Annotated in this window: 46 protein-coding genes (2 of these 46 running past the window's edge); 26 read left to right on the top strand and 20 right to left on the bottom strand. The window is 37.0% G+C overall.

Annotated elements, in window-relative coordinates; all coding sequences use genetic code 11:
- Positions 1 to 1206, bottom strand: the 5' portion of a protein-coding gene (locus AAC601_RS15830; protein WP_340153791.1) for a hypothetical protein. It extends 333 nt beyond the left edge of the window; the window shows 1206 of its 1539 coding nt (coding positions 1–1206); its start codon is at positions 1204 to 1206; the stop codon falls past the left edge of the window.
- Between the two features lie 160 nt (positions 1207 to 1366).
- Here AAC601_RS15830 and AAC601_RS15825 point away from each other — a divergent pair, with 160 nt between their 5' ends.
- The 10 genes from AAC601_RS15825 to ilvA all read left to right on the top strand — a co-directional run bounded on the left by AAC601_RS15825 (position 1367) and on the right by ilvA (position 13763).
- On the top strand, positions 1367 to 2527 hold the full coding sequence (locus tag AAC601_RS15825; protein ID WP_303270542.1) for a 2-isopropylmalate synthase: 1161 nt from the start codon (positions 1367 to 1369) through the stop codon (positions 2525 to 2527).
- A gap of 15 nt (positions 2528 to 2542) precedes the next feature.
- Complete coding sequence (leuC, locus tag AAC601_RS15820; RefSeq protein WP_340153790.1) at positions 2543 to 3946, top strand: 3-isopropylmalate dehydratase large subunit; 1404 nt, start codon at positions 2543 to 2545, stop codon at positions 3944 to 3946.
- Positions 3947 to 3952: 6 nt separating this feature from the next.
- Entirely contained in the window at positions 3953 to 4540 is a 588-nt protein-coding gene (gene leuD / locus AAC601_RS15815; protein WP_340153789.1) for a 3-isopropylmalate dehydratase small subunit, read from the top strand.
- A gap of 13 nt (positions 4541 to 4553) precedes the next feature.
- Positions 4554 to 5636: a 3-isopropylmalate dehydrogenase gene (leuB, locus tag AAC601_RS15810; protein ID WP_340153788.1), complete on the top strand. Its 1083-nt coding sequence runs from the start codon at positions 4554 to 4556 to the stop codon at positions 5634 to 5636.
- Positions 5637 to 5802: 166 nt separating this feature from the next.
- Positions 5803 to 6693, top strand: coding sequence for a branched-chain amino acid transaminase (locus AAC601_RS15805; protein ID WP_340153787.1), 891 nt, complete (start codon positions 5803 to 5805; stop codon positions 6691 to 6693).
- Positions 6693 to 8372 carry a dihydroxy-acid dehydratase gene (gene ilvD / locus AAC601_RS15800; protein WP_303270537.1) on the top strand — a complete coding sequence of 560 codons (1680 nt, stop codon included), beginning with the start codon at positions 6693 to 6695 and terminating at the stop codon, positions 8370 to 8372. The genes AAC601_RS15805 and ilvD overlap by 1 nt, the downstream gene beginning before the upstream one ends.
- A 1-nt stretch (position 8373) precedes the next feature.
- Positions 8374 to 10101: a biosynthetic-type acetolactate synthase large subunit gene (gene ilvB, locus AAC601_RS15795; protein ID WP_340153786.1), complete on the top strand. Its 1728-nt coding sequence runs from the start codon at positions 8374 to 8376 to the stop codon at positions 10099 to 10101.
- Positions 10102 to 10203: 102 nt separating this feature from the next.
- Positions 10204 to 10737 carry an acetolactate synthase small subunit gene (gene ilvN / locus AAC601_RS15790; protein ID WP_340153785.1) on the top strand — a complete coding sequence of 178 codons (534 nt, stop codon included), beginning with the start codon at positions 10204 to 10206 and terminating at the stop codon, positions 10735 to 10737.
- Between the two features lie 255 nt (positions 10738 to 10992).
- Positions 10993 to 12039, top strand: coding sequence for a ketol-acid reductoisomerase (ilvC, locus tag AAC601_RS15785; RefSeq protein ID WP_340153784.1), 1047 nt, complete (start codon positions 10993 to 10995; stop codon positions 12037 to 12039).
- A gap of 458 nt (positions 12040 to 12497) precedes the next feature.
- Positions 12498 to 13763: a threonine ammonia-lyase IlvA gene (ilvA, locus tag AAC601_RS15780; protein WP_340153783.1), complete on the top strand. Its 1266-nt coding sequence runs from the start codon at positions 12498 to 12500 to the stop codon at positions 13761 to 13763.
- 12 nt (positions 13764 to 13775) lie between these two features.
- On the opposite strand, the gene AAC601_RS15775 is transcribed toward ilvA, so the two are convergent.
- The 9 genes from AAC601_RS15775 to AAC601_RS15735 all read right to left on the bottom strand — a co-directional run bounded on the left by AAC601_RS15775 (position 13776) and on the right by AAC601_RS15735 (position 26134).
- Positions 13776 to 15983 (bottom strand): MMPL family transporter, encoded by a 2208-nt coding sequence (locus tag AAC601_RS15775; protein ID WP_340153782.1) that lies wholly within the window; start codon positions 15981 to 15983, stop codon positions 13776 to 13778.
- A gap of 4 nt (positions 15984 to 15987) precedes the next feature.
- Positions 15988 to 17523 (bottom strand): AMP-binding protein, encoded by a 1536-nt coding sequence (locus tag AAC601_RS15770; RefSeq protein WP_340153781.1) that lies wholly within the window; start codon positions 17521 to 17523, stop codon positions 15988 to 15990.
- Entirely contained in the window at positions 17523 to 18533 is a 1011-nt protein-coding gene (locus AAC601_RS15765) for a hypothetical protein (protein WP_340153780.1), read from the bottom strand. The genes AAC601_RS15770 and AAC601_RS15765 overlap by 1 nt, the downstream gene beginning before the upstream one ends.
- Positions 18530 to 19189, bottom strand: coding sequence for a hypothetical protein (locus AAC601_RS15760; protein ID WP_340153779.1), 660 nt, complete (start codon positions 19187 to 19189; stop codon positions 18530 to 18532). The genes AAC601_RS15765 and AAC601_RS15760 overlap by 4 nt, the downstream gene beginning before the upstream one ends.
- Positions 19186 to 20274: a DUF3419 family protein gene (locus tag AAC601_RS15755; protein ID WP_340153778.1), complete on the bottom strand. Its 1089-nt coding sequence runs from the start codon at positions 20272 to 20274 to the stop codon at positions 19186 to 19188. Before AAC601_RS15755 ends, AAC601_RS15760 begins: the two co-directional genes overlap by 4 nt.
- Positions 20271 to 22877, bottom strand: coding sequence for a PEP/pyruvate-binding domain-containing protein (locus AAC601_RS15750; protein WP_303270527.1), 2607 nt, complete (start codon positions 22875 to 22877; stop codon positions 20271 to 20273). The genes AAC601_RS15755 and AAC601_RS15750 overlap by 4 nt, the downstream gene beginning before the upstream one ends.
- Positions 22874 to 23845, bottom strand: a complete 972-nt coding sequence (locus AAC601_RS15745) for a UbiA family prenyltransferase (RefSeq protein WP_340153777.1) — start codon at positions 23843 to 23845, stop codon at positions 22874 to 22876. Before AAC601_RS15745 ends, AAC601_RS15750 begins: the two co-directional genes overlap by 4 nt.
- Complete coding sequence (locus tag AAC601_RS15740) at positions 23842 to 25119, bottom strand: hydroxymethylglutaryl-CoA reductase (protein ID WP_340153776.1); 1278 nt, start codon at positions 25117 to 25119, stop codon at positions 23842 to 23844. Before AAC601_RS15740 ends, AAC601_RS15745 begins: the two co-directional genes overlap by 4 nt.
- Before the next feature lie 295 nt (positions 25120 to 25414).
- Positions 25415 to 26134, bottom strand: a complete 720-nt coding sequence (locus AAC601_RS15735; protein ID WP_303270524.1) for a hypothetical protein — start codon at positions 26132 to 26134, stop codon at positions 25415 to 25417.
- 379 nt (positions 26135 to 26513) lie between these two features.
- Here AAC601_RS15735 and AAC601_RS15730 point away from each other — a divergent pair, with 379 nt between their 5' ends.
- From AAC601_RS15730 to AAC601_RS15720, 3 genes are read left to right on the top strand one after another with little or no spacing between them, the layout of a single operon-like run.
- Positions 26514 to 26999 (top strand): hypothetical protein, encoded by a 486-nt coding sequence (locus AAC601_RS15730; RefSeq protein WP_303270523.1) that lies wholly within the window; start codon positions 26514 to 26516, stop codon positions 26997 to 26999.
- Between the two features lie 11 nt (positions 27000 to 27010).
- Complete coding sequence (locus AAC601_RS15725; protein ID WP_303270522.1) at positions 27011 to 27475, top strand: DUF2147 domain-containing protein; 465 nt, start codon at positions 27011 to 27013, stop codon at positions 27473 to 27475.
- 21 nt (positions 27476 to 27496) lie between these two features.
- The gene (locus AAC601_RS15720) at positions 27497 to 28627 is read left to right on the top strand and encodes a hypothetical protein (RefSeq protein ID WP_340153775.1); all 1131 of its coding nucleotides are present in this window, start codon (positions 27497 to 27499) and stop codon (positions 28625 to 28627) included.
- Positions 28628 to 28710: 83 nt separating this feature from the next.
- On the opposite strand, the gene AAC601_RS15715 is transcribed toward AAC601_RS15720, so the two are convergent.
- The 6 genes from AAC601_RS15715 to AAC601_RS15690 form a co-directional block, all read right to left on the bottom strand.
- Complete coding sequence (locus AAC601_RS15715; protein ID WP_303270520.1) at positions 28711 to 29556, bottom strand: universal stress protein; 846 nt, start codon at positions 29554 to 29556, stop codon at positions 28711 to 28713.
- An 82-nt stretch (positions 29557 to 29638) separates the two neighbouring features.
- Positions 29639 to 30535 (bottom strand): 1,4-dihydroxy-2-naphthoate polyprenyltransferase, encoded by an 897-nt coding sequence (locus AAC601_RS15710; RefSeq protein ID WP_340153774.1) that lies wholly within the window; start codon positions 30533 to 30535, stop codon positions 29639 to 29641.
- 2 nt (positions 30536 to 30537) lie between these two features.
- Positions 30538 to 30984, bottom strand: coding sequence for a glutathione peroxidase (locus tag AAC601_RS15705; protein WP_303272086.1), 447 nt, complete (start codon positions 30982 to 30984; stop codon positions 30538 to 30540).
- A gap of 280 nt (positions 30985 to 31264) precedes the next feature.
- Positions 31265 to 33055 (bottom strand): arginine--tRNA ligase, encoded by a 1791-nt coding sequence (argS, locus tag AAC601_RS15700; RefSeq protein WP_340153773.1) that lies wholly within the window; start codon positions 33053 to 33055, stop codon positions 31265 to 31267.
- A 33-nt stretch (positions 33056 to 33088) separates the two neighbouring features.
- Positions 33089 to 34033, bottom strand: coding sequence for an arginine deiminase-related protein (locus tag AAC601_RS15695; RefSeq protein ID WP_303270516.1), 945 nt, complete (start codon positions 34031 to 34033; stop codon positions 33089 to 33091).
- A gap of 31 nt (positions 34034 to 34064) precedes the next feature.
- Positions 34065 to 34982 (bottom strand): arginine deiminase family protein, encoded by a 918-nt coding sequence (locus AAC601_RS15690; protein WP_303270515.1) that lies wholly within the window; start codon positions 34980 to 34982, stop codon positions 34065 to 34067.
- A 120-nt stretch (positions 34983 to 35102) separates the two neighbouring features.
- On the opposite strand from AAC601_RS15690, the gene AAC601_RS15685 reads away from it, so the two are divergent.
- Positions 35103 to 36491 carry an arginine decarboxylase gene (locus AAC601_RS15685; RefSeq protein WP_303270514.1) on the top strand — a complete coding sequence of 463 codons (1389 nt, stop codon included), beginning with the start codon at positions 35103 to 35105 and terminating at the stop codon, positions 36489 to 36491.
- 16 nt (positions 36492 to 36507) lie between these two features.
- Here the strand turns inward: AAC601_RS15685 and AAC601_RS15680 are convergent, their stop codons facing one another.
- The 4 genes from AAC601_RS15680 to AAC601_RS15665 form a co-directional block, all read right to left on the bottom strand.
- Positions 36508 to 37713 carry a GAF domain-containing sensor histidine kinase gene (locus AAC601_RS15680; protein ID WP_340153772.1) on the bottom strand — a complete coding sequence of 402 codons (1206 nt, stop codon included), beginning with the start codon at positions 37711 to 37713 and terminating at the stop codon, positions 36508 to 36510.
- An 83-nt stretch (positions 37714 to 37796) separates the two neighbouring features.
- On the bottom strand, positions 37797 to 38675 hold the full coding sequence (gene fabD, locus AAC601_RS15675) for an ACP S-malonyltransferase (protein ID WP_340153771.1): 879 nt from the start codon (positions 38673 to 38675) through the stop codon (positions 37797 to 37799).
- Between the two features lie 181 nt (positions 38676 to 38856).
- On the bottom strand, positions 38857 to 39261 hold the full coding sequence (locus tag AAC601_RS15670) for a thiol-disulfide oxidoreductase DCC family protein (RefSeq protein WP_303270511.1): 405 nt from the start codon (positions 39259 to 39261) through the stop codon (positions 38857 to 38859).
- Position 39262: 1 nt separating this feature from the next.
- Complete coding sequence (locus tag AAC601_RS15665; protein ID WP_340153770.1) at positions 39263 to 42055, bottom strand: gliding motility-associated C-terminal domain-containing protein; 2793 nt, start codon at positions 42053 to 42055, stop codon at positions 39263 to 39265.
- Between the two features lie 219 nt (positions 42056 to 42274).
- Here AAC601_RS15665 and AAC601_RS15660 point away from each other — a divergent pair, with 219 nt between their 5' ends.
- The 12 genes from AAC601_RS15660 to alr form a co-directional block, all read left to right on the top strand.
- A complete protein-coding gene (locus AAC601_RS15660) occupies positions 42275 to 42946 on the top strand; it encodes a succinate dehydrogenase cytochrome b subunit (RefSeq protein WP_303270509.1) in 672 nt (223 codons plus the stop codon).
- A gap of 16 nt (positions 42947 to 42962) precedes the next feature.
- Positions 42963 to 44897 (top strand): fumarate reductase/succinate dehydrogenase flavoprotein subunit, encoded by a 1935-nt coding sequence (locus AAC601_RS15655; RefSeq protein WP_303270508.1) that lies wholly within the window; start codon positions 42963 to 42965, stop codon positions 44895 to 44897.
- A 28-nt stretch (positions 44898 to 44925) separates the two neighbouring features.
- Positions 44926 to 45675 carry a succinate dehydrogenase/fumarate reductase iron-sulfur subunit gene (locus AAC601_RS15650; protein ID WP_303270507.1) on the top strand — a complete coding sequence of 250 codons (750 nt, stop codon included), beginning with the start codon at positions 44926 to 44928 and terminating at the stop codon, positions 45673 to 45675.
- A gap of 250 nt (positions 45676 to 45925) precedes the next feature.
- A complete protein-coding gene (locus AAC601_RS15645; protein WP_340153769.1) occupies positions 45926 to 49540 on the top strand; it encodes a hypothetical protein in 3615 nt (1204 codons plus the stop codon).
- A gap of 8 nt (positions 49541 to 49548) precedes the next feature.
- Positions 49549 to 50352 (top strand): hypothetical protein, encoded by an 804-nt coding sequence (locus AAC601_RS15640; RefSeq protein WP_303270505.1) that lies wholly within the window; start codon positions 49549 to 49551, stop codon positions 50350 to 50352.
- Between the two features lie 238 nt (positions 50353 to 50590).
- On the top strand, positions 50591 to 51565 hold the full coding sequence (locus AAC601_RS15635; RefSeq protein ID WP_303270504.1) for a hypothetical protein: 975 nt from the start codon (positions 50591 to 50593) through the stop codon (positions 51563 to 51565).
- Positions 51566 to 51624: 59 nt separating this feature from the next.
- A complete protein-coding gene (locus AAC601_RS15630; protein ID WP_340153768.1) occupies positions 51625 to 52542 on the top strand; it encodes a hypothetical protein in 918 nt (305 codons plus the stop codon).
- A 249-nt stretch (positions 52543 to 52791) separates the two neighbouring features.
- Entirely contained in the window at positions 52792 to 54390 is a 1599-nt protein-coding gene (locus AAC601_RS15625) for a sodium:solute symporter family protein (RefSeq protein WP_303270502.1), read from the top strand.
- A 7-nt stretch (positions 54391 to 54397) separates the two neighbouring features.
- Positions 54398 to 54835 (top strand): GNAT family N-acetyltransferase, encoded by a 438-nt coding sequence (locus tag AAC601_RS15620; protein WP_303270501.1) that lies wholly within the window; start codon positions 54398 to 54400, stop codon positions 54833 to 54835.
- A gap of 2 nt (positions 54836 to 54837) precedes the next feature.
- Positions 54838 to 55908, top strand: a complete 1071-nt coding sequence (locus AAC601_RS15615) for an alanine racemase (protein ID WP_303270500.1) — start codon at positions 54838 to 54840, stop codon at positions 55906 to 55908.
- A 118-nt stretch (positions 55909 to 56026) separates the two neighbouring features.
- Positions 56027 to 57175, top strand: coding sequence for an amidohydrolase (locus tag AAC601_RS15610; RefSeq protein WP_303270499.1), 1149 nt, complete (start codon positions 56027 to 56029; stop codon positions 57173 to 57175).
- Between the two features lie 92 nt (positions 57176 to 57267).
- Positions 57268 to 57671 carry the 5' portion of an alanine racemase gene (gene alr, locus AAC601_RS15605; RefSeq protein WP_303270498.1) on the top strand. The gene runs 784 nt beyond the window's last position, so 404 of the gene's 1188 nt are visible here — the first part of the coding sequence; its start codon is at positions 57268 to 57270; its stop codon lies off the right edge, out of view.

Here is a 57671-nt window from a genome sequence, read left to right as displayed (position 1 = left end):
GATTCTAGAAAATGAATGTATATCTTCTCTCAAATCGGTTTTTTCATCTTGCTGAACTCGGTTTAACCACTCCAGGGCCTTGTGAAATTGACTGTCACCAAAGTATAAACAGGCAATTTTATAGAAAAGAATTACCCTAGAGTGTTCATCTGAACGCTGAATAAATGCCTCTAATTCAGGGCTCAATTTTTTCAATAGCTTAACGCCTAAGTTGAATTTTCCCAGCATGAATATTCTATTGAATTCATGCACGTAAACATATTTGATCAGCCTGTTTCGAATATTTTCATTGACCGATTTCTGCATCTCTTCATTTAACTTGTGCAAGCGCTGACGTGATTGGAGGAAGTTCTGATACTGAAATAATTTATACTCTGCTATCATCACCTGATTGATAGCACTCAGATAATCATTCATTTGATTACTTTTTAGATCGGGATGTTGGTCATATAGGTGTAGCCATTTTAAAGCAAACTGATAACCCAACTCCATGTCTTCTATGAAGTAGTAGTAATTGACATATAATCTATATAGACTCAGCTTTTCATGAATTGATAAAGTTGCTTCGTTATGATCGGGTAAACCTTTATAAAACAATCCTTGAATTTCCAGAAAATGTTGGTCATTACGGATATAGCCTGTTTTTACATAAATGGCATTCAATTTAACTGCTAAATTAGTGAATTGATTGATCAAATTGATTTTACTATTGGCATCTTCCACCTCGGAAATCACCCTTTGTACCGATTGGCTGTATTGGCTTCCTACACTTTGGTTGAGCAAGTTCTTCTCCCATTTTAAAAGCTCTAATTTCAATTCCAAATTACCTGTTTTGGCAACCTTCTTATAGGCCTTTTTTAAGATGTCAAAGGCCTGTTTTAATAAACCTCTATTATACAATAATTGCACGTAATCAATCATTTCACGGATGTGGATTTCATTGTTTTTCCCACTCTCAAACTGCCTCAGCGACTGTAATATTTTCTGAGTTAAGTGCGCCTTCATATTCGAAATCTGGGAAGCTTTTATGAAAGTGATTTCTTCTACATCAGAAGCATTCTCTATTTGATCTAGGAAGTCAAAAAGCTGCATGTATTTAGACTTTGCCTCATTCTGCTGCTGGGAAAGCAATCGGAAATATCGCTTTTCACTCCGGCTGAGAGATTTAATTAGGTCAAATAAATAGTAAGATGAGTGCTTAGCCATCGTAATTATAGGTTGTCAAATAATAATGAAAAGCGTTTTTCACATATAAATGTGATCAATAGAAATCGTAATTACAAAAATAATTGGCATTACAGGAGTTTTTGCATCCTCCTACCTTAGTTCCATCAAAAACATAAAATCACTAAACAGATAATCATTTATGGCACGTAGGATAGCAATTTTTGATACGACCTTGAGAGACGGTGAGCAGGTGCCCGGTTGTGGCTTAACTAAGCATCAAAAGCTTAAGATTGCCAAAGAATTAGAGGCACTAGGAGTGGATGTTATAGAATCTGGCTTCCCCATATCTTCACCCGGAGATTTTGAGTCAGTTCGTCTCTTAGCCAAAGAAATCAAAAACTCTTCGATTTGCGCATTATCACGTGCTGTAAAAAATGATATTGAAACTGCTGCTCGCGCTTTGGAAGGAGCAACACGACCACGAATCCATACAGGTTTGGGAACTTCCGACCAACATGTATTTACAAAACTAAATTTTACAAGAGAGCAAGTGCTAGAGAAGGCGCACGAATGCGTAACTCACGCCCGTTCTTTTGTTGATGAAGTCGAATTCTATGCCGAAGATGCTGGAAGAACTTCTAATGAGTTTTTAGCTCAGGTAATAGAAGTTGCTGTAGCAGCTGGAGCAAAAGTGGTTAATATTCCTGACACTACGGGTTTTTGCCTTCCAGAAGAATATGGAGCAAAAATCAAGTACTTGATAGATAATGTCCACGGTATTGAAAATGCTACTATTTCTGCTCATTGTCATAATGACTTGGGCTTGGCAACAGCTAATAGCATTGCAGCCATCAAAAATGGTGCTGGTCAAATCGAATGTACTATTAATGGAATTGGTGAAAGAGCAGGGAATACTTCTTTGGAGGAAGTCGTCATGGTCATGAAAAAGCATCCTGAACTGGCTTTGGATACTGGGATTAATACACAATTGCTGTTTCCAATAAGTCAGATGGTCGCAGAAACTATGTGTATGCCTGTACAAGCTAATAAAGCAGTAGTGGGATCAAATGCCTTTTCTCATTCTTCGGGTATTCATCAGGATGGAGTAATTAAAAACCGTGACAATTATGAAATCATAGACCCTTATGAAGTTGGAGTCAATAAATCAAGCATCATTCTGACGGCAAGAAGCGGAAGAGCAGCATTGAATTTCAGATTAATTGAGTTGGGTGTGCATTTAGGAAAGGAAGAATTAGAAGAGACTTATCAGCAATTTTGTGAATTAGCAGATCGCATCAATGTAGTAGAGGATAAAGATTTAAAACATTTAGTAAAAGACCACCAAGTGGTAGTAAAATAAATTTCAGCTAAAGCAATGTCAGCAAAAACATTATTTGATAAAATTTGGGATAAACATGTGGTGCATTCAGTTCAGGATGGGCCACAAGTACTGTATATTGATAGGCATTTTATCCATGAAGTGACCAGTCCGCAGGCTTTTGCAGGTTTGAAAGAAAGGGGCATTCCTGTTTTTAGACCTGAGCAAACCATTGCAACTGCAGATCATAATGTACCAACAGAAAATCAACATTTACCTATCAAAGATGTACTATCCCGTCATCAAGTGGAAACATTAATCAAAAATTGTGATGAATTCGGGGTGGAATTATACGGTTTAGGTCATCCCTATCAAGGGATAGTGCATGTGATAGGCCCTGAGTTGGGAATAACACAACCAGGCATGACTATCGTTTGTGGCGATAGCCATACTTCCACTCATGGAGCATTTGGTAATATAGCATTTGGAATTGGTACCAGCGAAGTAGAACAAGTGATGGCGACCCAGTGCGTACTGCAGAAAAAGCCTAAAACATTAAAAATTCAAGTAGACGGTCAGCTGAATCCCGGGGTAGTTTCAAAAGATATCGTTTTACATATCATTTCAAAGCTAACAGCAGCAGGAGGAACAGGTCATTTTATTGAATTTTGTGGTTCTACCATTGAAAAACTATCAATGGAAGCCCGCATGACGATTTGCAATATGAGTATCGAAATGGGTGCCAGAGGAGGCCTAATTGCTCCCGATGAAACTACTTTTGAGTACCTAAAATCAAAACCCTTTACGGCTAAAGGTGAAAAATGGAAGAGAAAAGTAGCCGAATGGAAAGAATTGAAATCTGACAAAGACGCTCAATTTGATCTAGAATATTATTTCAAGGCAGAAGACATAGAGCCAATGATCACCTATGGCACTAATCCAGGAATGGGAATTGGCATCACCAATGATATTCCACTTCCAAATGGAAAAACCACTTCCGGTCTTGAAAAATCACTGAAATACATGGATTTGGAAGGCGGAAAGCAGTTACTAGGTCATCATGTGGATTACGTTTTCATCGGAAGCTGCACCAATAGTAGAATTGAAGATTTGCGTTTAGTAGCTGAATTAGTAAAAGGAAAGAAAAAAGCAGATCATGTCCAGGCCATGATAGTGCCGGGCTCAAGACAAGTTGAGAAACAAGCCAGAGCCGAAGGTTTAGATAAAATATTAGAGGAGGCAGGTTTTGAATTACGACAACCGGGTTGCTCTGCTTGCTTAGGTATGAACGAAGATAAAGTACCGAAAGGAAAATATTGTGTCAGCACATCGAATAGAAATTTTGAAGGGAGACAGGGGCAAGGCGCCAGAACCCTATTGGCTAGTCCACTGACTGCAGCCGCAGCTGCACTTTCAGGCAAAATTTCGGATGTGAGAGAATTATTGAAAATAGAAGCATAACAGATTATGGAAAAGTTCAACACATTAAATAGTCGTGCGGTATTGCTTCCTTTTGAGGATGTAGATACCGACCAGATTATTCCCGCTCGTTTCCTGAAATCCGTCAGCCGCGAAGGGTTCGGTGAGAACCTCTTCCGCGACTGGCGGTATTTAGAAGATGGTTCGCCCAATCCTGAATTTGTATTGAATCAGGAAGGTAATAAAGGGGAAATTCTGGTGGCAGGAAGGAACTTCGGTTGTGGATCCAGCAGGGAACATGCAGCTTGGGCACTAGTGGATTATGGATTTAAAGCAGTGGTATCTAGCTTTTTTGCTGATATTTTTAAAAATAATGCACTGAATAATGGTCTTTTGCCAGTTCAAGTGACAGACGATTTCTTAGCGCAAGTCTTTCAAATTCTAAAAAATAGACCAGAAGCCAAATTGCAAATTGATTTAAATGAGCAAGAAATTAGCTTAGTGGGTTCATCATTAACAGAGAGCTTTGAAATCAATTCCTACAAAAAATATTGCCTACAAAATGGCTTTGATGATATAGATTTTCTATTGAATAAAAAGAATGAAATTGAAGCTTACGAGCAATCAATAGCTTAAAATTAGTAAAAGCATGAACAAGAAAATTGCAATTTTAGCCGGAGACGGAATTGGTCCTGAAGTGACAGCTGAGGCAGTAAAAAGCCTGGATGCGATAGCAGAAGCTTTTGGTCATCAATTTGAATATAGCGAAGCCCTAATTGGAGCTGCAGCAATTGATGCTACAGGAAGTCCTTTTCCGGAAGCAACGGAAGAGAGTTGTAAGTCAGCGGATGCTATTTTATTTGGTGCTATTGGTGATCCGAAATATGATGATGACCCTCACGCAAAAGTGCGTCCGGAGCAAGGTCTTTTGAAAATGCGCAAAAACTTAGGTCTTTTTGCTAATGTCCGTCCAGTTAGTAGTTATGATGCCTTATTACCCATATCTCCTTTGAAAGAACATATCATTGAAGGAACTGACTTCGTGGTTTTTAGAGAATTAACGGGTGGGATTTACTTTGGTGAGCCAAGAGGACGTTCCGAAGATGGAAATACTGCTTTCGATTCTTGTGTTTATTCCAAAACTGAAATTGAAAGAATTGCGCATTTGGCTTTTAAGGCTGCAGAAAATAGAAGAAAAAAAGTCACATTGGTTGATAAAGCTAATGTTTTGGCTACTTCTCGTCTTTGGAGGGAAACAGTTAAAGAACTAGCAACACAATATCCATCAGTTGATTTAGACTTTATGTTTGTGGACAACGCAGCCATGAAAATTATTCAGAATCCTAAAGATTTTGATGTAGTGTTAACAGAAAATATGTTCGGAGATATTATTACCGATGAAGCATCTGTTATTTCAGGTTCTTTGGGCTTATTACCATCTGCTTCTTTAGGAACGAAAAGCAGCTTGTTCGAACCTATTCATGGTTCTTATCCGCAAGCAGCAGGAAAAGGAATTGCAAATCCATTGGGTGCCATATTGTCTGCAGCTATGTTGCTGGAATATGCTTTTGAGATGTTTGAAGAAAGTAATGCTATTAAAGAATCGGTTGCTAAATCGCTGGAAGAAGGATATGCTACTGAAGACATCCAAAAGGAAAATCCAAAGAGCACCCAAGAAGTAGGTGATTTTGTGGTAAAACAAATTAAAAAGCTGGTAACAGTTAATGCGTAATGAGAGAATTCGAAATCATAAATATTGTCATTATTAACATCAGCGTCATTTTTTTCAAAATGGCAAGATGAGCTTTTATCTAAATTGAAAAGATAGAAAGCCATCTTGCTCAAACAGGATGGCTTTTTCTTTAAAAAAATAAATGGAAATCTAAATCGAAACGGCTATGTATTACAATAATAAAACTCTGGTATTCCATAATGGCGATTGGCAATATGCCGAAGATGCCAAAACAAGTTTGTACGGTCAAACCTTGCACTACGGAAATGGGGTGTTTGAAGGTATTCGCGCTTATAAAAATGATGTGGGATTCAACATTTTCAAAGCCCATGAACACTATGAGCGATTGCATAAATCAGCAGATTTAATGCATATCAAAATGCCTTATTCTGTGGAGGAACTGGTAAGCATTAGCTATGAATTATTGGATAGGAATAATTTAACGGATGCATATATCCGTCCTTTGGTTTACTTGGGAGCTAATATGGCACTGCAGCCAACCGATGAAGTACATGTGTTCATCTGTGCATGGAAGTGGGAAAAGTATTTGGGGCATGATCCGATAAAAGCTAAAATATCATCTTATCAGCGTATTCATCCAGCATCACAGCATGTGGAAGCGAAAGTGGTAGGACATTATACCAATTCAATCTTAGCCACCACAGAAGCCAAAAAATTAGGATATGATGAGGCCATATTGTTGGATTTTTCAGGACATGTATCAGAAGGCTCAGGTGCCAATATCTTCATTGAGAAAAATGGTGAATTATTCACGCCTTCCAGAGGGACTATTTTGCCAGGAATTACCCGTCAAACTGTATTGGAATTGTGTAAAGAGCATGGCATAAAAGTAACCGAAAAGCCAATTTCTAAATCCCAACTTCTGGAAGCAGATACGGCATTTTTTAGTGGGACAGCCGCGGAAATAGCCCCTATAGCGCAAGTTAATGATACAGTTTTTCCATTGGCTTGGGAAGATTCTATAGGTCAGAGCATCTATCACATCTACCGACAAAAAGTATTGTTTAACGATTTACAAAATCAAACCATCATATAATGGCGAAAGAATTAAATCCATACAGTAAAGCAGTAACACAAGACCCGACTCAGCCTGCAGCTCAGGCTATGTTGCACGCCATTGGTTTATCTGATGAAGATTTGGAGAAGCCGCAAATTGGCATTGCTAGCACTGGTTTTGAAGGCAATCCATGCAATATGCATTTGAATGATTTGGCGGTGGAGGTCAAAAAGAGCATAAAATCTTACGACTGGGTCGGACTGATTTTCAATACAATTGGGGTTAGCGATGGTATTTCTATGGGCACTAACGGCATGCGTTATTCTTTGCCCTCCAGAGACATCATAGCTGATTCCATGGAAACGGTAGTGAATGCACAAGCTTATGATGCTATGATTGCCATCACGGGTTGTGATAAAAATATGCCCGGAGCATTAATTGCTATGGGTAGATTGAATCGGCCTTCACTGATTATTTATGGAGGAACTATTGCGCCTGGTTGTCATAATGGCGAAAAACTGGATGTAGTTTCTGCTTTTGAAGCATTGGGTAAGAAACAAGCCAATACTATTTCTGAAGAAGACTTTAAAGGAGTAGTAGCTAATGCCTGTCCGGGCCCTGGAGCTTGTGGAGGCATGTACACGGCCAATACCATGGCTTCAGCTATTGAAGCTTTAGGACTATGCTTGCCATATGGAGCATCAAATCCTGCTCAAAGTGAAGAGAAGAAGATGGAATGTGCAGACGCTGGTTTAGCGATTAAAAAATTAATTGAAAATGATTTAAAGCCAAGAGATATAGTCACCAAAAAGTCATTTGAAAATGCCATACGGTTGATTACAGTTTTGGGCGGATCGACCAATGCGGTATTACATTTGTTGGCTGTTGCCAATGCTTTTGAAATCGATTTAACATTGGAAGATTTCGCTCAAATCAGTTTAGAAACCCCTTATCTGGCGGATTTGAAGCCTTCTGGTAAATACCTGATGGAAGATCTTCATAAAAGTGGTGGGATTCCTGCAGTGATGAAAATGATGTTGGAGGAAGGGCTTCTTCACGGAGATTGCATGACTATAACAGGTAAAACTTTAGCTGAAAATTATAAAGATGTTCAAGGTTTAGGAGAGCAGCAAGACATCATTCATTCAGTGAAAAATCCTATCAAAAGCTCAGGCCACCTCAGGATTTTGAAAGGTAATTTAGCACCTGAAGGAGCTGTAGCTAAGATTACAGGAAAGGAAGGTGAGATTTTTGAAGGAAACGCAAGAGTTTACGATGGAGAATTTTTAGCTAATGCAGGAATAGCTAATGGAGAAATACAAGAAGGCGATGTAGTGGTAATCCGCTATGAGGGCCCGAAAGGTGGACCTGGTATGCCAGAAATGCTAAAACCAACAGCCGCCATTATGGGAGCAGGCTTAGGAAATAAAGTAGCACTCATTACAGACGGTAGATTCTCGGGAGGAACTCATGGTTTTGTGGTAGGACATATCAGCCCTGAGGCCTTTGACGATGGACCACTAGCTTTTGTAGAAGATGGAGACCGCATTAGAATTGATGCGATAGAAAACTCCATCAGTGTTTTGATAGATGAAAATGAATGGGCTGGACGTTTAAGAGGCAATCCAGAAAAGCCGGCCAGAAAACTTAGCGGGAGCTTGAAGAAATATTCCAAGCTGGTATCATCAGCATCTTTGGGATGTATAACCGATTTATAATATGGAAATAGTAGCCACGAAATCACAAAAAACCAAAATAAGCATGAGCGGTGCAGCGGCATTGGTGAATTGCCTTATCCGTGAAGGAGTAGAAACACTTTTCGGCTATCCCGGTGGTGCCATTATGCCTGTTTATGATGCTTTATTTGACCAAAAAGAAAAGATAAAACATATCATGACTCGTCATGAACAAGGGGCTACCCATGCTGCTCAAGGTTTTGCAAGAGTTTCGGGTAAAGTAGGGGTTTGTTTGGCTACTTCCGGGCCGGGAGCCACCAATTTAATCACAGGCTTGGCCGATGCGCAGTTGGATTCTACGCCTTTGGTTTGCATAACAGGACAAGTCCCTGGCAAAATGATAGGTTCTGATGCTTTTCAGGAAACCGATATTGTTAGTATATCTATGGCGGTTACCAAATGGAATATTCAGGTGACTAAAGCTAAGGATATACCTGCTGCTGTAGCAAAAGCATTTTACATTGCCCGAAGTGGAAAACCTGGGCCTGTTTTGGTAGATATCACTAAAGATGCTCAGTTTGAAAAAGCGGAGTTTGAGGACTATGAAACTTGCGATCAAATAAGGAGCTATGTGCCCAATCCTAAATTAAACGAAGAGGCATTAGATCAAGCAGCTGCACTGATCAATTCTGCTAGGAAGCCATTGATTCTTTTCGGACATGGAGTCCTTTTATCTAATGCAAAAAAGGAGTTTGAAGATTTTGTAGAAAAAACAGGCATTCCTGCAGCCTGGACTATCATGGGATTGTCAGCACTTCCAACAGCTCACCCTTTAAATGTAGGTATGCTGGGAATGCACGGAAATTACGCTCCCAATATTCTGACCAATGAATGTGATGTTTTGATTGCAGTGGGAATGCGCTTTGATGACAGAGTAACAGGTGATGTAAGCAGATATGCAAAGCAAGCAAAGGTCATTCACTTAGAAATTGATCCTGCTGAAATTAATAAAAATGTGGAGGTTCATGTGCCAATATTGGGAAACTGTAAAGAATCATTACAAGCATTATCAGAGCGGGTTAATGAAAATCAACACAATAAATGGTTAACTAAATTTAATGAACTGAATGCTGAGGAGGAGGAAAAAGTAATTAAAGATGAATTAAATCCTCAGGCCGATGAACCGATGAGCATGGGGGAGGTGATTAAACATATCTCCAATATTTCAAGGGGCAATGCCATCATCGTAACAGATGTGGGGCAACATCAGATGGTAGCTCAGCGCTATTATCAATATGCCAATTGGAAAAGCAACGTTACCTCTGGTGGATTGGGTACCATGGGTTTTGCACTTCCGGCAGCCATTGGGGCAAAATTTGCGGCTCCACACCGTCAGGTAATTGCTGTGATTGGAGATGGTGGTTTTCAAATGACCATACAGGAGTTGGGCGTGATTTTCGAAACCAAAGTGGATGTTAAAATTCTATTATTGAATAATGAATATCTGGGAATGGTAAGGCAATGGCAAGATATGTTTTTTGAAAAGCGCTACTCCTCTGTGGATATGGTCAATCCCGATTTCCAAATGATAGCAAAAGGCTATGGAATTGAATCGGAAAAAGTAACAGAAAGAGAGAAATTGGAAGACAGTATTCATAGTTTTTTATCTCATGAGGGAAGCTACCTATTGGAAGTAATGGTAGGGAAGGAAAATAATATTTTCCCTATGATTCCAACTGGGGCGTCAGTTTCAGAGATTAGACTGGAATGAAATAAAGAACCTAGAAACAAGAACCTAGAACCTAGAAATAAAAATCTGAAATTCAGACTTCGTTGTCTAGATTCTAGAACCTAGTATCTAAAAATCTACATTATGAAAGAACAGTTCACCATATCAATTTATACAGAGAACCTGATAGGTATTCTGCACAGGGTAACCACTATTTTCACTCGTAGACATATCAATATTGAGAGTATTACAGCTTCAGAGAGCGAAGTAAAGGATATTCATCGCTATACTATTGTGGTTAGTTCTGAGGAGGATAAAATCAAAAAAATCGTGAAGCAGATTGAAAAGCAAGTGGATGTATTTAAAGCTTTTTATCATAAAAATGATGGGATAGTCTATCAGGAGATGGCTTTATACAAAATGCCGACCAAATTACTATCCCAGACAAAAGAGGTGGAATACATAGTAAGAAAGCATCATGCTAGATTATTAGCAGTGGAGCCTGATTTTACCATTATTGAAAAGACAGGCTTCAAAGAGGAAACGCAAGAGCTTTTTGAGCAATTAAAGCCTCATGGCATTCTGGAATTTGTTCGGTCTGGAAGGATTTCCATTTCTAAACCGATGAAAGAATTTCAGGAGTATTTCACTGAAGTGGAAGAAGCCTCTAGGCTTTAATTACGAATTACGAATAAGGTCAGTACCGAAGGTCGGACGGGAAGCCCCCTAGCCCCCAAAGGGGGGATGAGTGAGTGCTAAGTTGGAAGGTAGTCAAAGAAGAAATTGCTTTGAGTGGCAATATTGAAAAATAGCTTTTGTCGACTGAATAAGTAGAAGGCTTATGATTGTCAACTTAGCGAAGAAAAGTAAGTAACAGAATAAAATATTAAACCCGTCTAGGTTCTAAAATCTAGACTCTAAAATCTAATAAAAATGGCAAAACTAAAATTTGGAACAGTAGAAGAAGAAGTCGTAACACGACAGGAATTCCCATTAGCGAAAGCGCAGGAAGTATTGAAAGATGAAACGATTGCCGTCCTTGGGTATGGAGTTCAAGGCCCAGGTCAAGCATTGAATTTGAAGGATAATGGATTCAATGTAATTGTAGGGCAACGAAAAGGTTCAAAGAGCTGGGACAAGGCAGTTGCTGACGGCTGGGAACCAGGTAAAACGCTTTTTGAGCTGGAAGAAGCTGCTGAAAAGGGGACTATTCTGCAGTATTTATTATCCGATGCAGGCCAAATTGCACAATGGGAGATGGTGAAAAAGCATCTGAGCCCAGGCAAAGCACTCTACTTCTCTCACGGTTTTGGTGTGACTTATAAAGATCAAACAGGGATAATACCACCGAAAGATGTAGATGTTATCTTAGTGGCCCCTAAAGGATCAGGTACCAGCTTAAGAAGATTATTTGTAGAGGGAAGAGGTTTGAATTCCAGCTTTGCGATTCATCAGGACTCTACCGGGAAAGCCTGGGAAAGATGTGTGGCCTTAGGAATAGGCGTAGGCTCAGGTTATTTATTTCAAACCAATTTCCAAAAGGAAGTTTACAGTGATTTAACTGGAGAGAGAGGAAGTTTGATGGGAGCAATTCAAGGATTATTTGCTGCGCAATATGATTTATTGCGCAAAAAAGGGCATTCACCGTCAGAAGCTTTCAATGAAACAGTAGAAGAAGCTACACAATCTTTATATCCATTGGTGGCTGAAAACGGAATGGATTGGATGTACGCTAATTGCTCCACAACAGCGCAACGTGGTGCATTAGACTGGTGGAAGAAATTCAGAGATGCTGTAAAGCCTGTTTTTGAAGAATTATATGATTCGGTTGAGACAGGGAATGAAGCAAAATTGACCATCACCGCCAATGAAAAAGCTGATTACAGAGTGGAATTAGAAAAGGAATTGGATGAATTGAAAAATTCTGAAATGTGGCAAGCCGGTGCTGCTGTCAGAAAGCTAAGACCGGAAAATGCATAAAATATTTAATAATTTATTTTAGGTCGTTGGCTATCAGTGGCATCAATTATTTTAGTGAACATTGCCTTAAAGAATAAAAATGAACATGGATGTCCCTATCGGGATGACTATAATGCTATAAAGTTAAGGGAATTACTTTGTCGATTTTTTTCGCTTTAAGCGAAAAACCTATTGTTTTCTTTTGCCTCTGTTGTGGTTAAAAATAAATCTCGTTAGTATCTACTAATGTCAGCAAATTCCTACCACAAAGGAGGCAATAGAACACAAAGGAAAATAACCAAGGTTATTTTTTAGGCTGACAGTAAATGATATACTTCAAGCATAACTTAGTAGCATTCGTGATCCTTATGACCTTATTGATTTTTTATTCATGATAAAGTAGAATCTACCCGGCCTGAGGGTTGAAGTATCAATAAAAAAAGTAAATATTATTTCATTTAGCAATTTATATCTGAAAGATGTCTGAAACCCTAAAAGCGTACTACCCAAAAATAGAAGCCATACAAAGTGCAGCGCAGAAACTAAAAGGTGTGGCACTTCAAACCCCTTTGACACCGAATTTAGGTTTATCAAAAGAGTTTGATGCTAATATTCAGTTCAAAAGGGAAGATTTACAACCCGTAAGGTCTTATAAGATTAGAGGTTCCTACAATAAGATTAGCAGTCTAAGTCGTGCAGAATTAGATAAAGGCATTGTTTGCGCTAGTGCTGGGAATCATGCACAAGGAGTGGCTTTTTCTTGCAAAAAATTGGAAGTGAAAGGCAGGATTTTCATGCCCGCACCCACTCCAAAACAGAAGATTGCTCAGGTAGAAATGTTTGGAGAAGATTTCGTGGAGATAGAATTAGTGGGCGATACTTTTGATGACGCTTTTCATGCCGCACAGGAATATCAGGAAAAATCTGGGGCTGTATTTATTCATCCTTTTGATGACCCTAAAGTGATTGAAGGACAAGGAACAGTCGGGCTTGAAATCTTACAACAAGCAGAAAGCCCAATTGATTATCTCTTTTTGCCAGTGGGTGGTGGAGGTTTGTCGGCTGGGGTGAGTAGTGTTTTTAAGGCACTTTCACCACAAACCAAAATTATAGGAGTAGAACCGGCAGGAGCACCAGCCATGAAAAATTCTATAGAAAAAGGAGTGAATACGGCTTTAAAGCAGATTGAAAAATTTGTGGATGGGGCAGCAGTCAAAAAAGTGGGAGATTTGAATTTTGAAATCTGCAGGCAAAATTTGACTGAAGTGATCACGGTGGAGGAAGGTAAAGTTTGCGATGTGATTTTGCAATTGTATAATAAAGATGCCATAGTTGCCGAACCCGCTGGGGCATTATCCATTGCCGCATTGGATCATTATGCAGATGAAATCAAAGGCAAAAATGTGGTTTGTGTTTTGAGCGGCAGTAATAATGACATTACCAGAACTGAAGAAATTAAAGAAAGAGCCCTGCTCTACAAAGGCTTAAAGCATTATTTTGTGGTGAAATTCCCACAAAGAGCTGGGGCTTTAAAGCAGTTCGTAGTGGAGGTGTTAGGACCCGATGATGATATCAGTCATTTTGAATACACCAAAAAGAATTCCAGAGAAACGGGTTCGGCAGTAGTGGGAATTGAATTAAAAAACTCTGCTGATTTTCCTCAACTATTGAAAAATATGAAGCAGCTTGGTTTTTATGGTGATTATCTGAATGACAAGCAGTATTTATTGGATTTGGTGGTTTAGCTCACTAGTATTTTACTTTTTAGCAAACTTAAACAACAAAACAGGAAAGAGAAAAAGTTGGCTAATAACTGCCACTAATACCGCGATAGAAATCAGTAAGCTAAAATAGAATACAGTGTTTAGGGAGGCAAATATCATAGAGCCGAATCCAAGAAATAGGAGCAAACTACTGATTATAATGGCTTTGCCTACCCATTTTAAGGTGCTGTCAATAGCTTCTTCAATTGATTGGTTTTTTCCTCCTTTATTTTTCAAAAAGTTGTGTACGAAATGTATGGTGTCATCTATGCAAATACATAGGATAATTGCCGCTAAACTGGCGGTAGCCGTATCCAAGTTAATATTAAACCAACCCATTACGCCAAATACCACCAATACAGGAAGTAAATTTATGGAAGTGGCTAGTACGGCTAATCGGATCCTTTTGACAATCCACCAAAGGAGTACGAAGACCATTATAAAAGCAAGTACCAAACTGTAAACTTGTGTTTTGATCACAAAAGTGATAATAGAGGCGTACATGGGTTGATAGCCTGCTACTGAAACTTGGGTATTATTATCAAAATGCTGATTTGCTAAATCATTTATCTGATTAATTTTTGCAGTCATTTCATTTGCTGATAGCATTTTAGTAAAGAATGTGACCCTGTAAGTATTTGATTCTTCGTGATTAAAACTTTGAAAGAGATCTGTATAGTGCTTTTTCAATTGCAATTCGGTTCTGTTTACCAAGCCTTTACTTTCAATAGCCTGTCGCCATTTTTCTTTGTATTCCCTTTTAAATGCGGTTTCAAATAATGTGTGAAAACCTAAAGTCCTTTCAATGCCATTTATGGAGTGATTGACTTCATCTGTCCAGTCAATCGTGCTTTGAATTAGCTTATTTTGATTTCCACCTGTGGCAGTGATGAGATATTCAATTGGAAGATAGGCTCCATAAATATCTTCTATAATTTTATTGTCTTGATATACCTCATGATTTTGAGGAAAATATCCCAGAGTATCTGAGTTAGTTTTAATTTGAATTAAGCCCAAAAGTGATACTAGTACAATTAGAGAAGCAATAATTAAGATGGATTTTTGATTTTTGGATGTAAAGAACTGACTTCTTGGGATGAGCTTTTCAAATGGAAAATATCTTCTATGAATTTTGATGTAGGGTAAAAAAATAGGAGCAAGCAAGAAACTAAATAGCAATGAAAAGAATATTCCAATGGCGGCATACAATCCAAAATCTTCTAAAATGGACATTGGACTTACGTAAAGTGCTAAAAAGCCTGCCATTGTGGTCAAACTGGTGAAAAGACATGGTTTTATGGCTGATCTCATAGCAGATAGCCCGCTTTTGTCTGAAGCCATGTATTTTTGATGCTGGTTGACAATATGCACGATATCCATCACACCCAAGAGGCTAATAATAATGGGAATTAAGCTGCTCATCAAATTGAGTTGTAAATCCACCAATCCGTATAGACCGAGCGTAAAACAATTGGCAAGAATGATCACTAATAATACATAAAACAGAATCGAAAGCTGTCTGTAAATGATGATGGTTAATAAGAATATGATTGCGTATGCGATTCCTAAAAATAGTGCAAATTCTTTTTCGGAAAGTTGATTCAAGGCATTATAGATCACTCCAATTCCTGCGAAATGTAGCTTGTCATTATCAAAATATTGGAAGCTTAAGCCTTTAACTTCTGCAATGAAATCAGCTCTTTCGGCTTCGTAATTTTCATATTTTTTTGGCTGTATTAAAATGGCCGCTGCCGTCTGGTCTTGATTAAATAGAATATCACCCAGAGCCGGATTCATTTCTAGAATCTCCTTTCTTTTGTCAATCGTAAATTTTGGCTCTTGAAATCTGCTGAACTGGTTAATCCCAAAAGTATTGCTATTCGGTATTTTTAGATTTGTGGGACTAAATACCTTTTCTACTCTGTCTAGTTTTTCAATGGAATCAGTAAGCTTTTCAAGATTATTTAGAAACTCCTGATCTAATACACTTTTTTCGTTTTTAAGTAGGATGAATAGTAGTTCATCATTACCAAACTTGTCTTGAAACTCATAATACTCAGCTAACTGCAGGTCATCTTCCAGAAACCAGATGCTCAATCGATTATCCACTTGCACTGCCTTTTCAATACCTGACCATAAAAAAGGAATGATTGCAAAAGCAATTAAGAGGGAAATCCAACGATATTTAATGAGCCAATGCATTTTATCAGTTGAGTTTACTAGCCAACATATTTTTCAGTTTTTTGTATTCAATTTTTGAAAAATGGCGAGGGTCTCTAGGAATTTTCTTTACAAAATACACCTCATCAATACCTTCAATCGCCATTATTTCAGGAGTTACTTTTTCTATGTCTCCCTTAGATTGAGCTTCTATGACTGCATAATTCTTATCCTTTATGCTAAGAATGGTCCCAGCATTGACTCCATCTATCGATGTTAGAATCTGTTCATAAAGAAAGGGTGAAATATAGCCGGATTCATTTTCAATCATAGCATTACAAGGCCCTGTCAGATATAATTCATTGCCGATTTTAAATCCACTATCTCCAGTTCGATGCCAACATACATCTTCGACCCAGATTTTCTGCCTTTCCATAGCCTCCGGATTATTCACATATTCTTTTAAAACATGGGAACCTGAGACTATGATTTCTCCAATTTTCTGGTCCTTCAGACTATTTGTTCTAAGCTCATCTGAATTTTGTATTTTGATATTTTCTTCTTTTATAGGAATTATCAGGACCTTTGCTGCGGTATCTATTGAACCGACATAAAGCCCCTTGTCCTTTGCTATATTTCGCGTGGCTAAATCTAGAGCATTTACACTGCTTATAGGTTCTGCTTCGGTTGAGCCGTATAAAATTTTTGAAGTAGAATTTGGGAATGCCTGGACATAAGTTTTTGCTTCTTCAGGAAATACTGCCGCTCCTCCAGTGAATATCCGTTTAATATTTTGGATAGGTACATTGTGTTCAATCGCATACTGAGCTAGCTTAAAAATGAAATAGGGAGAGGAAGCAATACTTGCCACTTGATGCTTTTCTATCTGTGCAATTACCTTTTCAGCTTTCAAGCTTTCGGGTTTTGAAGCTTTAAAATCAGCAATTACAGAAGTGATCCCTTTGCCCAGGTTTATCATTAAAACGATGGGTAAAACAGGCATATCGACCTTGGAAATTTCAGGATCAATTTTCTTTTCCAATACTGAAAATTGCGCTTTTAGAAAGCCATGCGTTCTTTTAGCGGCTTTAGGTGTGCCACTACTGCCGGTAGTGAATGTGATGAGCGCGGTGTCATTCACATTCGTTGAGATATTTTTTGCAGGAATTCCGTAGTCTTTGTAAGCTACCCCTAACTTGATAGGAATTTTCCGTATTTCAGAAGAAAAGAAGGTCAATATCCTGGCTTTTCTTATTCCGATAAAGGCCGTGCATTCTGCAATTTTGCAACATAAGTTCAGCCTTTTAAAACTTACCCATCCGTCTAAAAATACGGCTGTGGCGCCAATTTTAAATAGTGCCAAAACGATTCGGTAAAGATTAATTCCCATCGGGACAAAGACCAGTACGCGATCACCTTTTGAAATTCCTTTTTGCTGAAAATAGCTGGCAGTTTTATCAATTTCTTGAGCCAATTCTGCAAACGTGATCTGATGATTTTTCTCAATAATGGCTATTCGGTCAGGGTGCCTTTTGGAAGCATCTGCAAAAAGTGAAACGATGTTGAATTGGCCAGCTTCCATCAGAGTTCTTTTGCATACAGAAAGTAGCGATTTATAGGTTTTCCCGCAAATTTGGTGGAGATACTGGAAGAATTCGCATCTTCGTCCATTAAAGCATGGATTATGGATTTGTAGCCGTCTTTTTTAGCTTTTCGATATAACAAACTGCCCATTAATTGACCCAGTCCTCTCCACTTCGGGTTAGGATGGCGAGCTATGGTTTTAATAATTAATCGTTTTTCTGCAGGATTCAGGTGATCATCCAAGCAAAAGAAAAAAGCTAGGAAATTCCCGTCTTCATCCTCAGCGATGCAGGTGTATTCTTGATTAAGAATTTTTTCAGTGCTCATATATTTTTGTACAAATTCTTCTTTTTCTAGAGGCGTAAATAAAAAATTTTGAGCAAAGGCTTGGTGAACTAACTCGTGCAATTTTTTAAGATCGCCAGCAAAATCAGTCATATTGATGGGGCGAACATTCACTTTTAATGATTTTTGTAATTCAATCAGCTCATTTTCAGGTTCTAAAGAATCTGTCGGGATTTCTTCCACCAGCTTACTATTGTAATTCCTGATAGGATGAAAACCTGCCTCTAAAAAGTGTTTTTGATAATAATTCAGGTGATGAGGTTCCAAAAAGAATGGGGAATTGATGTTTTCCGCAAAACGGTATGTGCCCCATGTACTCCCGTTCATTGGACCCAAAAGGAATTTTGCTCCTAACTTTTTGGCGTCTTCAGAAACTTGATCAAATAAAATTTGTGCTGCTTTCGGGTGATCTTCGGCTTCATAATTTCCGATGCAACACGTTGGTTGGTTTTGAAAATTTAAATTAGGGTTTTGGTATAAAGCGGCTCTTGCAAGAAGATTGTTTTCCTCTTCCACTCCATAAATGGCAATCAAATTCTTAAAATCAAAGTCTTCCGGAACCTTCCATTTGGGACTTTCCTCGGGATAAATACCTTTTGGGAAATTATAGAATCTGTTGAATTCAGCCGATTCGGGAGATATTTTTTTGATTTTAAGACTCATAAAATGAATTTTAATATAATGATGACTATTAGTGGGATGCTGAGGTTGTCAAATCCTTTTCCGCTAATGGTTTCAGTCAAACTAGATAAGACAGCCACTACAGCGCTGTATAGAATTATATTGAATGTATTGAGATTCGTCAGCATCCACATCAAAATGCATGATAAGATCAGGCAAGATCCCATAAAACCAAGAGTTCCTGAAAGCGATTTGCTGCCTCTTTTGTATTTGCCAAAAGGCTTTCTTTTTCCCGCTAAGGCCGCTATAGGATCACAAATAGCTAAAGTTAGAATAGGCAGGTAGAAAAAAAGTATTTCTTGATTGAAGCTGTCATAAGCATAGAAGCAGCCGTAAACTGATATCGGATATAATAGGCTTCCATAAGAGGTGCGATCAATAGCATTAATCGATTGCAGAAAATTGAACCGCATGCTTAAACTCAGGAGTAATAAGAAGCTGCTGCTAAGTAGTAAAACAGACCAATGGCTAGTCAGTAGAATTGGAAATAGTAGGGTGATGATTCCGGTACCGATATGTGCGATTTTTCGGGTGAGTTCGCCTTTCCATTTGAAGCAATGGTACAATAATTCAGTCATTCCAAATAGGAAAAGAAATGATACTGCAAGTAAAGAAATCGCAATCAAATCTACTTTCATTTCCGTTGCTCTATGAGTATTTGGTGATAGAAAAAGCCTTTGTCTTTTTGCGTTAAATTATCTGACAATGAAGCTTGAATTGCTAAATCCCTTGGAAATTCTTTAGATAACTGTCGGGTTACCATCAAATTCCAATAAGCCATAGTGCCTACTTTTTTTAATCCATTGATTAATTCTTTACCAGTATTTTGAAATGTTTCTACATCCATATATTCAAATATGTTGGACAAATTCATATAGTCAAATTTATCATATTGACCTATTGCATCTTGTGCATATCCCTCAAAAAGCTTTAAGGCACCCAAATTTCTTTTGATGTTCTCATAATTTTCTTCTCTCAGGTAATACGGTAAATGGACACCGAATTCTCCTGTTAAGTTGTAGTTTAGAATGAAATTCTGTTGAGCGCTTTGGGATTGCAATTGCACTTCCGCCTTACGGAAAATATATTCTGCTACGGGAATTTCAACTTGCTTTAAGAATTCAGGATCTCTTCCGAATTTTCCCATTATGGCTTTACTAAAGAATAGCTTGAATAGCATTCGCCACCGCCAGCTATTCCATTTATTTTTATAAAAATCTATTTGTGCCAATTCAGACTTTTCTTGAAATAGCTTTTGGATTGTTTTTTTGGAGTGAATCAGTGGAAGTATTTTTTGGCTGAACAATTGGAAATACTGTTCAAATTTCCCCTGATGAATAATTCCACGCTGGATTTCATTCGACAATTGGTCAAAATAGGATCTAGCCTCCGCACTTAGCTGGGATTGTAATTGAGCATAGGTTTCTAATCGTTTTTTATCAGAATGGAAACCTAAAAACTGCAAGCATTCTTCGCGTTCCAAATTTTTGATGGCCACCTTTTTTAATTCGCATAAGTGTAATTGTGATTTGCTGAGATCAACTGCTAGCAGTAGCTCGGGATCAGTGGAAAGTAAAGCAAAGCTATTGTCTCCTGCAGAGGCAATGGACAAAATTTTACTGCCCGCTTTGGGATTTAGTCCTTCCAAGAGAATATCGGCATCTTCCCAGCAATTAGCATAGCGGATTTTACTGAAGTCAACTTTTTCAACAGCCTTGCTCATTTTGATTCAAGGATTTTAATAATACCTGAGCTTCCGTCCATCAGCACTTCATCTCCAGATTTTAATTGCTTCAGTAATCCTGAAACACTAACGATACATGGAATCCCCATTTCTCTGGAGACAATAGCAGAATGACTCAACAAACTTCCTCTTTCCACTATGATCCCCGAAGCCGATGGGAATAATGTAACCCATCCCGGGTCGGTGCTGGACGTGACCAAAATATCTCCATTTAAACTATCAACTTCCTGCGGATGATTTACTTTTCTGACTTTTGCCCTGACTTTTCCAGGGCAACATCCAATTCCTTTTAGTTCACCGTCAATTGTACTCTCTTCCTCTTGCCCGGCAATCTCACTGCTATATACTATTCCATTTGTAGCAAATCTTTCAGGTGGCGGATCCTCTTTTTCGAATTTTGCATATTCGGCTTTTCGGATCGCGATGTTTTCCTTTAAATCAGTAAATACTCCTCTTCCTTCAATAAATCCCTCTATTTCCGCTTTGGTCAAATAGAAGATATCTCGTGGATGAGTGATTAAATCTTCCTCATAAAAACGATTTCCAATAGTTGAGAATAACTTACGCACAATGCCAAACGCTCTGGTTCTTTCATAGCGCAAGTTTTCCCTGCCGCTTACCATTTGTCGGGTTTTAGTCAAAATATATTTTAACCACCATTTTTTGATTGGCTTGAATTTTAGCTTCGATTGAATTTCTTTTTCAGCATTGGTTCGCAACTCTTGCTCAAGATTTCCGGAAGTAGATTTGACTGAAATATTTTGATTGACATAGGACTGCAAGATCTTGATTAGTTGCTCTGGAGCCTGCTCATAGGATAAGGTTTCGAGCTTCAATTCGCCCACACATCTTTCTCCAAAATCATGGATATATTCATCAATTTGATTTCGAAGGCTAATGATATTTGCGTCATTCTCTTCTGCTTGCAATTTTTGCCATACCTTTTCTGGAGCATCACTGAAAAATACTTTTAAACCCTCATTTTGATTAATGAAAGTTGCAATAGCAATGCTCCTGTGGATCGGCTGAGTGGAGATGATATCCGCACTTCCGCACAGCAAATCATTATGAATGTTGGGATTTTCGCTTTTCAAATATTTGACTGTGCTTTTTTGCAACATGCCAAACCAAATCATGGCAAAAAAATCATTCAGCAAAGGAGCTTTCCATTCGTTGAGTAATTTTTTCTCAAAATCCAGATATAAACTCAATAATTCAGATGCAGATTTATTTTTATAGTCAATGGATTTATACTTGCTGATAGTTTCTTCCAATAATTGCATGAATTCTGCCCGTTTTTTGGGCAGCGAAAACATGCGCTGAAGCATTTTAAATACTGTTTTGACAATCGACCAATAGGCTTGACCTTTTGAGATAATATAGTCTTTAGGAATGTCAAAGCGCTCTTTAACTCCCATCATGGTTTCCATGTAGCGTGCATTCAAACTGTAGCCGGGCAACATGGCCAACATCAAATACCAGGTTTTTAGATTATAATATACTCTGCCTCTTATTAAACCTAATGTGTTTTTAAACACTTGCTGGTTTTTAGCAATTACTTTGGGATCAACGCCCATATAAGCACTGAAAAGCTGATAGGCCTGTTGATAGGATTGACTTATAAATGAAAAAGTCAAAGGTGTGGTCACTCCGGGATAAGATTCAATAATGTTGCTATTGTCCCAGAGGATATAGTTTTCTGCAATAGTTTTTTGCTTTCCTGTTGTAATCGGTCTGCTTTGCAATATATATAAGCTTCCATTTCGATAGGCGAACTCTATATCCTGTGGGCCGCTAAAACTCTCTTTTAGTTGGGCAAGCGTTGCTGAAATTTCTAATATGTGATTTTGTTCTAATGTAGTCTGACTTTGTTTATTTTCATCTAGTGCTACTTTTTTTAACCCCTGACCTGCTTCATGATCGACTATTAACTGATGTGTTTTTTGAGCTAATTCTGTTTTGATGCCTTCTGAACTAATGTGAAACATATCAGCATTCAATTGCCCAGAAACCAAGCCTTCACCAGCACCAAATACAGCATTGATGACTTGTTCATTTTCATCACCATTGGCAGGGTTGGCGCCAAAAGCAACTCCTGAAACATCTGCTTCCACCATTTCTTGCAAAATAATGGCTATGGATAGATCCTTATTTTTGATGCCTTTTGAATTCATATATTGCTGAATCCGTTCGGAATAGGCAGATTGCCAGACTTTTCGAATGGCAGATTGGATTTCTGTCACAGGAACATACATAATGCTTTCAAATAAGCCAGCAAAGGAGTATTCCTTTCCATCTTCTATGGTAGCGGAAGAACGTACTGCTAACAGTGTGTTTTCATCAAAATGAGAATTAATTTCACTAATGATTTCATTTGAAAATTGATACTGCTGAATGTTATTGATGATGGATTCTGTACTTGTTAAGTTTTCCTTGATCGATGCCTGCAGTTCATCTGCAGGCAGAATAATAAATTTTGGGACTTGAAAACCTTGGTTTTTGAGCTTTAATAAATTAGTGCCTTTTCCTCCTGTTTTATCTAAATCAATTTGATCAATATCGTTTTCAGTGATGATGTTCATAACTCACCGATTAAACGTGAAATCATCGGGCCAGCTCCCAAAATAAGGTACATGGCAATGGTCCAAATGGCAGAAGCATGTTCAATGAATTTTGCTGTTTTAGCATCTTTTTTTCCTAAAAAAAGGAAAGCCGGGAAAAGACAAATCATAAATACAAACAATAAAATCATATAGATTTCCATGCTATAATTTGCAAAATAGGAAGCAGCAAAACTGAGCAGAAGCGTAGCAAACAACACCACTATCCATAAATAAATGGCTTTCGGAATTCCCAGCATGGAAGTGTAGGTGAGTACACCCTCCGATTCTTGCTCTGGAGTTCTTATTTTTCTGCCTACTTCCAATACAATTCCGTTCATATAAGATACTGCAAAGAAGAAAAGTAATCCGACTGGAGCTTGAACACCGGCTACAAACCAATCAAAGCCGCTTGCATAAACATCTATAAATGGAATAATGAACATATGAGAGGTGACATACCAGAATTGATGCTTTTTCAACCATTCAGGAATGAAAAATTCTTTTGTCATCAATAACAAATAAATAATGACTCCAGCATATAAAAGCAACATCTTCGGAAAGAAAACAGTATTGATGATGATTTGAGCTATAAAAACAAGCCAGCCGATAATCGCTAATTCTTTCAATGAAATCAGTCCCCTTGGAACTGGCAATTCCTGTCGAAATTTTGCGTCATCTTTTGCATCTTTAAATTCATCTAAAATTCGGACTAAAAGGAAGAGGGTAATGGTAGTGAAAATTCCTAGTAAATATTTTTCCGTGCTGACAAAGCCTTCAGCACCACGGCTGATTCTTGAGTAGGAGATGGCTGAAAAACTAAATACAGCCACTAAAATACCATGTCCTAAAATTGGGAAACGTTCTTTTTGATCGATATACAATCTCTTTAAAAATGAGGCTTTGTTTTCCGCTTCTTTACTGTGTTCATTGATGATATAACCACTCATTTTGTTCTTCCTAGTTTTTGGTGCGCAGCTGTAAAATGACCAACCGATAGTGCGGCCGCAATAGATAATTCTCCAGCTAAAACAACAGCACCACAGATTTCAGCAAATTTTCTAGCCTTACCTTCTCCATAGCAGTCCATTAATTCTAAGCACTCTTTTTGAGTAGGCAGACCGGTTCCGCCTCCAATGGTACCTACAATTAAATTAGGTAAAGTGACACTAGCATACAAATTGCCACTTTCATTTACCTCCATTCGCGTCACGCCAACTGCGGCTTCTGCAATGCATGCAACATCCTGACCTGTTGCTAAAAACAGGGCTGTTAGACCATTGGCATAATGACCTTGCGCCCCAATGGCACCACTTTGAATGGTTCCCAAGGTGGAGGTTTTCCAATATTCTTCCATCTCTTTCGGGCTGCTCTTCAGTACATCTCTAACTATAGACTCTGGCAAGGTAATTTCCGTTGTAACTTTTTTGCCCCTTACACTCGAGAATGATAGAGAAGTAGCTTTTTTATCTCCGGAGTAGTTGCCTTCTACGTACCATTTAAGAGGTTTAATAGGACTATTTGCTAAAATGAATTGGCAAATATGATCCGTACAAATGGTTACCATATTCTGTCCTGATGCATCACCCGTTTCAAATTCAAAAGTCAAAATGAGGTGGTTGCCTTCTATATTGGAGCTTATATCCTGCAATTGAGCAAATCGACTACTTTTTTGGACTAACTTATGGAAATGAGCAGTTTGCTCATAAAACCAAACCAAAAAGCTGCCCAAATCTCCTAGATTATCAAATTTAAAAACAGGAGATCTTTTGACCGATTCAATTAGGCAAATAGATGTAGCGCCTCCAGCCAGCGTACATGCTTTTGCCCCTCTTTGGTAAGAAGCTACTAAGGCACCTTCGGTTGTAGCAAGCGGGACATAAAAATCGCCTTGAGCTACTGATCCCACTACTCTCAGTGGGCCTATCATTCCGGTTGGAAGCTGAATGCAGCCTATAAAATTTTCAATATTTCCCCTGAAATCTTCTGCGGTAATCTTCTCGCTTTCTTGAAATAAATTTTCAGGATTTCGCTGTAAATAATCTTTGATGAAGGCTTTTCTTTTTGAAGAGCCTTCATCGCTTAATGGGAATTCAATAGGGAAATACTGATGGTCTTCTACAGTTCCTGATTTATTCTTCACCTTTTTTATCAGCTCTGGAATGTCATGGAGCATATTTAAGGTTTGGAGTGCCTTTTGGGTTCTTTTGCTAGATGAAGACATAAGTCGATATGTTGGTTCGTTTACGTAAAAATCTAAGACTACTGGTTCAAGAATAATTGTATATAAAATATTCTATTTGATGTTTATTTTTTTATGACTAATCAAATAGGCCTGATTTCAACTAAGTAAATGTAATTTATTCCACTAATAAATCATATTTCAATTTGAAAATTTTACTGATGTATATAATCTAGGTGTAGACCTATAATTTAATAGTACCTCTATTTAACTGATTGATCTTTTAGCAAACATTTCTATGCTTAATTCAATTGAGATGTTTTCCATACTTTCAGTTCTAATTTTTTACCGCCTGATACTCTTCAAATTCCTCTTTGATTCTTTCGGCAATTTCATATGCTGAAGAGCTATCCAAGAAATACTTGCTTAATTTCATATAATTTATAAAACTGGTTAATTCGACTACTTCCAATCCTGTAAGTGAAGCAACTAATTCCCTGTTGTATTTTTTATTTCTAATAATTGAGTCGTCAAGATCAGCTTTAATCCTATAGTATTTAACTTTTTCCTTAGTACGTTTTCCGCTAAACTTATATTTTATACCGCTAATATCTCGATCGTAAAGCGGAGGGATCTCAGACCGAGCTTTTCCTGGCGTTACGCCAAAGGGAATGAATTGATCATTGTGCTGCATAGGCATTGCAATTAATTTTTTACGAAAGTCGTTTGCAGTTTTAGGTAGGTTGCTAACAATCACCTCTTCAAGTTGAATTAGATTTGGTTTTAATAGTATGGAGACTTTATCGTTTCCGTAATAGATGAATTGTTTTGAAACATAATTAATGTTGCTTACCATTAAAGTATCAGCGGTTTCACCTTCAATTCTAAAATTTCCTAATTCAGAGGAAATGGCCATCAAGTTTTTGCTAATGTTGACAATATGGGCACCTTCAATTCCTAAGCCGTCTTCTTCAGATTGGATGATCCCGGTAATATGTTGTGAGTATGATTCATGAATTGTACAAGAAAGTAGTATAAAGCTTAGCAGATTTTTCATTATGCGACTTGTGGGTTGACCAGCGAGTTGTATAAGTAACTTCTAAGCTGTTGTCTATATTATGTAAGTATATAATTTAAGATGGACGGGCGAAAGTGATTGTATAACAAACAGCAATATTATTGATTGCCTTAACTCCTCTAGAGCAGTGAATGAAATAGAAATTAATTGCTCTTGAAAGCTATTATTATTTACCTGCGCCTCATCTCTGGCTACCTTAGCAAGGCTCGGCTCATCCAATTAGCATCTAACATAATATTTTGTTATATCTATTATAACAAAATTTCATAAAGCTAAAATCGAAATTGTAAGTTATAATTATATAATTTTCCATTTGAATATTATATGTAATCTGAAAGATGTATAAATGGAAGTATATATGAAAAAAGCATTAATTCTTAGTTCGATTTTAGTTTTGTTGTTTTCTTGTAGCGATACCGAGACAAAGAAAATATCATCTATAGCAGTAGAAATGTCGGAAGAATATCCAATGGAAGGCTCTAACACGCTTACAGGTATTTGGCAGGTCGACTTAGATGGGATTGATATTAACAATATAAGGAATGCCAAAGTGAAAGCTATTAGGGTAGAGATGGAAAAACCGAAAAAGTCGGATCTGTTGGAAGGAATCATAATGCAGTTAGCAGCCTCGGGCACTGACATGCAAAGAGTAGCTGTACTTAATCCTGTCGAGACAAACCTGAGTTCATTTGAAATGTCAATCGCAGACGAGCAAGAGAATTTAGTGGCGCTGTTAAAACAAGACGAGATTACGTTTGTAGCAGATGTGAATTTAAAAGAAGAACCTTCTAGTGGTTTTTCAATAAAGGCTCAAATAGAATTTGAAGTAGAAGTTAAACAATAGATAAAATTTGTATGAAAAAGTTAATTATAGTTTTACTAGCAGTATCAGCAATATACGTTTCAAGTCCTATTCAAGCTCAAGAGGCCAAGGATGGAGATGCTCTGATCGGAGTTTGGGAGCCAAGTCATGGGAAGGCAAGAATCAAAATTGATAAGATAGCTGATAAATACTACGGTCGAATTGTTTGGCTGAAGGAACCTAACGATCCTGAAACTGGAGAGCCAAAACTGGATAAAAATAATCCCGATGAATCTATGCATTCAGCTCCGCTTAGAGGCTATCGGATGCTGAAAGATTTCGAATATCAAGGCGATGGAGTTTGGACGGAAGGGACTATTTATGATCCTGAAAACGGGAACACCTACAGCAGTGAAATTACACTGAAAGATGATAATACCCTTGACATCCGCGGTTACATTGGAATGAAAACCTTTGGCCGGACAGATGTGTGGAAGCGCCTAATTATTAAGAAATAAATAAAGGTCTATACAAGAATTATGAAACACTTATCTTTATTAACTGTGCTTTTTTTTGTACTCTCGACATCATTTGTGAAAGCACAAGAAGAAGGAGAAGAGGAAGAGATTGATTGGGACGCGTATGGCGAAGTAGAATATGCTGGTGGACAGACTAAATCTTATGCGAATGCTAAGATAGTGGGATTGAGTCCTGCGAAGTTCATTACGATAGGTTACGAACAGCAATTTCCCTATGATTTCAGCTATTCAAATATCGAAAAGGATGCCTATGCTTTTGATCAGGATCGTAAAGAAGCTATTGATAATAATTTAGCTGAGGAGGGTCGAATCGGTTACACTGGAGGCTTAAGAATTAGCGCTAATATTCCGGTGATATCTACGAATTCTTTCATTTGGCAGATGGGAATGAATTATATGCAGTCTGCATATCGCTTTCAGGATGATATTGGAGCTGAAGAAGGAGGCCTAAGAGAACAACTAAATGGGAGAAGTTTACATACCACTGGCCTATTTACTACATTATATAAGCCCTTTAATGAAACAACTTTTATGTTGTTGCAAGCACAGGCTGATATGAGTGGTGATTACAGTTTAAGTGATTTGGGAGACCAATATTTGAGATACTCTGCGGCTGCTTTATTTGGTAAGCGACCTCACGATAGATTACAGTGGGCATTGGGTATTAGTAGAACGTATCGGGTAGGTGCTCCTAACTACGTTCCAATCATACTCTATAATTACACATCACAAAACCGAAAATGGGGAATTGAGGCGCTATTACCTGCAAGGGCATTTTACCGATATAGTATTAATCAAACTAACCTGTTGTTGGCAGGCTTTGAATTGGAAGGCGGAAGCTACCGAATTGGAGGTTTATCTAACCCAACTGCTGGTGAAATTAGTAGTTTTGAAATCCGAAGAGGCGAAATCAAGGCGAGGCTTGAATACCAAAGGAGGCTAGTAGGATTTTTTTGGTGGTCAGTGCAAGCAGGTATAAGGATTGATTACTCTTATGATGCAGATTATTTGGATGATGGTGCAGAAACTTTAAGAGTGTTTGGTATTGCAGGGGAGGCTCCTTTTTCGATGAGAAATTCATTGGGACCTGCACCATACTTTAACTTCTCTATAAGTTTTGTGAGTCCGTAAATTTGTTTTTGACTAACGAGGCTACAAAAAAAGGCTTAGGTGATTAATCACCTAAGCCTTTTTTACTAAAACAATTTTTTAATTTAATCAGCTATTTTCAAAGTTAAAACTGGTCTTTTAGAATGATTTACTACGTCTTCAGCTATACTTCCGCTTAAAAGGTGCATCAGCCCTTTTCTTCCGTGCGTGCCCATTGCTATCAAATCAACATTTTTCTCTTTAGCAAATTCTAAAATTCCTTCTTCCTCATTGATTCCATTATGAATATGCTTTTCAGCCTCTAAGCCTATTTTCTTCATGTACTCATCCATTCGCTTGCCTGTTACGGCAGACGATTCGAAATTATTTGGGGTATTGACTTTCAGCAAGTGTATCTTAGCATAAGAGAGATGTGCAATTTCCTTTAATTTGGAAGCTAATTCCTTGTCATCATTCTTTAGAGCACTTGCAAACACAATGTTGTCAATATTAGCCAAACTAATTTCCTCTTTTAATGTTAGCACTGGACACTTAGCATTTCTTACTACTTTTTCAGCATTAGAACCAATTAGAATTTCATCAACGCCACTACTACCACTAGTTCCCATTATAATCATATCGGGCTCATATTCATTTACAATTGATGAAATATTATAATAGGTGTTTCCAGCCTTTAATTCGGTGTTTAGATTAACGCCCTCTAGCAATTCATCTTCTTTAAGGGCCTTCAATTTTTTCTTTCCGAGTTCAATCATTTTCATGACGAATACTCCTTCCATACCATCCACATTAGTGGCTTCCCCCATAGTATTGAAAGATGTTTGGCCTGGAATTTCAACAACGTGTAATAGTATTAATTCAGCATCAGTTTTTTTGGCAATTTCTACTGCTAATTTCAGTGCGTATTTAGCTTGGTCTGAAAAGTCGGTTGGAACCAATATTTTTTTCATAGTGATATAGTTTTCTTTAGTTGTTCAATTAAATATACGAATCTTATCTTAAAACGATTAAAAAAGTGCTATGAATTATGTCTTACAAGTCTAAAATTGAGATTCCAAATAAAATTACAAATAGCAAAGTAGACAAAGCTAGAATTTTAAGCTGTGGATCAAATTCCTGTGAAGTATTTGCTTTATACATGTTTGATAAATGCTTTCCAAATAAGAAATAACAAAAAAACAGGTAAAGTATAGTTCTGTAATTGTTTGTTAATAGTAAAAAAATAATTGAGGAGATTAAACCACTGATGATAATGAGGCCATGATAAACTTTAGCCTTATCCATTCCGATCCGAACAGGGATGCTGTTTTTTCCAGCAGCTTTATCTGATTTAATATCTCTTATATTATTTATATTCAAAACGCCAGTAGCAAATAATCCACAACTAGCCGCAGGTAATAAAATTAAGGCTTCAAAACTTTGTGCATGAAGGAAATAAGTCCCGCAAACACCTAATATGCCAAAGAAAAGAAACACAGAAATATCGCCCAATCCACTATAACCATAAGGCCTTTTTCCATTAGTATAGGCAATGGCTGCAGCAATTGCCGCTAAACCTAGGCCCAGAAAAACATAAAATGTTGAACTACCAATTCCCACTGAAAAATACAGAAGCATTATGCCGCTTATGAAAGATAATGCGGTAAAGACTACAATTGAATTGAACATAGCCTTAGAAGAAATACTTCCGCTTTGGACACTTCTTTTGGGACCTTCTCTGTCTGCACTATCAGCGCCATGTATGCTGTCCCCGTAATCATTAGCTAAGTTAGAAAGTATTTGAAGAAAAAGGGTCGTAGTTAAACTTAGTATACAAACAGCTAAACTGAATTGACCATAAAAGGCAGCTAAGAAACTACCCATTCCAATACATGATAAAGCCAATGGTAAAGTCCTTAGCCTAAAGGCTTCTAACCAATTTTTGAGCATATTTATAGTTTTTCAGCAATCTCACCAGGGTTGACAGATGAAGGATAGAAACTAATTTTCTCGCCACCTGCTAAAACTAGATACTTACAGAAATTCCAAGTCGGTTCTTTGCCTGTCTTATCATTCAGAAATTTGAAAAGAGGGTGTTGATTTTTGCCTATTACGTCCATTTTGGAAAACATTGTGAAAGTAACGCCATAATTTTTCTGACAAAAGCTGGCGATTTGTTGGTCAGACCCAGGCTCTTGTCCTCCGAAATTATTAGCTGGAAAACCTAAAACGGTTACTTCATCGCCAAATTCTTCATGTAATTGTTGTAAATCAGCATATTGTGGGGTGTAGCCACATTCGGATGCTGTATTCACGATTAATAAATTCTTGCCTTTGTACATTGAAAAATCAATCATTTCTCCTTCCAGAGACTGTACTTGAAAATCGTATATACTCATAAGTTTTTCAGTTTCTTGTAATGGTGTGAAAATAGATAAATTCAGCCAAAGAAACAGAATTTGATAGTGAATGTTCATACTTAGCTATATTAGATACAAATTATTTTATTCTGCTTTATTTTGCTAAAATAATCAAAATGACAATTGAAAACTGTAGATTTTTACCAACTAAAAAAGTGGTCCTTAAGTTTATGTATATTGTCGAATTTTTACATCTTAACTAGTTTCGGGCCGACCTCTTATACCAAGCTAGTTTTTTATTTACTATTCTGAACTGTTTCTACATTTTTGTCGGCACTTCAGCACCCAATAAATTCATTGATTTCTCAATAGTTTCAGCTACGATTCTAGAAAAACCAATTCTAAAAGCTAGGGCTTCTTGATCAGATTCATTAAAAATAGAAACCTCAGAATAGAATTTATTATAGGCTTTCGCTACTTCATAAACGTAATTGGCAATTATTGATGGCGCATATTCTCTGGCTGCTTCGTCAACTTTAGCAGGAAAATCCACTATCAATTGCAGCACATTACCTTCAGTTGGTTCTAGAGAATTCAGCTTTTCACTGACTTTAGGCTGAATATCAATTTGCTCAGCCTTTCTTAAGATCGCACATATTCTAGCATGAACATATTGAATAAAAGGACCTGTATTGCCTTGAAAGTCTATAGATTCCTCAGGATTGAACATCATTCGTTTCACTGGGTCTACCTTTAGGAGATAATATTTCAAGGCACCTAATCCTAATTGACGATACAGTTCTTGAGCTTCCTCTTCATTGAAACCGTCAATTTTACCCAATTCATCAGTTCTGCTTTTGGCAGTCGCGAACATATCCTCCATCAAATCATCTGCATCTACCACAGTACCCTCTCTAGATTTCATTTTACCAGTAGGTAAATCGACCATCCCGTAAGACAAGTGATAGCAGCTTTTTGCCCATTCATATCCTAGTTTATCCAAAATAATGAATAATACTTTGAAATGATATTCCTGTTCATTTCCCACCGTATAAATCTGTTGTTCAATTTTAGGGAAATCTCTATACCTTAAAATTGCAGTTCCGATATCTTGGGTCATATACACCGATGTTCCGTCTTTTCTAAGTAACAGCTTTTCATCTAGTCCTTCCTCAGTTAAGTCGATCCAAACAGATCCATCTTCTTTTTTATAGGCCAGGCCTTCTTTTACTGCCCGAAGTACTTCATCTTTACCTAAGGAGAAAGTTTGAGATTCGTAGTATAGTTTATCGAAATCCACTCCCATAGTTTTATAAGTGTTTTCGAAACCCTTATAAACCCAGCCATTCATTTTTTCCCATAATGCATAGGTTTCAGGATCTTTTTGCTCCCACTTCAAAAGCATTTCTTGAGCTTCTTTCAATAGTGGAGCTTCCTTTTCTGCTTCTTCTTTGGTCTTTCCTGCCTCCATCAATTCAGCAATCTGGGCTTTATACTTTTGGTCGAAAATTACATAATATTTTCCGACCAGTTTATCGCCTTTCATTTTGGCTGATTCAGGCGTTTCACCTTCACCAAATTTTTGCCAAGCCACCATGGATTTGCAAATGTGAATTCCTCTATCGTTGATGATTTGTACCTTATGCACCTTATTCCCATTTGCTTTCAATATTTGGGCAACGGAATAACCCAAGAAATTATTTCTTAAGTGTCCCAGGTGCAAAGGTTTGTTTGTATTAGGTGAAGAATATTCTACCATTACTTCCCTTCCTGTTTCAGCTTTAAAGCCAAAATCAGGAGTCTTCATTATGTCAGAAGCTAACTGCAACCAAACTTTGTCAGCAAATACAATATTCAAAAAGCCTTTTACCACATTAAACCTATTGACCAGCTCTGAATTCTCTTGCATATATTCACCGATTGCTTTTGCAGTTTGCTCTGGGTTTAATTTGGAAAACCGTCCTAAGGGAAAACAAACTAAAGTGTGGCTTCCTTCGAATTCTTTCCTGGTAGGCTGGATTTGTATATGTTGTTCATCCAAATCCTGTTCAAAAAGAGCTTTGAATGCTTTTTGTGATAATGCTTTTAGTTCTTCTGTTAAATTTAACATGATAGAGGGTGATTTATAATATATAATGAATGATTATGCTTTAGGTAAAAATACTTCTGCCATCATGCATCTGGCACTTCCGCCACCCAAAGCTTCGATCGTATCCAATGAGCTACTTACAATTTCGCAATACTTTTCAATCCTTTTTATTTGCACCTCACTTAATATTTGATGGGCAGCTGAGGACATCACCAAGTATGGTTTTCCATCCGTTCCATTTACTTGCAACATATTCCCAGCAAAATGATGCTTTTGATCTTCGCTGATTTCAATTACCTCTTTATTAGTTTCATGTAGACTTTCAATAACAGCTTTTCTTTCTTCTTTATCATCAATAGAATCTGCACAAAGAATGGCTAAATCATTGGCAATGCACATCATAACATTAGTATGGTAAATTGGTAACCTTTTTCCTTCCACTGTTTGATTTGCAGTAAATTTTATGGCTTTGTAGTCAAATTTATTACAAAACTCATCTAATACTGTTTCATCGGTCCTCAATGAAATAGCTATATAGACAATCTTATTGGGACGATCTAAAATCATGCTTCCAGTGCCTTCCAAAAATCGATTATCTTCTTCATGTTTAGAAAAGTCGATAATTTCGCTGATCTTCCTTCCTTCTTTTGTCTGCAGCTTTTCTAGAATATCCGGTCTTCTTTCCAATCTTCTGTTTTCCGCATACATCGGGTATAAACCTACTTTTCCATCTTCATGAAAAGAAACCCAGTTATTGGGGAAAATGGAATCAGGTGTGCTTGGTTCAGGAGTATCTTCCACTACAATGACATTAATCTTTTTGCTTCTCAACTTTTTAACAAAATCGTCAAATTCCTGAGCAGCTTTTAGTTGGATATCTGATGCACTTAATCCTGCAATAGACTTTTGATAATAATTATTCACTGCCGTTTGTTCATTGAATCTGAACTGAACAGGACGTATCATCATTATTGTATCTGTACTTTGTTTATTTTCCATTTGACTAAAATTTCAAAAAGATAAAAATTATTTATTTAGCTCTTTCGAGTGGCAATGTTGAACATCTTAACAAACCTTCCATTTTGGAAATTTCTGCATAAGGTACTTTTTCCACAGTATATCCTTTGGCTTCCAAAAGCCCAGCTAATCGAGTGAAGTTTCTCTCCAGTACAATCACATTCGGACTGATAGAAAAAACATTAGAATTCATTTCATACATCTCATCTCTGGTGATGTGGATTAAATTGTCTTCGCCAAAATAATCTACCAGATATTGGTAATCTTCGGCAAATTTGAATCCATCTTTATAAATAATAGCTTGATTTTTTCCGATAGGCTGGAAACAACAGTCTAAATGAAGGGCATTGTCTTTTGCTACTTCATCAGACTTGTTAAGTTGAAATCCCTTAACTTTTTTGTTAGGGAACTCACTAGCTAAAAAATCTAAACCAGCTCGGTTAGTTCTCGCTACTATGTATTTTTCGAAATCTTCTTTTTCAGAATAACCTACAAAAATATGGTCATTCCATGGCATTACGTCCCCGCCTTCTACTCTCACATTTTCTGGTACCGAAACAATTTGATTTGGATTTATTTTTTCCAATATATATTGAATGCCCTTTATCTCCTCTTTTCTGTCCTTAAGAATTCTAGGTTTTATGAATTTGTCTTCTATAACAAATCCAATATCTCTTGAAAAAATCTGATTGTAATCTTCAATGATTTCAGGCCGGTAAACTTTCACCCCATGTTTTTCCAGAACATTTGCAAATGCTTCCATTTCTTCAACCATATCAGCTTCTTTAGGGTAGGTTCCAGCAGCTATATGTTCTTTTGATTTAGGATCGTAAGCATCATCTAAATTAGGAACATCACCTATCCCTCTGGCAGTCCCTAATATCACAGCCCTCAATGGGGAAGTCTCATCATTTACAAATACATTAATCATAAAAAATATTGAATTATTTAATCAAAAAACCCGAATGTTTCAGCGTTAAAATTTTAGTTTTGCAAAGATTGCAAATATAATTCAATATTGCATTTCAACACCGTACTAAACTTTAGTTGAATGAAGAGTTACATAGATTTAATAGAACAAACCTTTTATTGGCCACAAAAAGAATTTACCGTAGAGGATAACGCCTTGAAATTTCATGATGTCCCTTTGATGGATATCATTGAAAAGTATGGCACTCCGTTGAAATTAACCTATTTGCCCAAGATAAGTCAGAACATAAACCAAGCAAGAGAGTTTTTCGCTAATGCATTTAAAAAATTGAATTATAAAGGAGGTTATACTTATTGCTATTGTACCAAATCTTCTCATTTCTCTTTTGTGATGGAAGAGGCCTTAAAAGCGGGGGTCCATATGGAGACTTCTTCTTCCTTCGACATTCCGATTGTAAGAAAGATGCATGAAAAGGGTTTCTTGACCAAGCAGCATTATGTGGTGTGTAATGGGTTTAAGCGCCCACTTTACAGACAATACATTAATGGGTTAATTAATGATGGTTTTGAAAATGTTGTGCCTGTATTAGATGATTTGAATGAATTGGATAGCTATGAGGCCGAGGCCAAAAAGCCTTATAAAGTTGGGATAAGAATAGCTTCTGATGAAGAGCCTACCTTCGAATTCTATACTAGCCGATTGGGAATACGCTACAATGATGTAGTAGATTTATACCAAAATAAAATAGCTAAAAGCGAGAAGGCAAAGCTAAAAATGTTGCATTTTTTCATCAATACAGGTATTAAAGATACGGCTTACTACTGGAGTGAATTAGGTCGATTTATTGATAAGTATTGTGAGTTAAAGAAAATAGCACCCGAATTAGATACTATTGACATTGGTGGTGGCTTTCCGATCAAAACTTCCTTGGGTTTTGAGTATGACTATCAATATATGGTAGATCAGATAGTGGAAAATATTCAGTGGATTTGCGAGAAGAACAATGTTGAAACTCCGCATATCATGACCGAATTTGGCAGTTATACAGTAGGCGAGAGCGGTGCTACGATTTATTCCATATTAGATCAAAAGTTGCAAAATGATAAAGAGTTGTGGTATATGATCGATGGCTCTTTCATAACGCATTTGCCTGATGTTTGGGGTCTAAATCAAAAATTTATTTTGATGGCTGTCAATAACTGGAATGAACCCTTTCATAAGGTTAAAATGGGAGGACTCACTTGTGACTCCATGGATTACTACAACTCAGAAGCACATTCATTTGAGGTGTTTCTACCTAAAGTTGAAAGAAATGAAAAACAATATGTCGGGTTTTTCCACACTGGTGCATATCAAGAATCATTGGGAGGATATGGAGGTATTCAACATTGTTTGATTCCAGCACCGAAACATGTATTGGTTAATAAAGATGAGAACGGAAAAATCAGTACTAAGCTCTTTGCTGAAGAGCAAACCAGTGAAAGTATGCTGAATATTTTGGGATATTAAAACTATTAATCTTTTATTAGGATGAAGCCAAGGGAAGTACAAAAGAAAAAGTACTTCCTTTTCCTTCTTCTGATTCTACTTTCAATTCCGAATTATGAATAGATAGAAACTCTCTTACCAGTTGCAAACCTAATCCAGTGCCTTTTTCGTTTCTAGTGCCTTTGGTAGAAATTTTCTTGTCCTTTAATTTTATTCTCTCCAACAAAGCATTCGGGATTCCAACCCCTGTATCAATTATTTTAACTATTGCTTTCTGATCTTCAGTTTGTTCAATATCCACCGCAATCTCTCCGCCTTCAGTAAATTTTATGGCATTATTGATGAGATTTCTCAAAATAAATCGCATCATGGCCAAATCTGCTACAACTTCTATGTCTTCTCCAACCTCACATTTTAATTTAATTTCCTTTTCCAGCGCATTTCCTTCAAATAAAGTACAAATCTCAGATACAATATCTTTGATGTTTACATTTGTTAGCTTAACATCATTATTACTTCGGGACCATTCCAGTAGATTTTCAACCAATGCATGTAAACTGTTGAGGTTGTTTTTAACCAGTGGAAACAATTGAGCCAGGTCTTTCGGACTATTGGCATCAACATATTTAGAATTTAAGTAAGCCCGCATACTGTTAATTGGGCCTTTTAAATCATGGGAAATGATGCTAGTTATCTGAGTGTTTAGTTGATTTAAAGCCTCTAATTTTTCATTGCTAGCTTCTAATTTTAACTTTTTATCTCTTAATTCAATCAGTTTGGAAGCTTGACCCCCTAAAATTTCCAATGCTTGAATTTGCGTTTTGCTTAGTTTTTTAGGTACTGAATCGATTACACAAAGTGTACCTAGGTTGTAGCCATTTGTAGATTTAATGGGCATTCCTGCATAAAATCTAATATTTGGGTCTTCGGTGACCAATGGATTATCATAAAATCTTTCATCAGCTAAGGTATTCTCAACTATGAAAATATCATCACTATAAATAGCATGTCCGCAAAAGGAAACATCTCTGCTGGTAGAATCGACAGTTACCCCTTTTTTTGATTTAAACCATTGTCGATCAGTATCAATTAAGGTGACTAAAGATATGGGAACCCCGCAAATGATAGAAGCAAGTTCAACTAATTCATCAAAATCTTTCTCCTGCTCAGAATCTAAAATTTTTAATCTGCGGAGTTCTCTTAACCTTTCATTTTCGTTATTTGGAATTCCAGGCTTAATCATTGTCTAATTTATCAGTAAATAATTGAATATCAGAATTTTTTAAGAGTTACTATTATATTCAAATTATTTATTTGTCAATTACATTACGATAATTGACCAACTTCGGATTCATTGTTGATTTTTTTCACCAAACCTTGCAAAACTTTTCCTGGACCGCTTTCAATAAATATTGAGGCACCGTCTTGCACCATTTGATGGACAGATTGAGTCCATTTGACTGGTGCTGTCAATTGGGCTATTAAATTTTCTTTAATAGTTTCTATATCAATTGATCCTTGTGCATTTACATTCTGATAAACAGGACATTTGGGTTGGCTAAAGTTCGTTTCCTTGATGGCCTTAGCTAATTCTTCTCTAGCCGGTTCCATTAGAGGAGAGTGAAATGCACCTCCCACTGGTAAAGGTAAAGCCCTTTTTGCACCTGCCTCTTTCATTTTTTCACATGCAATTTCTATTCCTTTTTTTGAGCCTGAAATGACTAATTGTCCTGGACAATTGTAATTGGCTGGAACAACTACCTCCTCCTTAATCTCGCTGCAGACCTTTTCCACTACTTCATCTTCTAATCCTAAAACAGCTGCCATAGTAGAAGGGTTGATTTCACAGGCTTTTTGCATGGCCAAAGCTCTTTTGTAGACTAGTTTTAGTCCATCTTCAAAAGATAAGGTGCCATTTGCCACCAATGCTGAGAATTCGCCTAGTGAGTGACCAGCTACCATTTCAGGCTTAAAGTCTGGGTGAACCAATGCGTTGATTACTGAATGTAGAAAGACTGCAGGCTGAGTTACTTTGGTTTCTTTCAATTCTTCAGCTGTGCCTTCGAACATTATTTTTGTGATTTCGAAACCTAATATTTCATTAGCTCTGTCAAAAAGTTTTTTGGCTTCAGAGTTGTTTTCGTATAATTCTTTTCCCATTCCTGGATATTGGGCTCCTTGCCCTGGAAATACATAAGCTTTCATGTTATAATTGTTTTTTTAATGAACCTTGGAATTCGCAATAAATTTAATGGATTCAATGTCATCAAGTAGAATCCTTTAAGTTTATGCTCTTTTCATAGGTGATTCTTTACGATTTAAAATTTGTACCTAATTGCGGTGGCAAGTTATAAATTTTTGGAAAATCTGAATAGCAACATGACTCTTAATCCATTTCCACAAATCTATTCTTGATTTCTTCTGAAGGCATTCTGCAAGTATCTCTTTTTCCAAACCATTTGTAGCGATTTCTTGAAATTTGGTCATAAACAAAATCTCTAACGAATTTTGGAAATATTATGAATATGTACAATGCTTTCCAAGGGCCATTTAAATTTTTGGCCACTTTAAGTGCTGCCGTACTTTTTGAATAGATTTTATTTGAATCTACTAATAGGATACTGTCGGTATTCTCTCGGATAGATAAGGGTACATGCTTTTCAGCTGCGTTAGATTGCAAAGGCGCAAATTTAAAATGGCCTTTTTTATCATGATCAATAATGAAGTTTACAGCTCCATTACATAAATTACAAACGCCATCGAAAAATATGATAGGTTTTGAAGACTTCAAGCTATCTTATGATTTGAACATACCCTTTATAACTTTGTTGACGGTTTTCCGGCCTTAACATATCAAAGGTTACAATAGCTTCAAAGAAATAAGTTGCTGATGGCAGTGGTTCACCGCCAAAATTGGTGCCGTCCCAATTAATATACAAACTATTTTCCCCACCGCTTTCATAAGAGTACAGCTGTTTTCCATATCTGTTGAAAACCCTAAACTCAATTTTTTCAACAAAACGTGGACATTTCTCTAAAGGAATAGTAGCCGCCTGAGTGAAATCCTTATTAAAGAAAGGAGTGAAGGTATCATTCTTGTTGTCTCCATTCGGAGTAAACACATTTGGAAAAGCTATATTAGGACAATTATCCTTACAGAAAATCTCGGAGAATTGACTTCTATTTTCAGATTGATCAACTGCCCTAATCCTATAACAGCCAGCAAATTCAGGAAGATTATCATGAATAAAAAAAGTGTCTTGGGTGGTTCCAATTAGTTCAAATTCACTTTCCAGATCACTCTGAAAGAAAATTTCATAATAACCGATCTGGCTATCACAGCTATCCGCTAAATCTGCTTCCCAGAATAGCTCGTTTTGGAACTGATTAAATTCACAATCTTTATCAGCTAGGAATTCTAAGCATTTTTCAGGGGATTCGATTTGAAAGCCAACATCGAAAGGTGGACATGGATCTATTTGATCATCTGGCCTCGCGCAAAGAATCTGAGAATTATTGAGTAGGGGCTCAAAGATATCTTCGTTCCCATATCCTCCTGATGTGGTAACATAATAACAATACTCCTCCATATTGGATAAGTTTTGATTATTAAATTGACCACTGTCCAAATATTGGAATCCAAATTGAGTTACATCTACAGAATCGATTAAGGTCAACTGATTTGGGTCGCCTCCAGCCTTATTTCTATATATATAATGATATGGGTAATCTTGATTTGTGTTTGACCATGGTACTTTTGCCTCCCAATTTAATTCTATTGATTCAAACAATCCAACGGATGATAACCTTACCGTAGATGCTCTGGCTGAGATTTCAATTAAATTTTCTTCAATTACCTCATCATCTAGCAAATAAAGCTCTAATTGATAAGAATAAATCTCTGAGGCTGTATTCAAATCTGAAACGGTAAAGGTAGTATCATTTTCAATGATTGCTATGGGTTCAAAGCCACCGCCATTACTTCTTAAGACTTGATATTTATATGGTTCAGGATAAACATCCGTATCAATATCTAACGGAGGTAACCAGCTTACAATGATTTCGCCATTTTCGGAATCAGTTTCCTCAATGCTTACGTTAGTTATCACAGGGCCTGTGGCCGCAACTTGTTGACAAACCTCGTCTGAAGCGTAACTAACTCCACCTTTTGGCAATTCAAAAACGGCAACTAATCTGTAGCAATAAGTGGCTCCAAAATCCAATCCTTGATCAGCATTATCATCCAAGAAAGTGTTTTGACCTACTTCGATTGCACCAATCAGTTCATAACCGCCATTTTCTGGAATGCCGATTTCGCAATTTTCAGGCTCAAATTCAAAGCTGTCTACCCTTCTGTACACTTGGACCACTTCAGCATTACCACAATTATATTCATCCCAGCTTATTTCGATGGAGCGTTGAGGCTTACTTTCTGCGACCACATTTTTTGGTGATGGAGGGACCACCGTTACACTCCAGGTTTCGAAAGTTGTCAAGCGTATTCCAGGACCACTATCGGTCGCTTTAAACCTTACCAGATATGGATCTTCTCTAATATGAGAGCAATCAGTTTGCCACGAGAAATTTGAAATAGCAGGAGATTCAAAGAAATCATTGCTTGTTGGGCTCAAAACAGCTGGTGGTGATAAGACAAACGGACCACCAAAACCTTCTATTCGAACCAGTGATTCAGGATTCGGGTCAGTAGCTATTATTTCCGCCTCAAGCAAAGTTCCTGCTTCCACGCATGTGTCGAGTGGTATTTGTAATTCTGGTGGGTCGTTATCGGTTTCATCCACAATGATTTGCATGTCACGAGTAACGCTCCCTAGAAAACGCCATTCCCCTGCAATTTTCCGCCATTCTTCAGCAATAAAAGCAACGTTAAATTCTCCTTTTAGACCTGGTGCATCCCATATTAAATCACCAAGAACCTCGTCTAATGTTAGAGTAGCTGGATCTTCCTGTTGACTGTCGAGTCCTCCTGCTGCAATCTCTGGTGATCTAAAGTTTGGTACGTTTACTCCTTGTCTGCTTTGAGGGGTTACCATTTTAAAAGCAATACTATCACCATTAATATCGAAGGCTCCTGGATTATGGTAAAATAAAACTCCAATAGCGCCTTTATCTACAGGTGGTATTAAGAAAATAGGTGTGTCATTGCATCCAAAGAAGGGGTCTATTCTAATCAAAGTCTCCACATAGAAAGAAACTGCACCGGAATTACTCATATTGATAATCCCTACATTCCTAAAATCTTCTACATAAGAAACATTGTAGTTCCCATCAGCACTATAATTATGAGTGATCTTGAATTCAACTAACTCTATTTCATCGTCAATTATCTCTTTTCTACTAAAGCCATCAGGGTTTAACATTATAGATTCTCCATCACCAAATTTGAATTCTCCATTTCCAAATAGAATGTCAGAGCCAGTGTCTCTATAGGCCGTCAAAGTAAATTCATACTCCCTTCCACTACAGCCGACTCTTCTAGCAGTGATTTCACCTGCTCTTATGTGTGTAGCGAGTGTTTCTCCTAAAGTGCAGAATATCAATATAGTAAATAAGGTGATTTTTTTCACAGGTATAGTATTGATAAGAATATCTAAAACGTTAAATTAAAAAATATTGTTCTCAAAACATCAAAACATTCAAGAATCATTATAAGTTATTTGCACATCCAAAATAAGCAATATTATTTAGAATTGTTTAAAATAGAAAACACAATTGTTTTGTAAGTGTTCCAAATGTAACTTTGAGACGAACAATATATTATAAACCTAATAATTAAAATAAAATATATGAGTTGGCTTTCTGATACTTTAACAAGTACAATCGGTAGGAAATTGGTGATGTCCCTTACCGGTCTTTTTTTAATCATTTTTTTGGTGGTCCATTTGGCAGGAAATTTTCAGTTATTAGCTGATGATGGTGGTTTGGCATTTAATGCATATGCCAAATTCATGACTTCGAATCCTATTATTAAATTCACTTCTTACGGACTTTATGCATTTATCTTAATCCATATCATCATGTCTATCGCTTTGGCTGCAAAGAATAGAGCAGCCAGACCTGTTGGCTACGATCAGGTAAAGGGTTCTGCGAATAGCTCGTTTTCTTCCAGAAATATGGGGATTTTGGGATTTATAATTTTCGTTTTTTTAGTTATCCATTTAAGGAATTTTTGGTACGAAATGCATTGGGGTTCAATTCCTATGGACGAAGCCGGAAACAAAGACCTGTATGCAGTTGTTAATGCAGCATTCGCAGAATGGTGGTATGTGGCAATTTACGTGGTATGTATGGTGGGATTAGCTTTTCACTTATCTCATGGTTTTTCAAGCGCTTTTCAAACGCTCGGAATTAACCATAAAAAGTATACACCATTCATTAAAAAATTAGGAATCGTATATGCAATCCTTATTCCGGCTGCATTTGCTAGTATTCCATTAATCATGTTTTTCAATAGTTAAGGATAATTACTGTACTATGAATTTAGAATCAAAAATACCTGAAGGTCCATTAGCAGAGAAATGGACAAATCATAAATTTAATGTAAAGCTGGTAAACCCAGCTAATAAGCGAAAATATGATGTTATTGTTGTTGGTACTGGTTTAGCAGGTGCTTCGGCTTCAGCTTCCTTAGCCGAACTTGGATACAATGTAAAAGCATTTTGTTTTCAAGATAGTCCAAGAAGGGCGCACTCAATTGCCGCTCAAGGAGGTATTAATGCAGCTAAGAATTATCAAAATGATGGCGATAGTGTATTCCGTCTTTTTTACGATACTATCAAAGGTGGTGACTACCGTTCCAGGGAAGCAAATGTGTATAGACTTGCGGAAGTAAGTGTTAACATTATAGATCAATGCGTGGCTCAAGGAGTTCCATTTGCAAGAGAATATGGTGGTTTACTTGCAAACCGTTCTTTTGGGGGTGCTCAAGTGTCAAGAACATTCTATGCCCGTGGACAAACAGGGCAACAACTGCTATTAGGAGCCTATAGTGCCTTAAGTCGCCAAGTGGCAAATGGAAAGGTAGAGTTGTTTCCTAGAACTGAGATGTTAGATTTAGTGATGGTGGATGGAAAAGCTAAAGGAATTGTTACCCGTAATTTAGTAACAGGTAAAATTGAATCGCATAGTGCACATGCCGTTGTTTTAGCTTCTGGTGGGTATGGGAACGTATTTTACCTTTCCACTAACGCGATGGGGTCAAATGTTACCGCAGCTTGGAGAGCACACAAGAAAGGCGCTTTAATGGCTAATCCTTGCTATACTCAAATTCACCCAACATGTATTCCGGTTAGTGGAGATCATCAGTCTAAATTGACTTTGATGTCAGAGTCATTAAGGAATGATGGTCGTGTATGGGTTCCAGCAAGCAAGGAGTTAGCAGATAAAATTAGAAAGAAAGAAATTCATCCGAATGATTTAAGTGAAGATCAAAGAGACTACTACTTAGAAACAAAATATCCGGCATTTGGTAATTTGGTTCCAAGGGATGTGGCTTCCAGAAATGCCAAGTATGTTTGTGATGAGGGTAGAGGAGTTAATGAATCTGGCAAAGCTGTTTACCTTGATTTTAGAGATGCGATCAATAGAGATGGTGAAGATACGATTGCTGGTAAATACGGTAATTTGTTTGACATGTATCGTCAAATTACTGGTAGTAATCCATATAAAGAGCCAATGATGATTTATCCGGCAGTACATTATACTATGGGTGGTCTTTGGGTTGATTACAATTTGAAAACCAATATAGATGGCCTGTATGCTACTGGGGAATCAAATTTCTCAGACCATGGTGCCAATAGATTAGGAGCTAGTGCATTAATGCAAGGGCTAGCAGATGGTTATTTTGTAATTCCTTATACAATCGGTAATTACTTAGCTGGTGAAAAATATGAGAAAATAGGTACTGACCATGAAGCTTTTAAAGAAGCGGAAAAATCAGTGAAAGATAATATTGATAAGTTACTTTCTATTAAAGGAACCAAATCAGTTGACCACTACCACAAAGAATTAGGAAAAATTATGTGGGATTACTGTGGCATGTCTAGAACAGGAGAAGGCTTGAAAAAAGCCAAAGAGATGGTGAGAGAATTAAGAGCTGATTTCTGGAAAAATGTAAAGGTTTTAGGTACGAATGAAGAATTCAATAGTTCTTTAGAAAAAGCTTCAAGAGTTTCTGATTTCTTAGAGCAAGGAGAGTTAATGATAGATGATGCATTGCATAGAGAAGAATCTTGTGGAGGACACTTTAGAGAAGAGCATCAAACGCCAGAAGGTGAGGCTAAACGTAATGATGAGGATTTTGCTTATGTAGCCGCTTGGGAGTATACAGGTCCTGAAAAACCTGAGACACTTCACAAAGAACAATTGATATTCGAAAATGTAAAACTGACACAGAGAAGCTACAAATAAGCTTTTAGTCATCTAAAATATTTTAATTATGAAATTCAAATTAAAAATCTGGAGACAGAAAAATAATCAAGATAAAGGAGCATTTAAAACTTATGATTTGGATGGTGTGTCATCTGATATGTCATTCTTGGAAATGATTGATGTTTTAAATGAACAGTTAACCGATAAAGACGAAGATCCCGTACATTTTGACCACGATTGTCGTGAAGGTATATGCGGAATGTGCAGTATGTACATTAATGGAGAGCCACACGGCCCATTAAGAGGAGTAACTACTTGCCAACTTCATATGAGGAGTTTCCAAGATGGTGAAACAATCACAATTGAGCCTTGGAGAGCAAAAGCATTCCCAATCGTTAAAGATTTAGCTGTTGACAGAAGTGCATTTGATCGAGTAATTCAAGCCGGTGGATATGTGAGCGTTAACACAGGTGGAACTCCAGATGCTAACGAAATACCAATTCCGAAATCCGTAGCAGACGAAGCTTTTGATGCCGCTACTTGTATTGGATGTGGAGCTTGTGTTGCAGCTTGTAAAAATGCATCTGCAATGCTTTTTGTAAGTGCAAAAGTTTCTCAGCTATCCATGTTGCCTCAAGGCAAAGTAGAAAGTTCAGAAAGAGCACAAAAAATGGTAGCCCAAATGGATGAAGAAGGTTTTGGTGCATGTACAAACACAGGAGCTTGTTCTGCTGAATGTCCTAAAGGGATTGACTTATCCAATATAGCAAGAATGAATAGAGAATATTTGGGAGCTAAAGTGGGTTCTCAGGATTAATTAAATATTGAATTATTTTGAAAAGGGCTTCGGCCCTTTTTTTGTTTCCTTTTTTTGTGATTTTATTTCAAAATCCATACTTTTGGATTTAAAATAAAGCTAGAAAACAACCAAATCCCCAGTCATTCCATTTCAACTAAAACCATACCCTCCTAAAAACATACGAAAAGTGTTAGCACGAGCTAGAAGCTTGTGCTTTTATAGCCATTATTTTAAATTATTGATCATCATTCTATTGAAAAAGGTTAGCGTGAGTTTCCAAGTCGTGCTCACACTTTTAATAAGCACATTAGTCCTTTTAAACCCAACTACCTCTTATTCCCAATCAGCCGCCAACCCTGTGCAGGTGACCTCCAACTTGATACCTCCGTATAGCCTTTACCTCTCTGACTATAGCGATGCCAACCAAAACAAATGGAATATCCAGTTGTTGCTTCGTGATTTTACCCAAACTAACTATCAAGCCAAACTCCGGATCACCATTGAAGGAGCGGGTATTAGATTAAGAACCCGAAGAGGTTTTAGTCCGGGACCCATCAGGCTTGATCCTGGAATGCCCTACCAAGTTGACGCTACTGACTTGAGTCAATACCTTAATATCCAAAATATGGAAGTCAGCGGCATCAACCGCAGCCAACTGGCCTCCACTCAAAAGTTACCGGAAGGATTTTATCAGTTTAAGATAGAAGTACTAGATTATAATAGAAGTAACAGGGTTAGTAATATCGGGACCTCGATGGCATGGCTGGTGCTTAATGATCCGCCATTATTAAATCTTCCTTTTGAAGAAAAGATCAGGCTGCAAGACCCGCAGCAAATACAGTTCCAGTGGACACCACGGCATACCTCCTCTCCCAACAGTGCATTTGAAACAGAATATGTTTTTAAGCTGTGGGAAATATGGCCAGAAGGCAGAAATCCCAATGAAGTAGCCAGAACCACTCGACCTTTATTAGAAACTACTGTCATAACCACCAGCTATTTCTACGGACTCAATGATGCCATGTTGATTCCAGGAAGAAGTTATGCATGGCAGGTGCAGGCTCTTAATCTCAATGGTCGTGACTTATTCAAGAACCAGGGTAAAAGTGAAGTGAAATCTTTTCAGTACGGGGATGCTTGTCAACCCATTACCAATTTGGGAGCAGAGGCCATGGGCACCGACCGCATCCGAATACGGTGGCAGGGCGAATGGAATCATAACCGTTATATAGCACAGATAAGAAAAACAGGAGAAGAAAAATGGTTCAATTACGGTACCAATCTGGAAACTCAGGTGGTCTATGATCTGCAAGCTGATACAGAATATGAAATTAAGGTTATCCCCAGCTGTGGAGCCATAGAAGGCGATACAGAGAACATCCTCACATTAAAGACACTCCAACAGGAAATACAGGATTTTGACTGTGGAGCAGAACCTAATAGGCCGGAGATTACCAACCAAGAACCCATAGACCAATTACAGATAGGTGATCGAATAACCGCAGCAGGATTTACAGTAATCCTGACCGAACTCAACCAACTGGGTGATAGCTATACAGGAAGGGGTTTGATAGAAGTGCCTTTGTTCAACGGGGCTAGAGTGGAAGCGGTGCTCAACAGCATTACCATCAATACCGACAAGCAACTAATCAATGGTAATATAGAGAGTGTCTATAACCCTACGGGTCCATTTATCATAGGCTTGGATCAAGGCGATCCTGAACTTAGCGAAGAGGGAACGGGCGATCAGGAAGAGGGAGAGGAAGACAGCTTTGACGAGCTTCCCGAACCCGACATCAAGATAGAAGACGAGATAGCTGATGTGATAGTAGATGAAGATACTGGTGTTATCACGATAATAGATTCAGGAGGAAACGAAACGGATATAGACCCCGAAACGGCTGATGAAAATGAAGATGGAGATATTGTGATAGAGGATGATGTAGGAAATATTTGGGTCGTGGGTGATGATGGAGAAGTGAGTGGGCCTTATAATGACAATCCATCAAATCCGGATGCGCTACCTGAAGACGCTACGATCGATTATTTCGTCCAATTTAAAGCAAGCCCACAGCAGCTATACGGGTTTGATAGCAAGCAGTACGAAACTTTAGCTGGAAATTATACTCAAACGACCCTCAATGGAGAGGCTTATTGGATGGCTTGGAAATCAATTTCCATGGGAAGTTCAGACCCTGTGCTGGCTGAGGCCACAGGCACAGATGAATTTCCTGAAGCCGTGGGCTTTAAAAACTTATCGACTAACCTTGGATTTGCACCGGGAGAAGAGGTAAATGAGAAAAGTGTAAGGGTGCAGACCAGCACAGAAGACGAGGAAGTAACAGCATTTGTGTTACAAGAAAGAACCAATGCTGAGGGTGAAACAGAAGAAGAGCAAGTGCCAGTAGGAAAGTTGAAGGTGAAGCAATACGATCTGATTAGCAATAAGGTAGTGATTGTCCCAGTCAACGATGCAGAAGTTCCAGTTGCTTCCAGCCTTCAGCAAGAACTAAATCAAATTTATGGACAAGCAGTTGCCAGTTGGGATTTGAACATAGCCGAACCCTACGAAGTAAGTTCAGATGTGCTAGAGAACTTAAATGAAGGCGAGAGTGGATGGCTAGCCAGTTTTCCGCAAAATATGCGGCAGTTTAATCGCGACTATAAGCGCAGCGTAGAATTTGATAATGATGCTTATTACCTATTTGTGATCAATGAAGAGGTAGCCGATATAGCCGGCTTTATGCCTTTAAAAAGGCAGTATGGTTATATTTATTCCAATAATACCAACAATTTAAGCAAAACCATTGCCCACGAGCTCGGTCATGGCGCCTTTAGATTATACCATACTTTTAGCGATGAAGGCTACGTAGCAGCAAAAAATGCTACTAATAACCTAATGGATTACAAGGATGAGGGCACCGACCTTTATAAACACCAATGGGATTTGGTTCATGATCCAGAAGCGATGGTAAGTTGGTTGAATGAAGATGAGGAGGGGGAGATGGCTATTGAAACTAATTCACAAAAAGTTCTTGACTTAGTAAATTTACTTAGGCAATCAAATCGAGATAGCATAAATGACCTAAATATTACTTCATTTATTGAAAATTATTATTCTTATAAAGGAAATATCAGGATTGGAGAAAATGATCCTTTTAAGATTATTGTGGAGCATTGGTACTACTCAGGAGACCATATTATAGACCCAATGATTGAATATGCATATTTGAGTTCTGAAGATGCCAATCAAGCAATCCTTGAGTTTGATGGAAGAATTGGGAATGACAACATAAAACCAATGCTACGTTTACGGGTAAAACAAAGTGCATATCCTCAATTAAGTCGTTATATTTTCGGGGACGATACGCTAAGAGTAAAAATGTCTGTTGATTTAGTTGCAGAGAATCTTAAAAATACATTAAGTAGTTTTTCAATTGATAATGATTCAGTGTCAGGTTTCATTATTGAGAGGGAAGCAGGGACATTAAGTCAAGAAAGAACAAGGGGAAGTGAAAAACGGATTCCTGGTGAAACTTACTTGTTCGAAGAAAATAATTGTGAAACAAATAGACTTAATTGTTTGAATGAATTTACTATAATTACAACTACTGAAAAGTCTGGAACAAGAACAGGAATTTTAATTCATTCTGGAACAAATTATACAGATATCACGGGATGTTTAATTCCAGTTGGTACAAATTACACCTCCAGTTACATAAATTTTGATATTGGAGGAGAAATTCAACCAATAACTATTTATGAATCAAATGGCACATCCGTTAACACATTGAATTCTATAAATGAGTATATCAGCAGAAGAAACAGTTATGCAGAAAACAATGATTTGATTATTAAAATGGAAATTGAAATAAATAGATAACGTATAGTATGAAAAAGTTAATATTAATTCATGTTATTTTCTTGAATTTGTTTAATAGTTTTTCTCAGGTACAAGTTGTAGAAGAAAAAGTATACTCAGAAAACTTAAGGGAAGTATCAAGTCCAATTAAGGCAAGTATAATTGAAGATTTTGATAATTTAAATATGTTTGAGTATGCTCATACTCTTCCCGAATTATTATCTGTCTTAAATAAAAGTGAAAAATACAAACGAAAATGGATTGCCTATTTAAACTCATTATCTCAGAAAATAAGTGACACAACTGAAAGTAGATATTATGCAAGCAAAGATTCTTTAGTGATAATACTTCAATCAACATTTTTTTATAATACTCTACAACAAATAAAAACAGAAAATATTGAGAATAAAGATGCATTGCTATTTTTAAAAAATAATTTAAAAAAATTAAGTACATGCAGTAGCATTTCAAATTCCGATATTTTAGATAAAATTCAGATATCTGATCAACGAGGTTATACTAATTTTTGGTATTTTTTTCAGGTTTTTGGATGTGATTTTGTTCAAAATATTGTTTTAGAAGATGAAGAATTAAAGCGTTATTTTTTAATGAATATTGAAGAATTTGAAATTATTTCAACCTACAAGATACCCTATGAATTACAGAAGCTTAAATGGCAGAATATCCAAGAAAGATTAAATGGAAATAGAGATTGTAAAGGAATTGTAAATCAAATGAACAGCAGAGAAATTGGTATTTTTGATGATGACAAAGATTTTTATTCTACAGGATTGAAGGAGGGTATAAATAAATTAAGTGAAAGAGAGTTTTAGCAATAGGATTTAGTGTTTTTTCGAAAATTGCAGTAGAAATTGGCAAAGTAATAGATTCAATAATAAATTATTTGAACATGGGTTCTGTAACGTCCCTTTAGATTTAATTGAAAGGTTTTGAAGCCACAAAGATATTGAATGGGGTGGGATGGATTGGAATGGATACTCTGTTGATTATATGCATTTTGAGATTGAGGAAAGTAAGACAAGTGATTACCTAAAATGAAAGGATATTTGTATGAATAAAAATATATTAGTATTACTTTTTGTGATGTTTATTTATGTACCAAGCTGTTTTGGTCAAAATCAAACATTAAGAGATTCGTTACTTATGTTCCACACAGAGGAAGAATTAGAAGAGATGTCATTGACTGAAATTCAAAATGTAATAAGAAAAATAAGAGGGCAAGAATTAATTCCTGAAAAAATTAAGGATAGCTTAGACTTTTATGGGATATATAAGCTAAATAAAAATTCAATAGATACAGCCCAAAAGAAACAAAATATTGATAAATACATTACTCGTTTATCTAGAGATACTAGTAATTTAAAGAAAAGAATTATACCTAACTCATTTGTAGATATATATAATAGGTTTTTGTCTGGTTTTTATTTAGATATTCGGGAGAGAGATTTACGTCATAATAATTATAAAAATTACACTACAAAATCAGGTAGTGAGTATTCATTTGACATAAATGATTTTAATAATCATGCTAAAAGAACATATTACTATGATGAAGAAGATATAGTTTTAGTGGAAATAGAAACTAGAAATGGAATTTTTAAAAAAGAAGAATCACTTTATCTTAGACAAGTACCTCCATATCGTACAGAGTTAAATTACTTTGCTTTCAACAATGGAGAATTAGTTTTTTATAAAAAAATATTAAAAGGGGAGGTTTATACTGGTTATGGTAAATCTTATGAAGAAATTGCAAATTCAACAACTACCCCAGTGGAAATTGAGATACGATATTTTTACAAAAGTAATAATTTTTTAACCTTTACTGGGGGGGCAGAATTGACGAAAAATAATTGGAAGAATCTGATTGCAAATATAGAATTAGAGGAGATTATTCATCGTTCTAACGAATTTGTAATTATAGCAAGAAATTATTTAGCAGAGCTAAATGGATTCGACAAAAAAGAAAATGATTATTTAAATTCGACTTTGAATTCCGTAGTTACATATGAGGATGTGAATGATTAACTTACTAAGTTTTCTTATTTCATTTATTATTATCTATAAAATTCATTTAATAAACCCCCATGAAACCCCTCATAACCATAACCCTACAATTCATCAGCATTACTATGTTGGCTCAGTCTCCAGTTGTTACGCTCAACCAATATTTCAAAGAAGCCAAAAATGGTAGCTATGCAACAGCTCCTCAAAGCTTGTTTGATCAAGGAAATGATTTTGACCTGCTTCTTTCTGAACTCGAAAAATATCAATCCGATAGCACAGCTCGGATTCGTGCTAAGGCATATCGTTTAAGCAATAGGATTGCTCAAGTTTCGGAGGATGAGTCAGTAAAACAAAAAGCAATTGACCAGCAAATTAAAGCGCTAAATGATCCGGACAGAGGCATTGCTGGGAATGCTATTGAGGCTATGACTAATTTCAAAAATACTGTTTTTATAGAAAGTCAGAAGACTAGAATCTTAAATCATTTAAATGCTGAAACGCCTCATTTCAATGATTTCGTCAAACTTCTGGGTTTCTTGCAATTGAAAAAAGCAGAATCGCAATTGGTAGGCTTAATAGCCCTTAAGGAGTCTCCAGTAACCAAATGGAATATTCGCTTAGCTTTGGCAAGAATGAACAATCAGTCTGCTATAGAATACATTATAAGTAAACTTGAAAAAGCCCCCATTAATGATGCTTTTGCCTATGATATTGTACCGGGTTTGGTTTATACTCGTCAACCTCAAATATTTAAATTTTTAGAAAGTCAAATCCTAAACGATGAAGCCAATTGTAGTACGGCTGACCCCAACAGCAATCAAAAAATCACTTGTGCATATCGAATTATGGAAGCGATTGCTCCTCCAATTGAGAACTTCCCACTGCCCACTGATGAATTTGGAGATTTAATGGTGGATGATTACGAAAAGGCTTTGATAGAGCTCCGCAAATGGTTTGAGCAAAATGAAACTTATTCCCTCAATCAAGAAGTGTACTAAGCTAAGCATTTCTTTTGTAATGATATATATATATATATATATATATATATATATAGAAAGTCACTTGTTGCTTGATTTACAGTTATTTAATTAATAAGAAAAAATAGAGCGCATATTCTCCATTCTTAAGCGCGTCTTCGACACTATCTGACTTTCCTCGGATTTTACGAATTGCCAAATTTTTCGTAGTTTAAGTTTTAATCCAATCTTATTGTTGAAATACAATTTTCATTTTTGATACTATAGAATATGCATATTATAGATATTTCTATTTTTATAGCTTATATGATTGCCATGTTAGGGGTGGGATATTATTTCCTACGATCAAACAAGGGGATGGATGATTACTACGTGGGAGGTAGGAAAATGACCAGCTGGCATATTGGATTAAGTGTTGTGGCTACAGATGTTGGAGGTGGGTTTTCAATCGGTTTGGGCGGACTAGGCTTTACCATTGGGATATCAGGTTCTTGGATGCTCTTTACAGGATTGATAGGTGCGTGGCTAGCTGCGGTTTTTCTAATTCCTATAGTTAGAGGGAATAAAGCATTTGAAAAATTCCACACTATGCCTCAATTGTTTGCGTACTTTTTTGATAAGAAGACGGCATTATTAGCTGCCTTAATTTCAGCAATTGGTTATTTGGGTTTTACTAGCTCCCAAATATTAGCTGGGGCAAAATTAGCTTCCGGAACATTTCCCGAATTGGGCTTGAATCATGCATTAATTATCATGGGGGTTATCGCAGTGGTCTATACCGTCATGGGTGGTATAAAAGCAGTGATTTACACCGATACCATTCAATGGATACTTTTGCTAGGAGGACTAATTTTCATTGGAATTCCGCTTTCTTATACCGCGGTAGGGGGATGGCAGGCTATAAAGGAGACTTTAGATCCTGAGATGCTTTCTTTTACTAATATCGGCTGGCAAGATATAATATATTGGGTTGTTACCATTATCCCTATCTGGTTTGTAGGCATGACATTGTATCAAAGAATCTATGCAAGTAGAGATGTCAAGACTGCGAAGAAAGCATGGTTTATTGCAGGTGTGTTTGAGTGGCCAATTATGGCATTTATGGGAGTTGCATTGGGCGTTTTGGCTAGGGTGGCGGCAGATCAAGGAATGTTTGCAGCTCTGGGGCCTGAAAATATAGCGGAAGCAGATCCAGAAAAGGGTTTGCCCATGATGCTAGCTACTGTTCTCCCTGTTGGATTGTTGGGTATAATGATGTCCGCATATTTTTCAGCCATACTTTCTACAGCTGATAGTTGCTTGATGGCATCTTCAGGAAATATTGTCTCAGATTTTATAAAGAAATTCACCAATAGATTTAATTCTGATAAAAAAGAGTTACGGTTATCTCAAGTGGTAACCTTGATCGTTGGGGCTGTAGCGCTTTTACTTGCCAGTGCTATGGAAAATGTGTTAAGTCTAATGCTATACAGTTATGCTTTTATGGTTTCAGGTCTTTTTATCCCGATTTTAGGTGGATTGTTTTGGAAAAAGAGCAATAGTAACGCAGCATTTTGGGCTATGATAACCGGTGGTTTAACTACAGCATTACTTCAGGCTAATAAAATCACCTTCGGAACTGCAACTAAAATGCCTGAATTACGAACATTTATAAGTGAAGCAAAATCAAGTATAGATTTTATCGGGATTAGCATCGATAGTATGTCGCCCGGTCAAGTGGTAGAATCAATTAATAAAATGCAGATTATTGGAATTCCTTTTTCTGATATTTTATTTAAATTACCCGCAGGATTAGATCCCAATGTATTTGGAATATCATTTTCAGCAATAATTTTCGTAACTTACTCTCTAATTTATCCTAAAAAATAATAACTACATGGAATTTCAAACTTTAACTTCAATAGACTCAGCAACAACTTTACAAAAAAACGAGATTGCGGATTTCCTTCATACTCATCTTGATGAATTCGGTGATTCTAAAGATGACATTATGAAATGTCTGGATTATGCACTCAGTTCATTTGGTCATCAAGGTGGATTTGTAGTTTTAGCTAGAGAGAGTGGAAGTATTAAAGGAGCAGTAGTGGTCAACCAAACAGGAATGTCAGGTTATATCCCTGAAAACATATTGGTGTACATAGCTGTTCATTCTGACCAGAGGGGTAAAGGAGTTGGTAAAGAGCTGATGAGAAAAGCAATCAATACAGCGAAAGGAGATATTGCCCTTCATGTGGAACCAGAAAATCCTGCCAAATTTTTATATGAGAAATTAGGCTTCACCAACAAATATTTGGAGATGAGGTTAAAGAAATAAATATGGCATTTTTAAAATTATACAAAGATAAACTTAAACATAACTTTGATTTTTTACACCAGCTTTTTACTAAAAATAACTTAGATTGGGGGGCTGTTACCAAGCTTTTTTGTGGCAACGAACTTTATTTGAAGGAAGTTATCAATTTGGGTTTCAGGGAGATCCACGATTCTAGGATTAAGAACCTGCAAAAAGTAAAGGAAATTGACTCTACTGTAAAAACCTGCTACATAAAGCCACCCGCAAAAAGGAGTATTCCAGATATAGTGAAATATGCTGATATGAGCATGAATACGGAATATTATACTTTGAAACTCCTGTCAGATGAGGCTGTTCGACAGAAGAAGAAGCACAAGGTGATCATCATGGTAGAAACTGGTGATTTGAGAGAAGGGGTGATGGGTGATCATTTGATAGATTTTTATGCTAAGGTATTTGAATTACCCAACATTCAAATTGAGGGAATAGGAACGAATTTGAACTGCCTTCATGGTGTCATGCCTTCACAAGATAAGCTCATCCAGTTGAGCTTGTATAAACAGATTATCGAGTTGAAGTTCAACAGAAAGTTGCCTTTGGTTTCTGGAGGAACATCTGTCACTATTCCATTGATCATGAACAAGCAGATTCCTGCTGGGGTTAACCATTTCCGTATTGGAGAAACACTTTACTTTGGGGCTAATCTTTTTGAGGAAACTACCATTGAAGGAATGCATGATGATTGTCTGGAGCTTTTTACTGAAATCATAGAAATAACAGAAAAGCCAAAAGTACCGATGGGCGAAATGGCCGCAAATCCTCAGGGAGAAACCACTGAAATTGATGAATCATTGTATGGTGAGACCAGTTATAGGGCTATATTAGATATTGGGGTATTGGATATCGACCCTAAGTATCTGATTTTAGATGGTTATGACTTTGAAATTGTCGGTTCCAGCTCCGATATGATTGTGATAGATTTAGGAGAAAATGTTAAGAAGCGCAAAGTTGGAGATTTGATTAATTTTAAAGTTAAATACATGGGGGCATTAGGTATCTTAAATTCCAATTATATTGAAAAAACTGTAGAATAAAGTTTAAATGGTTTCTGGGATGAAAATGCATAAAGTGTTGTAATTTGAACCCGATTTTGGAATGAAGACTTTTTTTGCTCCGATAGAAGCCTGTTAGACTCTGTTAAAACTATTTTTTATGGATTTAAAGCTTGATGTAGAAGAGCTTGTAAAATTAAGACATCAATTACATGCCCATGCTGAAGTTTCCAATCAGGAAGAAAAGACTGCACAGATCATTCTAGAATTTCTTACGAGTTGTCAACCTGATAAAATCTGGCAAAATGTGGGAGGACATGGAGTGATTGCCTTGTTCAAAGGAAAAGAGGAAGGCGAAAATGTAGGTTTTCGAGCTGATTTGGATGCTTTACACATTGAAGAAACCATTCATTTAGCGTATGAATCCAAAACTCCTCATGTTTCTCATAAATGCGGTCATGATGGCCATATGGCAATGGTGGCAGGTATTGCAAGTTTTCTGCAAAAGAATCCCTTACAGAAAGGTAGTGTTTACGTGATTTTTCAGCCTGCTGAAGAAACAGGTGAAGGCGCTGAAAGGATAAATCAAGCGTTAAAAGACTTAAAAATCAATCTTGATTATTTGTTTGGGCTACATAATTTACCAGATTTTCAGAAAGGCACAATTTTTACGAAGTCAGGAACTTTTGCAGCTGCTTCAAGGGGGATGGTCATAAAACTATTCGGGAAAACTAGTCACGCGGCTGAACCTGAATATGGAATTAGTCCGGTCATTGCTATGGCTAAAATCAGCACAGAGATGACTCGTATTCATAGAATGGTGGATTTCTCTGATTTAACATTGGCAACTGTAATTCACAGTGAATTGGGGGAAATTGCATTTGGAACTAGCCCAGGTTATGGGGAGGTAAGAATTACCCTAAGAGCGATGAAAGATGAGGATATGTCCATTTTAATTGATGAAGCGGAAAAATTAGTGCATAAATATTGTGAGGATGATGGTTTAGGTTGTGAAATATCCTATACAGAAGTGTTTCCTTCTACGATTAATACTGCAGAATCCTTCGAGATTATTCAAAAAGCCGCTTCATCCATGGGAATTACATTTAAGCCTTTGGTTTCACCCTTCAAGTGGAGTGAAGATTTTGGACAATATAAAACGCAATTTAAAACTGGCTTCTTTGGAATTGGGTCTGGTGAGGATTGCCCGCATCTTCATGACGAGTTTTATGATTTCCCTGATGAAATTATTGAGCCGGGCCTCAAGATGTATATTGGATTAATGAGGTACTTTGAGCTTATAGCCTAAACTAAAGTAATCCTAGTTTTGGGCGTATTGATAATCATTGAATTATATTCTTTTTTTGTAAGTCTGTTTTCTTTAAACATAAATAGAAAAATATGGGTCAAAACATATTTAGTACATCCATGGTAACTCTAAGTAAAAGTGCGGTGCGACAAAATGTGCGATTTGTAAAAAGCAAATTATCGGATAATGTATTACTGTCAGCAGTGTTGAAAGGAAATGCCTATGGTCATGGCATAAAGGAAATGGTGCCGCTTTACGAATCGGCAGGAGTGAAGCATTTATCCGTTTTTTCGATCCATGAAGCGGAGGAAGTCTGTAAAGTAAAAAAGAATTCAACTCAGGTTATGATTATGGGTTGGATGGAAGATGAAGAGACAGAGTGGGTTATTGAAAATGATGTTGAGTTTTATGTTTTTGAAATCGGAAGGTTGAAAGCAGCAGTTGAGTTTGCCAGAAAAGTGGGCAAAAAAGCAAAAGTTCATTTAGAAGTTGAGAC

The sequence above is a fragment of the uncultured Marivirga sp. genome (assembly GCF_963974845.1).
Classification (GTDB): Bacteria; Bacteroidota; Bacteroidia; order Cytophagales; family Cyclobacteriaceae; genus Marivirga; species Marivirga harenae.
This window is presented reverse-complemented; position numbering and strand designations above follow the sequence as displayed.

Bases quoted from the DNA above. Each gene is read 5' to 3' on its own strand.
- fabD (WP_340153771.1), bottom strand. From the start codon at position 38,675: ATGAAAGCTTATGTATTTCCAGGGCAAGGAGCCCAATATCCAGGAATG.
- AAC601_RS15765 (WP_340153780.1), bottom strand. From the start codon at position 18,533: ATGAGTCTTAAAATCAAAAAAATATCTCCCGAATCGGCTGAATTCAAC.
- AAC601_RS15730 (WP_303270523.1), top strand. From the start codon at position 26,514: ATGAAAAAAGCATTAATTCTTAGTTCGATTTTAGTTTTGTTGTTTTCT.
- AAC601_RS15635 (WP_303270504.1), top strand. From the start codon at position 50,591: ATGAATAAAAATATATTAGTATTACTTTTTGTGATGTTTATTTATGTA.
- AAC601_RS15775 (WP_340153782.1), bottom strand. From the start codon at position 15,983: ATGCATTGGCTCATTAAATATCGTTGGATTTCCCTCTTAATTGCTTTT.
- AAC601_RS15740 (WP_340153776.1), bottom strand. From the start codon at position 25,119: ATGTCTTCATCTAGCAAAAGAACCCAAAAGGCACTCCAAACCTTAAAT.
- AAC601_RS15640 (WP_303270505.1), top strand. From the start codon at position 49,549: ATGAAAAAGTTAATATTAATTCATGTTATTTTCTTGAATTTGTTTAAT.
- AAC601_RS15650 (WP_303270507.1), top strand. From the start codon at position 44,926: ATGAAATTCAAATTAAAAATCTGGAGACAGAAAAATAATCAAGATAAA.
- AAC601_RS15745 (WP_340153777.1), bottom strand. From the start codon at position 23,845: ATGAGTGGTTATATCATCAATGAACACAGTAAAGAAGCGGAAAACAAA.
- AAC601_RS15655 (WP_303270508.1), top strand. From the start codon at position 42,963: ATGAATTTAGAATCAAAAATACCTGAAGGTCCATTAGCAGAGAAATGG.
- leuD (WP_340153789.1), top strand. From the start codon at position 3,953: ATGGAAAAGTTCAACACATTAAATAGTCGTGCGGTATTGCTTCCTTTT.
- leuC (WP_340153790.1), top strand. From the start codon at position 2,543: ATGTCAGCAAAAACATTATTTGATAAAATTTGGGATAAACATGTGGTG.
- ilvB (WP_340153786.1), top strand. From the start codon at position 8,374: ATGGAAATAGTAGCCACGAAATCACAAAAAACCAAAATAAGCATGAGC.
- AAC601_RS15715 (WP_303270520.1), bottom strand. From the start codon at position 29,556: ATGAAAAAAATATTGGTTCCAACCGACTTTTCAGACCAAGCTAAATAC.
- AAC601_RS15705 (WP_303272086.1), bottom strand. From the start codon at position 30,984: ATGAGTATATACGATTTTCAAGTACAGTCTCTGGAAGGAGAAATGATT.
- AAC601_RS15735 (WP_303270524.1), bottom strand. From the start codon at position 26,134: ATGAAAAATCTGCTAAGCTTTATACTACTTTCTTGTACAATTCATGAA.
- AAC601_RS15725 (WP_303270522.1), top strand. From the start codon at position 27,011: ATGAAAAAGTTAATTATAGTTTTACTAGCAGTATCAGCAATATACGTT.
- AAC601_RS15710 (WP_340153774.1), bottom strand. From the start codon at position 30,535: ATGCTCAAAAATTGGTTAGAAGCCTTTAGGCTAAGGACTTTACCATTG.
- AAC601_RS15770 (WP_340153781.1), bottom strand. From the start codon at position 17,523: ATGGAAGCTGGCCAATTCAACATCGTTTCACTTTTTGCAGATGCTTCC.
- AAC601_RS15660 (WP_303270509.1), top strand. From the start codon at position 42,275: ATGAGTTGGCTTTCTGATACTTTAACAAGTACAATCGGTAGGAAATTG.
- AAC601_RS15630 (WP_340153768.1), top strand. From the start codon at position 51,625: ATGAAACCCCTCATAACCATAACCCTACAATTCATCAGCATTACTATG.
- ilvA (WP_340153783.1), top strand. From the start codon at position 12,498: ATGTCTGAAACCCTAAAAGCGTACTACCCAAAAATAGAAGCCATACAA.
- AAC601_RS15610 (WP_303270499.1), top strand. From the start codon at position 56,027: ATGGATTTAAAGCTTGATGTAGAAGAGCTTGTAAAATTAAGACATCAA.
- AAC601_RS15620 (WP_303270501.1), top strand. From the start codon at position 54,398: ATGGAATTTCAAACTTTAACTTCAATAGACTCAGCAACAACTTTACAA.
- AAC601_RS15615 (WP_303270500.1), top strand. From the start codon at position 54,838: ATGGCATTTTTAAAATTATACAAAGATAAACTTAAACATAACTTTGAT.
- AAC601_RS15625 (WP_303270502.1), top strand. From the start codon at position 52,792: ATGCATATTATAGATATTTCTATTTTTATAGCTTATATGATTGCCATG.
- ilvD (WP_303270537.1), top strand. From the start codon at position 6,693: ATGGCGAAAGAATTAAATCCATACAGTAAAGCAGTAACACAAGACCCG.
- AAC601_RS15750 (WP_303270527.1), bottom strand. From the start codon at position 22,877: ATGAACATCATCACTGAAAACGATATTGATCAAATTGATTTAGATAAA.
- AAC601_RS15680 (WP_340153772.1), bottom strand. From the start codon at position 37,713: ATGATTAAGCCTGGAATTCCAAATAACGAAAATGAAAGGTTAAGAGAA.
- AAC601_RS15690 (WP_303270515.1), bottom strand. From the start codon at position 34,982: ATGATTAATGTATTTGTAAATGATGAGACTTCCCCATTGAGGGCTGTG.
- AAC601_RS15755 (WP_340153778.1), bottom strand. From the start codon at position 20,274: ATGAGCAAGGCTGTTGAAAAAGTTGACTTCAGTAAAATCCGCTATGCT.
- ilvN (WP_340153785.1), top strand. From the start codon at position 10,204: ATGAAAGAACAGTTCACCATATCAATTTATACAGAGAACCTGATAGGT.
- AAC601_RS15805 (WP_340153787.1), top strand. From the start codon at position 5,803: ATGTATTACAATAATAAAACTCTGGTATTCCATAATGGCGATTGGCAA.
- AAC601_RS15695 (WP_303270516.1), bottom strand. From the start codon at position 34,033: ATGGAAAATAAACAAAGTACAGATACAATAATGATGATACGTCCTGTT.
- AAC601_RS15720 (WP_340153775.1), top strand. From the start codon at position 27,497: ATGAAACACTTATCTTTATTAACTGTGCTTTTTTTTGTACTCTCGACA.
- leuB (WP_340153788.1), top strand. From the start codon at position 4,554: ATGAACAAGAAAATTGCAATTTTAGCCGGAGACGGAATTGGTCCTGAA.
- ilvC (WP_340153784.1), top strand. From the start codon at position 10,993: ATGGCAAAACTAAAATTTGGAACAGTAGAAGAAGAAGTCGTAACACGA.
- AAC601_RS15760 (WP_340153779.1), bottom strand. From the start codon at position 19,189: ATGAAAGTAGATTTGATTGCGATTTCTTTACTTGCAGTATCATTTCTT.
- AAC601_RS15685 (WP_303270514.1), top strand. From the start codon at position 35,103: ATGAAGAGTTACATAGATTTAATAGAACAAACCTTTTATTGGCCACAA.
- argS (WP_340153773.1), bottom strand. From the start codon at position 33,055: ATGTTAAATTTAACAGAAGAACTAAAAGCATTATCACAAAAAGCATTC.
- AAC601_RS15825 (WP_303270542.1), top strand. From the start codon at position 1,367: ATGGCACGTAGGATAGCAATTTTTGATACGACCTTGAGAGACGGTGAG.